At 51.6% G+C, this 56,306-nt stretch carries 60 protein-coding genes (1 of these 60 running past the window's edge); 24 read left to right on the forward strand and 36 right to left on the reverse strand.

The features are described from left to right. Positions 1–1,229 precede the first annotated feature (1,229 nt). The 4 genes from NUW46_RS19745 to NUW46_RS19760 all read left to right on the forward strand — a co-directional run bounded on the left by NUW46_RS19745 (position 1,230) and on the right by NUW46_RS19760 (position 4,503). A complete protein-coding gene (locus NUW46_RS19745) occupies positions 1,230–1,364 on the forward strand; it encodes a hypothetical protein (RefSeq protein WP_418142074.1) in 135 nt (44 codons plus the stop codon). A gap of 364 nt (positions 1,365–1,728) precedes the next feature. After that, a complete protein-coding gene (locus NUW46_RS19750) occupies positions 1,729–2,145 on the forward strand; it encodes an antirestriction protein (protein ID WP_099620077.1) in 417 nt (138 codons plus the stop codon). An 80-nt stretch (positions 2,146–2,225) separates the two neighbouring features. Continuing rightward, positions 2,226–2,483, forward strand: a complete 258-nt coding sequence (locus tag NUW46_RS19755) for a hypothetical protein (RefSeq protein WP_099620076.1) — start codon at positions 2,226–2,228, stop codon at positions 2,481–2,483. 1,153 nt (positions 2,484–3,636) lie between these two features. After that, entirely contained in the window at positions 3,637–4,503 is an 867-nt protein-coding gene (locus NUW46_RS19760) for an ArdC family protein (protein ID WP_099619974.1), read from the forward strand. An 87-nt stretch (positions 4,504–4,590) separates the two neighbouring features. Here the strand turns inward: NUW46_RS19760 and NUW46_RS19765 are convergent, their stop codons facing one another. Continuing rightward, a complete protein-coding gene (locus NUW46_RS19765) occupies positions 4,591–4,872 on the reverse strand; it encodes a hypothetical protein (RefSeq protein WP_099619975.1) in 282 nt (93 codons plus the stop codon). Positions 4,873–5,175: 303 nt separating this feature from the next. Here NUW46_RS19765 and NUW46_RS19770 point away from each other — a divergent pair, with 303 nt between their 5' ends. Genes NUW46_RS19770 through NUW46_RS19790 form a run of 5 tightly spaced genes read left to right on the forward strand, consistent with a single transcriptional unit; the run spans position 5,176 to position 10,928 of the window. Continuing rightward, positions 5,176–5,457, forward strand: coding sequence for a hypothetical protein (locus tag NUW46_RS19770; protein WP_091643682.1), 282 nt, complete (start codon positions 5,176–5,178; stop codon positions 5,455–5,457). Next, positions 5,458–7,293, forward strand: coding sequence for a type IV conjugative transfer system coupling protein TraD (gene traD / locus NUW46_RS19775; RefSeq protein ID WP_099619976.1), 1,836 nt, complete (start codon positions 5,458–5,460; stop codon positions 7,291–7,293). Then, complete coding sequence (gene mobF / locus NUW46_RS19780; protein ID WP_418142075.1) at positions 7,293–10,082, forward strand: MobF family relaxase; 2,790 nt, start codon at positions 7,293–7,295, stop codon at positions 10,080–10,082. Before traD ends, mobF begins: the two co-directional genes overlap by 1 nt. An 11-nt stretch (positions 10,083–10,093) precedes the next feature. Continuing rightward, positions 10,094–10,558, forward strand: a complete 465-nt coding sequence (locus tag NUW46_RS19785) for a hypothetical protein (RefSeq protein ID WP_418142076.1) — start codon at positions 10,094–10,096, stop codon at positions 10,556–10,558. Between the two features lie 4 nt (positions 10,559–10,562). Further along, positions 10,563–10,928, forward strand: coding sequence for a hypothetical protein (locus tag NUW46_RS19790; protein ID WP_091643671.1), 366 nt, complete (start codon positions 10,563–10,565; stop codon positions 10,926–10,928). Here the strand turns inward: NUW46_RS19790 and NUW46_RS19795 are convergent, their stop codons facing one another. From NUW46_RS19795 to NUW46_RS19905, 23 genes are all read right to left on the reverse strand, one after another. Next, a complete protein-coding gene (locus NUW46_RS19795) occupies positions 10,929–11,909 on the reverse strand; it encodes a S49 family peptidase (RefSeq protein ID WP_418142077.1) in 981 nt (326 codons plus the stop codon). A gap of 3 nt (positions 11,910–11,912) precedes the next feature. Then, positions 11,913–12,380: a lytic transglycosylase domain-containing protein gene (locus tag NUW46_RS19800; RefSeq protein ID WP_091643666.1), complete on the reverse strand. Its 468-nt coding sequence runs from the start codon at positions 12,378–12,380 to the stop codon at positions 11,913–11,915. After that, positions 12,377–15,640: a conjugal transfer protein TraG N-terminal domain-containing protein gene (locus NUW46_RS19805; RefSeq protein ID WP_418142078.1), complete on the reverse strand. Its 3,264-nt coding sequence runs from the start codon at positions 15,638–15,640 to the stop codon at positions 12,377–12,379. Before NUW46_RS19805 ends, NUW46_RS19800 begins: the two co-directional genes overlap by 4 nt. Beyond that, a complete protein-coding gene (locus NUW46_RS19810; protein ID WP_099619983.1) occupies positions 15,637–17,016 on the reverse strand; it encodes a conjugal transfer protein TraH in 1,380 nt (459 codons plus the stop codon). The genes NUW46_RS19805 and NUW46_RS19810 overlap by 4 nt, the downstream gene beginning before the upstream one ends. Then, complete coding sequence (locus NUW46_RS19815) at positions 17,016–17,846, reverse strand: conjugal transfer protein TraF (RefSeq protein WP_091643658.1); 831 nt, start codon at positions 17,844–17,846, stop codon at positions 17,016–17,018. Before NUW46_RS19815 ends, NUW46_RS19810 begins: the two co-directional genes overlap by 1 nt. Positions 17,847–17,857: 11 nt before the next feature. Further along, entirely contained in the window at positions 17,858–18,325 is a 468-nt protein-coding gene (locus tag NUW46_RS19820; RefSeq protein ID WP_091643655.1) for a S26 family signal peptidase, read from the reverse strand. After that, positions 18,315–19,124 (reverse strand): type-F conjugative transfer system pilin assembly protein TrbC, encoded by an 810-nt coding sequence (locus NUW46_RS19825; protein WP_418142079.1) that lies wholly within the window; start codon positions 19,122–19,124, stop codon positions 18,315–18,317. The genes NUW46_RS19820 and NUW46_RS19825 overlap by 11 nt, the downstream gene beginning before the upstream one ends. Continuing rightward, positions 19,069–20,055 carry a TraU family protein gene (locus NUW46_RS19830; protein WP_198412809.1) on the reverse strand — a complete coding sequence of 329 codons (987 nt, stop codon included), beginning with the start codon at positions 20,053–20,055 and terminating at the stop codon, positions 19,069–19,071. The genes NUW46_RS19825 and NUW46_RS19830 overlap by 56 nt, the downstream gene beginning before the upstream one ends. 72 nt (positions 20,056–20,127) lie before the next feature. Beyond that, positions 20,128–20,706: a conjugal transfer protein TraW gene (locus NUW46_RS19835; protein WP_104272305.1), complete on the reverse strand. Its 579-nt coding sequence runs from the start codon at positions 20,704–20,706 to the stop codon at positions 20,128–20,130. Next, positions 20,672–22,144: a conjugal transfer protein TraN gene (traN, locus tag NUW46_RS19840; RefSeq protein ID WP_418142080.1), complete on the reverse strand. Its 1,473-nt coding sequence runs from the start codon at positions 22,142–22,144 to the stop codon at positions 20,672–20,674. Before traN ends, NUW46_RS19835 begins: the two co-directional genes overlap by 35 nt. Beyond that, positions 22,114–24,048 (reverse strand): hypothetical protein, encoded by a 1,935-nt coding sequence (locus NUW46_RS19845; protein ID WP_418142081.1) that lies wholly within the window; start codon positions 24,046–24,048, stop codon positions 22,114–22,116. The genes traN and NUW46_RS19845 overlap by 31 nt, the downstream gene beginning before the upstream one ends. Beyond that, positions 24,048–26,549, reverse strand: a complete 2,502-nt coding sequence (locus NUW46_RS19850) for a TraC family protein (protein ID WP_418142082.1) — start codon at positions 26,547–26,549, stop codon at positions 24,048–24,050. The genes NUW46_RS19845 and NUW46_RS19850 overlap by 1 nt, the downstream gene beginning before the upstream one ends. Continuing rightward, positions 26,546–27,136 carry a TraV family lipoprotein gene (locus tag NUW46_RS19855; RefSeq protein ID WP_418142083.1) on the reverse strand — a complete coding sequence of 197 codons (591 nt, stop codon included), beginning with the start codon at positions 27,134–27,136 and terminating at the stop codon, positions 26,546–26,548. The genes NUW46_RS19850 and NUW46_RS19855 overlap by 4 nt, the downstream gene beginning before the upstream one ends. Then, positions 27,136–28,311 carry a TraB/VirB10 family protein gene (locus NUW46_RS19860; protein ID WP_153634980.1) on the reverse strand — a complete coding sequence of 392 codons (1,176 nt, stop codon included), beginning with the start codon at positions 28,309–28,311 and terminating at the stop codon, positions 27,136–27,138. Before NUW46_RS19860 ends, NUW46_RS19855 begins: the two co-directional genes overlap by 1 nt. Next, positions 28,311–29,063: a TraK domain-containing protein gene (locus NUW46_RS19865; RefSeq protein WP_418142084.1), complete on the reverse strand. Its 753-nt coding sequence runs from the start codon at positions 29,061–29,063 to the stop codon at positions 28,311–28,313. The genes NUW46_RS19860 and NUW46_RS19865 overlap by 1 nt, the downstream gene beginning before the upstream one ends. Further along, positions 29,056–29,637: a TraE/TraK family type IV conjugative transfer system protein gene (locus NUW46_RS19870; protein WP_091643631.1), complete on the reverse strand. Its 582-nt coding sequence runs from the start codon at positions 29,635–29,637 to the stop codon at positions 29,056–29,058. The genes NUW46_RS19865 and NUW46_RS19870 overlap by 8 nt, the downstream gene beginning before the upstream one ends. A 3-nt stretch (positions 29,638–29,640) precedes the next feature. Beyond that, the gene (locus tag NUW46_RS19875; protein ID WP_091643629.1) at positions 29,641–29,910 is read right to left on the reverse strand and encodes a type IV conjugative transfer system protein TraL; all 270 of its coding nucleotides are present in this window, start codon (positions 29,908–29,910) and stop codon (positions 29,641–29,643) included. Positions 29,911–29,934: 24 nt separating this feature from the next. Beyond that, positions 29,935–30,300 (reverse strand): hypothetical protein, encoded by a 366-nt coding sequence (locus NUW46_RS19880; RefSeq protein WP_211285864.1) that lies wholly within the window; start codon positions 30,298–30,300, stop codon positions 29,935–29,937. 2 nt (positions 30,301–30,302) lie between these two features. Continuing rightward, entirely contained in the window at positions 30,303–31,004 is a 702-nt protein-coding gene (locus NUW46_RS19885) for a DsbC family protein (RefSeq protein WP_170005834.1), read from the reverse strand. 319 nt (positions 31,005–31,323) lie between these two features. Next, a complete protein-coding gene (locus NUW46_RS19890) occupies positions 31,324–31,635 on the reverse strand; it encodes a hypothetical protein (protein ID WP_153634976.1) in 312 nt (103 codons plus the stop codon). 141 nt (positions 31,636–31,776) lie between these two features. Continuing rightward, on the reverse strand, positions 31,777–32,088 hold the full coding sequence (locus NUW46_RS19895) for a hypothetical protein (RefSeq protein ID WP_418142085.1): 312 nt from the start codon (positions 32,086–32,088) through the stop codon (positions 31,777–31,779). A gap of 178 nt (positions 32,089–32,266) precedes the next feature. Next, the gene (locus NUW46_RS19900; RefSeq protein ID WP_418142086.1) at positions 32,267–35,287 is read right to left on the reverse strand and encodes an ATP-binding protein; all 3,021 of its coding nucleotides are present in this window, start codon (positions 35,285–35,287) and stop codon (positions 32,267–32,269) included. Next, positions 35,265–36,167: an alpha/beta fold hydrolase gene (locus tag NUW46_RS19905; RefSeq protein WP_099619988.1), complete on the reverse strand. Its 903-nt coding sequence runs from the start codon at positions 36,165–36,167 to the stop codon at positions 35,265–35,267. The genes NUW46_RS19900 and NUW46_RS19905 overlap by 23 nt, the downstream gene beginning before the upstream one ends. A 140-nt stretch (positions 36,168–36,307) precedes the next feature. Between NUW46_RS19905 and NUW46_RS19910 the strand changes: the two genes are divergently transcribed. From NUW46_RS19910 to NUW46_RS19945, 8 genes are all read left to right on the forward strand, one after another. After that, on the forward strand, positions 36,308–36,697 hold the full coding sequence (locus NUW46_RS19910) for a hypothetical protein (RefSeq protein ID WP_146083443.1): 390 nt from the start codon (positions 36,308–36,310) through the stop codon (positions 36,695–36,697). Further along, positions 36,694–37,674 (forward strand): response regulator, encoded by a 981-nt coding sequence (locus NUW46_RS19915; protein ID WP_418142087.1) that lies wholly within the window; start codon positions 36,694–36,696, stop codon positions 37,672–37,674. The genes NUW46_RS19910 and NUW46_RS19915 overlap by 4 nt, the downstream gene beginning before the upstream one ends. Then, entirely contained in the window at positions 37,662–38,264 is a 603-nt protein-coding gene (locus NUW46_RS19920; RefSeq protein ID WP_418142088.1) for a LuxR C-terminal-related transcriptional regulator, read from the forward strand. The genes NUW46_RS19915 and NUW46_RS19920 overlap by 13 nt, the downstream gene beginning before the upstream one ends. A 103-nt stretch (positions 38,265–38,367) precedes the next feature. Then, positions 38,368–38,751 carry a hypothetical protein gene (locus NUW46_RS19925; protein WP_418142089.1) on the forward strand — a complete coding sequence of 128 codons (384 nt, stop codon included), beginning with the start codon at positions 38,368–38,370 and terminating at the stop codon, positions 38,749–38,751. A gap of 155 nt (positions 38,752–38,906) precedes the next feature. Next, on the forward strand, positions 38,907–39,230 hold the full coding sequence (locus NUW46_RS19930) for a HigA family addiction module antitoxin (protein ID WP_158254302.1): 324 nt from the start codon (positions 38,907–38,909) through the stop codon (positions 39,228–39,230). A 224-nt stretch (positions 39,231–39,454) separates the two neighbouring features. Continuing rightward, entirely contained in the window at positions 39,455–40,705 is a 1,251-nt protein-coding gene (locus tag NUW46_RS19935) for a replication initiation protein (RefSeq protein WP_418142090.1), read from the forward strand. A 154-nt stretch (positions 40,706–40,859) separates the two neighbouring features. Next, a complete protein-coding gene (locus NUW46_RS19940; protein ID WP_418142091.1) occupies positions 40,860–41,249 on the forward strand; it encodes a hypothetical protein in 390 nt (129 codons plus the stop codon). Positions 41,250–41,556: 307 nt separating this feature from the next. Then, positions 41,557–42,237, forward strand: coding sequence for a DUF6685 family protein (locus NUW46_RS19945; RefSeq protein ID WP_418142113.1), 681 nt, complete (start codon positions 41,557–41,559; stop codon positions 42,235–42,237). 146 nt (positions 42,238–42,383) lie between these two features. Here NUW46_RS19945 and NUW46_RS19950 read toward each other — a convergent pair whose 3' ends face one another. From NUW46_RS19950 to NUW46_RS19970, 5 genes are all read right to left on the reverse strand, one after another. After that, positions 42,384–42,575, reverse strand: coding sequence for a hypothetical protein (locus tag NUW46_RS19950; protein ID WP_091643569.1), 192 nt, complete (start codon positions 42,573–42,575; stop codon positions 42,384–42,386). A gap of 166 nt (positions 42,576–42,741) precedes the next feature. Then, on the reverse strand, positions 42,742–43,920 hold the full coding sequence (locus tag NUW46_RS19955; RefSeq protein ID WP_091643693.1) for a replication initiation protein: 1,179 nt from the start codon (positions 43,918–43,920) through the stop codon (positions 42,742–42,744). A gap of 571 nt (positions 43,921–44,491) precedes the next feature. Beyond that, positions 44,492–44,668 carry a hypothetical protein gene (locus NUW46_RS19960; protein ID WP_228210962.1) on the reverse strand — a complete coding sequence of 59 codons (177 nt, stop codon included), beginning with the start codon at positions 44,666–44,668 and terminating at the stop codon, positions 44,492–44,494. A gap of 310 nt (positions 44,669–44,978) precedes the next feature. Beyond that, positions 44,979–45,326 carry a hypothetical protein gene (locus tag NUW46_RS19965; RefSeq protein ID WP_418142092.1) on the reverse strand — a complete coding sequence of 116 codons (348 nt, stop codon included), beginning with the start codon at positions 45,324–45,326 and terminating at the stop codon, positions 44,979–44,981. A gap of 127 nt (positions 45,327–45,453) precedes the next feature. Beyond that, positions 45,454–45,777, reverse strand: coding sequence for a DUF1778 domain-containing protein (locus NUW46_RS19970; protein WP_104272348.1), 324 nt, complete (start codon positions 45,775–45,777; stop codon positions 45,454–45,456). Positions 45,778–46,125: 348 nt separating this feature from the next. Between NUW46_RS19970 and NUW46_RS19975 the strand changes: the two genes are divergently transcribed. Both NUW46_RS19975 and NUW46_RS19980 read left to right on the forward strand, forming a co-directional pair. Beyond that, positions 46,126–47,091, forward strand: coding sequence for a DNA-binding protein (locus NUW46_RS19975; RefSeq protein ID WP_418142093.1), 966 nt, complete (start codon positions 46,126–46,128; stop codon positions 47,089–47,091). Positions 47,092–47,453: 362 nt separating this feature from the next. After that, positions 47,454–47,798: an HNH endonuclease family protein gene (locus NUW46_RS19980; protein WP_228715214.1), complete on the forward strand. Its 345-nt coding sequence runs from the start codon at positions 47,454–47,456 to the stop codon at positions 47,796–47,798. A gap of 33 nt (positions 47,799–47,831) precedes the next feature. Here NUW46_RS19980 and NUW46_RS19985 read toward each other — a convergent pair whose 3' ends face one another. From NUW46_RS19985 to NUW46_RS20000, 4 genes are read right to left on the reverse strand one after another with little or no spacing between them, the layout of a single operon-like run. After that, entirely contained in the window at positions 47,832–48,437 is a 606-nt protein-coding gene (locus tag NUW46_RS19985) for a hypothetical protein (RefSeq protein WP_153634929.1), read from the reverse strand. Continuing rightward, a complete protein-coding gene (locus NUW46_RS19990; RefSeq protein ID WP_091643549.1) occupies positions 48,434–48,847 on the reverse strand; it encodes a hypothetical protein in 414 nt (137 codons plus the stop codon). The genes NUW46_RS19985 and NUW46_RS19990 overlap by 4 nt, the downstream gene beginning before the upstream one ends. Beyond that, complete coding sequence (locus tag NUW46_RS19995; protein ID WP_418142094.1) at positions 48,844–49,797, reverse strand: ParB/RepB/Spo0J family partition protein; 954 nt, start codon at positions 49,795–49,797, stop codon at positions 48,844–48,846. Before NUW46_RS19995 ends, NUW46_RS19990 begins: the two co-directional genes overlap by 4 nt. Then, entirely contained in the window at positions 49,794–50,510 is a 717-nt protein-coding gene (locus NUW46_RS20000) for an AAA family ATPase (RefSeq protein WP_099620033.1), read from the reverse strand. Before NUW46_RS20000 ends, NUW46_RS19995 begins: the two co-directional genes overlap by 4 nt. Before the next feature lie 156 nt (positions 50,511–50,666). Between NUW46_RS20000 and NUW46_RS20005 the strand changes: the two genes are divergently transcribed. From NUW46_RS20005 to NUW46_RS20025, 5 genes are all read left to right on the forward strand, one after another. Further along, positions 50,667–50,870, forward strand: coding sequence for a hypothetical protein (locus tag NUW46_RS20005; protein ID WP_091643540.1), 204 nt, complete (start codon positions 50,667–50,669; stop codon positions 50,868–50,870). Between the two features lie 134 nt (positions 50,871–51,004). After that, entirely contained in the window at positions 51,005–51,154 is a 150-nt protein-coding gene (locus NUW46_RS20010) for a hypothetical protein (protein WP_153634927.1), read from the forward strand. Positions 51,155–51,159: 5 nt separating this feature from the next. After that, the gene (locus tag NUW46_RS20015) at positions 51,160–51,519 is read left to right on the forward strand and encodes a hypothetical protein (protein ID WP_228210957.1); all 360 of its coding nucleotides are present in this window, start codon (positions 51,160–51,162) and stop codon (positions 51,517–51,519) included. Between the two features lie 26 nt (positions 51,520–51,545). Continuing rightward, entirely contained in the window at positions 51,546–51,956 is a 411-nt protein-coding gene (locus NUW46_RS20020) for a hypothetical protein (RefSeq protein WP_418142095.1), read from the forward strand. A gap of 100 nt (positions 51,957–52,056) precedes the next feature. Beyond that, the gene (locus NUW46_RS20025) at positions 52,057–52,419 is read left to right on the forward strand and encodes a hypothetical protein (RefSeq protein WP_418142096.1); all 363 of its coding nucleotides are present in this window, start codon (positions 52,057–52,059) and stop codon (positions 52,417–52,419) included. Positions 52,420–52,781: 362 nt separating this feature from the next. Here NUW46_RS20025 and pcaF read toward each other — a convergent pair whose 3' ends face one another. The 3 genes from pcaF to NUW46_RS20040 all read right to left on the reverse strand — a co-directional run. Next, positions 52,782–53,984: a 3-oxoadipyl-CoA thiolase gene (gene pcaF, locus NUW46_RS20030; RefSeq protein ID WP_069183797.1), complete on the reverse strand. Its 1,203-nt coding sequence runs from the start codon at positions 53,982–53,984 to the stop codon at positions 52,782–52,784. A 41-nt stretch (positions 53,985–54,025) separates the two neighbouring features. Continuing rightward, entirely contained in the window at positions 54,026–56,125 is a 2,100-nt protein-coding gene (locus NUW46_RS20035; RefSeq protein ID WP_069183796.1) for a 3-hydroxyacyl-CoA dehydrogenase NAD-binding domain-containing protein, read from the reverse strand. A gap of 81 nt (positions 56,126–56,206) precedes the next feature. Continuing rightward, positions 56,207–56,306, reverse strand: the 3' portion of a protein-coding gene (locus NUW46_RS20040; RefSeq protein WP_069183795.1) for a CaiB/BaiF CoA transferase family protein. The gene runs 1,124 nt beyond the window's last position; only the last 100 of its 1,224 coding nucleotides appear in the window; its start codon lies off the right edge, out of view; the stop codon is at positions 56,207–56,209.

Here is a 56,306-nt window from a genome sequence, read left to right on the forward strand (position 1 = left end):
GAATCAAAAGGTTGGCTACCGCCGCAGATGCGACCTGAAGCTGTGGAGGGTTGATTCTGTCCCTGGGCCGGAGGTTAAGAGACTTCCGGCCCTTTCTTAATCATTCACATGGGAAGTTTGTCATTAGAGCGAAAATCATCACCATTTCAGCTACAGCATCATCGCCATTCCCATTCTCTCAGCTTCCTCCAAAAGTCATCTTTGTAATCAATGGAACCAAAATTCATGGTCTCTGGAAGGCAAAAAAGACTTTCTCCAAAACGTTGCTCCATTACGCCGTCGGTGTACATGATGCCCGTTGTAAACCAAGCATGTACGACTTGTAGGCTGGATCCCTGCGATCTGAGTTTTCTAATTCCTTCAGCGTTACCAATTGTCACATCGCGCTCTCGCAGGAAGAGCGGTAAGCAGTAGGGTCAAAACTAGAGTAATTCTGGAGCATTAGCACTCACCCTCTTGATTTAACAGATTGGCCCTATTGCAGAAACAGCCGCAAAATGGGCGCGGCAGTATAATTCAAAGTTGCAGTCGTTAAGGTGGCTGCGTGCTGGGATAAATAACCAGGCGCGCCCTTCGGGCCGGGCTTCTCCGAGGTTTGCTATTCGCTCATCCGCGTTGCGGGACTAGCGCCTTCCGTATCCCTCGCGCTTCCGACCTCCGGCCGGTAAAGGATCCCCGCTGATCGCGGGGCCTGAAGTCGGATCAACAGACGCTTCGCGACTGTTAAGACGATCCTCCAGGAGCAGTGGCTGTGCCACACTGCTCTAAAAGCAAAAGTGAAGTGCGCTTCCCGCAGATCGATCCCGACCCCCATCAACCTTTATGCACCCTCAGACACCAGGACGACCCTCACAAGGTCTACTCGCTGCGCTGCGTTCCACCTTGCAAGGCTCGCCCCGGCGTCTGCTTCGACGGGTGCGGTTGATGGGCGGTCGGGATCTCCGACGAGGCAGGGGCCTGGTCAGCATTCACCAACGATGCGGCGGCGGTACGCTGAATCTAAGTCGGGCTCTGCCCGATCCCGGCGGCATCCGGACAATCAAGATCATCACAGAGCGCGGTGCAAGCGTTTTCTAAGATCAATTCGGGTTCTAGGGGGGTGTTCTGATCACTGAAAGATATACAAAAAGAGTGACGATAAAACGGAAATAATGGTATTATTATCATGCACTTAGGGAATATTCTAAGCGCCACGCTCGCCGGTGTTACGAGGCGATGGAGTAAGAAAAATGAAAACCAAGCTGCAACTAGCCAAGTGCGGAAAATGGATTATCGCCGTATTGCTTTTGGCTACCGTCTTGGGTTCCGAGGTTGATTTCCGTTTTGTGTCCAAGGATTGGACGCTGGAACTTCATATCAAGTAACCCTTAGGGGGCCGAAGTCTGGCCCCCACTTTCTCAGGGAGAGGTATCGTGAAAGATGAACTGAAAGCGGTCGGGATCGCGTTTCTGGTTGCCGGTACAGCCTTCGTTGCGACGAGTCGAGTGGACTTTAGGGCATCGGTAGCTAAACCCAGCTATCTGCATTTGGAGTGGCCCAGGAGCATGAGCAACCCGTTAATCACATTAGTGGCTGGAAAGATTCCGGCTCAAAGATAAAATTAGGGCTTTAAATGTTGCATTAAAAGTTGACAAAAGGCGACCTATAAACGATAATTTCAGAGTGGTCAGCAGTTGCTGCCCCCCGTGTTTCGCCGGCGGTTTCGAGGCGAGTTAGGAGATTCCCACCATGAGTGCAACCGCACCCTGTTTGTCCAGCGCTTCGGCGTCTGTTTTCAAATTCCGCAAAGCGGCTTTTCCACACTATTTGAGCGCGTACCGCGCTGAGATTGAGCAAACCGTTTTCTCGGTAATGGCTGAGTGGCAGCCGCAATTTCGTGGTGCCCAGTGGCTTTATCTTGCCACCAACTCCGCTGGCTTTTTCATGGAGCCGGTGATCAACGAGCGCCTCAAATTATTCAACCCTCGGAACCTGGTAGCTGTACGCGCAGATGCGACGACCGCAGGCATGGCGTTGTCGTTGGTAGCGTTTACCCGCCTTGCGTGTTTCACCGGTGATCCCGTGTTTTACACGGCTTATAACCGATTGTGGCTAGACGCCATGGATTCGGAACACGCCAAAGACATCAAGCGGTTGATCGCTTAACCGAACTGCTACCCGTCACGTTACCCGTGGCGGGTAAGCACAAAAATTATGGGTTACCCGTGGCGGGTAAGGAGCTACACATGGACACGTTGATCTATTTGCGCAGTGCGGCCGATCTGGCGATGTACGACGAGTTTGAACTGGTAACAGTGACCGGTGGAGGGGTGCATTCTCATTCAGTGTTTGGTATCGCCGGAAAACGCCGTGACAGTCTGGGTGATTTTGTCACACGTCGCCACGCTGTTCTGTTTGCAGATTTGTGTGAGAGCACGCGAGATCTAAGGCGCAGCATGGGTGAGATGAGATTGCTCGGGAGGGATCGCCATGCGTCTCTATGATCATCGAGCACGAGCCGTGGTGCGGGCATTTTCAAAGCGAAAGCCGATTCGGCTGGGACCAATGACGGGCAGGCAGTTTCGGGACCTGGTTATTCACATCCAAAAACGTAAGGAAACAGCAGCATGAGTTTACTAGGGAAAGAGGTAAGGTTTACCGCTCAGTTTTTGAGGGATACCGGCCAACACGTTGGGGATTGGCCCTTGAAACGTGGAACCGTAGTGAGGGAGCTACCACTATCGGAAGGGAAGTCTCTGGTCACGGTCGATGATGCTGCGTTCGGGGAATGGAAAGCTCACAGTGCTAACGTCGAGGTGGTTAAGAACTGCCGAAATGCAGCGAGAGAAAATCGATTGCCTGGTTGTCTGGATGAAGGCGCTCAAGCATAACGGGAAACCGAGGAATGGTGTTTCGGTCGGGAACCGATTGGTTTTCGGCCGGCCTTCTTAGTTGGGTGATGAACGCCTGGGCGCGCCCTTCGGGGCGGGCTTCTCCGGGTTCGCTATTCGCTCATCCCGCCGTTGGCGGGACTGACGCCCTCCGTATCCCTCGCGCTTCCGACCTCCGGCCGGTAAAGGATCCCCGCTGATCGCGGGGCCCCTGAAGTCGGATCAACAGACGCTTCGCGACTGTTAAGACGATCCTCCAGGAGCGAGTGGCTGTGCCACACGCTCTAAAAGCAGGGTGAAGTGCTTCCCGCAGATCGATCCCGACCCCCCATCAACCTTTATGCACCCTCAGACACCAGGACGACCCTCACAAGGTCTACTCGCTGCGCTACGTTCCACCTTGCAAGGCTCGCCCCGGCGTCTGCTTCGACGGGTGCGGTTGATGGGCGGTCGGGATCTCACGACAGGGCAGGGGCCTGGTCAGCATTCACCAACGATGCGGCGGCGAAGCCGCGCTGAATCTAAGTCGGGCTCTGCCCGATCCCGGCGGCATCCGGACAATCAAGATCATCACACTGCAAAAGACAAGTCTGGCGTTAGACGAAGATGCACAAAGAGGGCTGATTTATATGGGTTTTTATTCTTTGAAAGGTATACAAAGAGATTGACATACAGGGAAGGAAAACCGATAATAATCACATGGTCAGCGGGGTGCTGGCCTCCGGGTTCGCCGCCGGTTATCGAGGCGAGTTAGGAGATTCCCACGATGGCAAAGCGCGACCTCTATCAAGAAATCACTTCAGAATTTTTGGCAGCCCTGAAAGAAGGTGTTAAGCCCTGGGTTTGTCCATGGACATCAAACGGATCTTTTGCCATGCCGGTAAACGGTACGACTGGCAAGCCGTACAACGGTATGAACGTTCTTCTGTTAGCCATGCGCGCACGCGCTGAAGGCTACCGATCAAACCAGTGGATGACCTTCCAGCAGGGCAAGCAGCAAGGCGCTTTTGTCCGTAAAGGTGAGAAGGGCACAACCTGTATTTTCTTTAAGCCGATGGAGAAAGAGAACAGCGACACCGGCGAGAAAGAATCCTATGCCGTGATGAAGGCTTTCACGGTATTCAATCGCGAACAGTTTGAAGGCTTTGAAACACCTGAGGTTGAGCCGACCTGGGCTCCCATCGAAGATGCAGAAGCGATCTGTGAGGCGTTTCCGATCGAGACTCGCCATGGTGGCGATCAGGCCTGCTATATCCCAAGCCTCGACATCATCAGAATGCCAACCCGTGAACAGTTCGCTAAGGGCGAGGATTACTATTGCACACGCCTGCATGAAATGGTTCACGCGACTGGTCACAAAAGCCGCCTGAATCGGGAATTGGTCGGTAAGTTTGGCTCTGACGCGTACGCCTTTGAGGAGCTGGTCGCCGAGTTGGGTAGCTGGATGATGTGCAGCCGGATTGGTCTACAGGGTGATTTGCAGCACAAGAGCTATCTGGCGCACTGGATCCGAATCCTGGACTTTGACAAGAAAGCCCTTTTCAAAGCGGCCACGTTGGCACAGAAGGCACACGATTTGTGTTTTGAGTACCTGGCAGCCCATGAAAGCGAAAGGGAGGACCAAGCCGCCTGAGAGGGCAAACAATGAAGGGCCGCGAGGCCCTTTTTTTGTGTCTGGATTTTGAGCTGGGCGTGGCCACCTGGACGGCGGCCACGCCGATCAAAGCGTTTCCGTCGATTGCTCAGTGTTAGAGGATCCGAACGCGTTGTTCGACTCTTTCTCCACCGTCTTCTTTAACCTGGTTAATTCCTTCTCACCTTTGTCGACAGCTTCCTCAATGGCGTCTCTGATTAAAACAGAAAGATCAAACGATAGTTCGTCGTCAATTTCCTGGATCTGATCGCGTAGCTTATCGGCTCGGAGTTTGAGCGAGCGTGGAACCTTGGCTGAGACGGTTACCGTATCCTCGCGTGACTTAATAAATACTGACTGTTTTGCCATTTCGAACTCTCCTGGTCTACCTGTGGTTTACCGTTGGTTTACTGATAAAGATCCCGGTGCCTAAAACACCAGGATGGAGCAGGGGATTGGACCTCAGCGACGCGGTCGCCTTGGTTTCGTCACACCCTACGCAGCTGACGCTGCTTTACTCTATCCCTTGTGGCACAAGGGATAGAGCGCATACGCCCTGTGGGCGATGCGGTATGCGCCTCCGAGTACGGGCCCTGATTTCAGTAGTGCTGGCGCGCATACGCTCTTTATACTAGTATATGAATAAATATAAAGCTATAAGGAGCTATAGCCGTGAGAGCTGTTTCAATTCGGGTGTCGGAAGAAACGATCGCATTCGTTAAACAGGAAACAAAAAAACGAGGGATCGCCACTGAGGCGGAAATGTGGCGCATCTTGATTGAGCGGGGTGTCGCTGCCAGCGAGGGTACCCAGGCGCAGATCGACGCGCTTATAAAGATTGGGGTCCAATCCCTATGTCTTACACAGAGGTTCGCGGGTGCTCAAAACGAAAGCTTGATTGCTGAGGCGCGAGAGGATGCTCGCTCAATGCTTGATCGGATGGGGATGATCTAGATGAGTATTTTCAGGGGCTCCAACATCGGTAACTTCACGCGCGGTGGCCAGACAACCATCCATTACTTGCGCATGATCTGGCAGGTTGTCGTCCAATTCTCCAGGCTCTGTTTGATCTTATTTGTACTGGCGATTGCGACGACCTATTGGGTCAAAACGACGCCCCTTGAGCGCTCATTGGCAGTCGGTTACATCGAAGCCTATGTGAAATATGAAGGGCTGAAGATTGACGATGCGACCGTATCTGTTACCTACCCCGACGGTCGTAGCCGGACTATTCCGGCGGTGGGTTTCCTGCGGAACCAGGAAATTCATCGAGTGCTAGATCGAAGCACACATGCTCTGGCCTTTGGCGTGGTGTTTGGGTTTCTGGCATTGGCGGTTTTTGGTTTTGTGGCCTGGCGATTCCTCAATAGCACTGGTGAGGACTTTGCCAACGAGGAATTTGTTCGTGGCGGGAAGCTAGTCGATTCAAAGGAGCTGACAAAAGCGATAAAGCGCACGACGAAAACAGGCGGAATGACCGTCGCGAATATACCGATCCCCAAGGATTCAGAGCCGGCTCACTTTTTGATTGTGGGTGCGCCAGGGACAGGCAAATCTGTCACCTATAAAGAAATGGCGGAGGTTATTCGGAAACGGGGTGAGCGTGCGATTTTCTACGACCCATCCGGCGAAATGGTCGAGAACTTCTATCGCGAAGGGCATGACGTGATCTTGAGTCCGTTTGACGCCAGGGGGCGTGCTTGGGACATCTGGACCGAGTGTAAAGAGGATTATGAGTTTGATCAGCTGGCGACCTCGTTCATTCCTGATCAGAAGTCTAACGATCCTTTCTGGGCTACCGCCGCGCGGATTGTTTTTGCAGCTATGGCTCGAAAGCTGGCAACCCATCCCCAGCGATCAAATAAGTTGCTAGTGGACAAAATTCTGAATGCCGATATGGAGGAAATTATCGGCTTTTTGAAAGGCACAGAAGGCGCGTCAATTCTGTCTGAAGGTGCTGAGAAAATGGCGTCATCCGTTCGAGCGGTTATGGCCACTTACATCAGACCGCTGAAGTACCTCCAGGATAATGGGCCGACGTTTTCTATCAAGGAATGGGTGCGCAACGACGATGGTGATCAGTGGGTTTTTATCACTCGAAAAGACGACCAAAAGGACGTTGTTAAGCCGCTAATAACCGCGTGGTTGGATACTGCATCATCTGCGATTTTGAGTATGGAACCATGCAGGGACCGGAGGATCTGGTTGCTGATCGATGAGCTGCCAAGCTTGAACAGGCTTCCCACGATTACGGACACACTGGCGCAGTCCAGGAAGTTCGGTGGATGCGGGGTATTGGGAGTCCAGAGCTACCCCCAATTGGTGTCGATCTATGGTCGCGACGAAGCCGACACACTGGCCGGCATGTGTTCGACCTGGGCTGTATTTCGGTTCAACGAAGAGCGATCGGCCAAGTGGGCCAGTCTTGGTTTAGGAAGCATCGAACAATTGGAGACTAATGAAGGCATTTCTTACGGCGTAAATGACATTCGTGATGGTGTTTCGTTGAATCGTCAGCGTCATGTTCGTCCCATTGTTCTGCCCACGGAGATCCAGTTTTTGCCAGATCTGGTGGGCTATTTAAAGCTTGGGCGTTCGTTCCCGGTGGCACAGTTCAAACTTAAGCGAAAGCCGCTGAAGAAAATTGCCGAGGGCTTCATCCACCGCGATTTGAAGGGTGATCTTCTTGAAGCGGTCGAAGCCGCTCCGGAGGCGAAGGATGGGAATTCAGAGGCGACTGCACCTGTTGAGTCGAAGAAAAATGATTACGTCGACGGAGCGCTGTTCTGATGTTGTCGATTAAGGCGCTCGGGAGCGCGAAACAGGCTGGTTCCTATTACAAGGATGCGGATTACTACGGCAAAAATGAAAACGGCGAGAAAGAGGTAATTCCCAGCGAATGGGTAGGTAAGGGAGCCGCCTTAATGGGCCTGGAAGGGCCGGTGGACATTAAGGTATTTCAGCAAGCATTGGAGGGCCGGTTGCCAACTGGAGACACGCTGGGGCGGTCGGACGGGAAAGGTGGCTTGGAACATAAACCAGGTTGGGATTTTACGTTTTCAGCTCCTAAATCCGTTTCGATTATGGCGCTGATGGGAGGTGATGAGCGGCTGATGGCCGCTCATAAAGAAGCGGTCAAATCGGCTGTCGGTTACATAGAAGATAGGCTGGTTGGAGCCCGGAATACCTCAGAAGGGGTTTCGCAGTTTGTACGCACTGAAAACCTCGCTGCGGCGACATTTACGCACACGACCAGTAGGGCGCTGGATCCTCAATTGCATACGCATAGCGTGATACTGAACGCTACGCTGAGGAATGATGGTCAGTGGCGATCCATCGAAAGCAGGAAAATGTACGATCCGAATGTGGCTGCAGGACAGGTATACCGATCTGAACTTGCCATGAAAGCCCAGGAGCTCGGTTACACAATTGAGCGCGGCAAGAACGGCACATTTGAGCTTCAAGAGGTGTCTCAGGAGCTTCGAGATCTTTATTCCAAGCGGCGAAAGGATATTGAGGCTGCCGCAAAGGAAAGGGGTCTGGAGGGTGCCAAAGCCATGGATAGGGCATCATTAATGACGCGCGATTCGAAGCAGTCGACGACAGAGGATGTATTGCAGGAACGGTGGCGGAGCGAGCTTCAAGAAGCTCGTTTGACGGTTCCTACCATCCCCGAGGCGCGGCCAAGTGCTGAAAGGGACAGTCCTGACCGCGCTAAAGACGACGCGATTTTTGCTTATAAGAAATTGGCGGAACGTGAGGCCGTTTTCTCAGAAGGTGAACTGGTCAAGATGACCCTTGCGTGGGGCGTAGGCAACCACAGTATTAAGGACGTAGAACAGGCATTACGCAGCCTGAAGCAGGAAAAAGTCCTGCTTCACGCCACTGGGGTTTCGCGGGATGAGGCGTATCTCACCACCCCCCAAGCTCTAAAGAAAGAGCGGTATATCGTAGATCTGGTGAAGACTGGCCAAAATGAATTAAAGCCGATATCCGGCAAAGGAGCGGTCAAGGAATACGGACAATCTTTGGGTTTCACCAGAGGTCAGATGGAGGGTGCAACAACCATCTTGAGTGGGAAAGATAGGGTCGTTGGCGTTCAAGGTTATGCCGGTACTGGTAAGACCTACATGCTATCTGCGGTGCGCGAGGTCGCAGAGGGGAAGGGATACTCGGTCCGTGGTTTTGCCCCAACAGGATCGGCAAGCGATTCGCTAATGGAAGGCTCTGGGATTCGGAGTCAAACGCTTGCCAGCCACCTCTACGCATTGGCGCGGGAAGAGGAAGGGAAGGGCGGAAAGGGACTGGATCAGAAAAAGCTCTGGATTGTCGATGAAGGCTCTCTGGTAAACGCTAATCAAATGGCTGATCTGCTCACCTACGCTCGAAAGGAAGGTGCCCGAGTTGCGTTGGTTGGTGACCACGCGCAGATCGGTTCAGTTGAGTGGGGTAAACCGTTCGCGCAGCTCGTAAGAGGCGGCATGAAGACGGCTCAGATGACTGAAATCCAGCGGCAGAAGAACAATCCGATTCTTCTGCAAGCAGTGAAAGATGCGATGGTTGGTCAAGTTGCCAAAGCAATGAAGAACGTCGCGGGGCGGATTCACGAAGACCCGAATCGTGAAACTTTGGTGACACAAGTGATTGATGACTATGCCGGTATAACCGCCAGGGACCGCTCAGACACACTTTTGATGGTTCCGGATAATGAAACGCGGGCTGTTGTGAATCAGGGCATCCGAGAGAAGCTGCAACAATCTGGCGACCTGGGGAAAGATAAAGCCGAATTAAAGGCGTTGGTGAGTCTGGGGCTTACAAGGGTAGAAAAAGGAAGTTCACGGGGCTACCAGAAAGGTGATTTGGTTCAGTTTGCGAGGGATTTTAAAACCATTGGGGTTGAACGAAATGAATTGGTCAAAGTCCTTCGTGTTGACGGCGAAAAGGTAATATTTGCTAACAAGGACGGTCAGGAAGTTGAGTGGCGACCTGATAAAGTTGCTGGTCGTGCCAAGCATGGGGTCGAGGTTTATCGTGAAGAAGATAAGCGCCTGGCAGAGGGTGATCGCATAAGGTGGACCAAGACTGACAAGGACCGGGATCTTAAGAACGGTGCAAAGGGGGAAATTGAGCGGATCGATGGGTCAACGGCCATAATAAAATTTCAGGATGGGCGTCGAATCTCGCTGGACCTGAAAGAGGATAAACATTGGGACCATGCTTATGCCTCAACAATTGTTTCTGCCCAGGGGCAGACCTACAAATCCGCAATGGCATTGGCAGAAAGTTGGCGGCGCAACCTCGTTAATCAGAAATCATTCTATGTTGGATTGTCCAGGGCTAAAGAAGATGCTCGGATTTATACCGACGATAGAGCCAAGCTCACCAAAGGTATTGAAGAGCGTACCGGCGAGAAAACGAGTGCCTTGGAAGGTCGCAACGTGAGCGTCGAGAAAATGTTTGCTGCTGATGGCCTGGTGAAAGAAACCAGGATGGAGAAGGTTGCTCAAAAAGTTAAGGATGTCTTCGATAAGACGTTTGGAAAGGCCAAGAATAGTCCGGATAAAGGAATGTCGCTTTAGGAGGATGGAGCATGTTTTACACAATAGGGTTTATGAAAAGTGTCGTCGCGCCGACGCTTGGTATGGCGTTTTGGGCTTGGTTTGTAACCGAAGCTGTGGTTTTTCCTGAGCTGAGCGTAAATGAGGCGGCTATAGCGGGTATTTTAATGGCAGTGCCTTTGGCCGTGGTGTTTGGGGTATTCTGTCACTTCGCCCGGGGCATATTGCGTGCAGTGGGTGTGGTTGCGGCTGTGATCGCCATCCTTTTTTTCACACCAGGGCTTTCTTCAGATAATAATCCAGATTTTATGCTGGCAGATATGCACCTGGTCTTGCCGCCGATGATGATGGTTATTTTTACTGGCTTTTTTGGATTTTGCTTCTGGCCAGTGATTTACCCTAGAGAAATCCTAGCGATACAAGGTGACATCGTTAGAGGTGGAGTGCAGGTAGCATTAGAAGACTCCAATGGAAACACGGGAAAACACAGGAGATAAGGATATGCCAAAGAAAATTGCGCGATGGGTGGCGTGTGTGACTCTGCTCATTGGCACTTCTCAAGTATCGGGACAACAACCTACGAGATCTTCTGATGGGGTCTACGATGTGCGGACCATAAAGGAAGTTACCAGCATTACCAAGCTCAACCAGGTCTGTTTGGAGGGGCTTGCCGGTGCGAGTCGTGAGATTTCATTAGTGGATCAACAGCGGTGTGCTTGTGTTGTGTATGAGCTCGGGGAGCTCATTAGTTACGGTGAGTACAAAGAAATCGAAAAAAATATCCTTTATGGTCGTGAGTGGAAATCGACTAATGCTATGGAAAGGGTAAAGCCCCACTTACGTGAGGCTTGTAATTGGCAAGGGTGATTAGAGGCGTGGTATCGAATTTGTAGCGCTGTTTAGAATGTTCAGCGTGGCATCTTCCAGCCAAGCCTCAGCCACTCTTGGCAGCTTTGAAAATAAGCCTGGTTTCTGCGTGTAATCTAGCGCATGTTGCGCTCCAAATTCTTGTTCAAGAACGCCATGATAGGTTTCGATTCCATCTACTAATCCCAGCTCTACAGCTTCGTGTCCTGTCCAATAATCCCCGGTAAACAGATTCTGATCGCTAGTTAGCTTGTCAGCGCGAGAATCCTTCACTACTGAGATAAATTGCTGATGTATGTCGTTCAGCACGGATTGAACCTTTTGAAGGTCTTCTGGATCAGTTTCAAGGAAAGGGTCCAGTCTGCGCTTATTTTCACCGGCAACAACGGTGCGGGCATGAACGCCAACCTTATCAGCAAGATCTTTGAATCCAAACGACTGCTGAAACACGCCAATCGACCCTGTGAGAGTTGAAGGGTTCACGAATATTTTGTCGGCTGCGACTGCGACCATATAGGCGCCTGAAGTGAGCATATCATCACCCAGAACGACCAGACGCTTGCCAGTCTCTTCCTTTAAGTCCTGCAGATATTTGTAGAGCTTATGCGATTGGACAGGCGTGCCTCCCGGCGAATTAATGACCAAAAGAACGCCTTTAGCGTCCTTGTCGTGAAACGCCTGGTAAAGGTGGTTCTCTATTTGCTGGAACGAAGTTGGCTTGCCTGCTTCGATAGGTCCGTCCAGGCGCACGAGTGAGACGTATTTGCCGTCTTTTGGAATTGTGGTGCCCCCAACAATCCCTGTGCTGTAGAGCACGTTGATTGCGAATATGGACACAATCACCAGAACGAACGCAAAGGTTCGCCAGTTCGCACTACGCCGCGTCTTTCGAGTCTCTGTCATTATTGCATCGGCGAACGCCCGTTGCTGTTGCGTAAAGGCCTCAATCAAGGTCTGTTCCGTGCTTTTTTGCGGTTCCATATTCTATTCTCCAATACGTTGAAGGGCATTGCGGACTTTCGCCACATACTGTCGGCGGGCTTTCTGTACTTTTGGTTTGGTTGAGAATCCTGCGTTATAGGCTCCCACGGCGGCCCACAGGTTCCCTTTTGTGGTGACGAGGTTTTCGGCAAGGATCCAGGCGCCTACATGGATATTGGTGCAAGGATCGCGAACCAGAACAGGAGCTGTTATGCGGTAGGGCTGCAACCGTTCTAAATGCTGGGAGTTGATCTGCATTAATCCATAATCCCTGGAGCCATCACTGTTTTTGCCGTTGATCGCATCGGTCTTGTTATTACTTTCCACAAGAGCAATTGCTTTCAATAACTTTGCCGGGACCTTGTAGCGGCCGGCGGCTTCCATGAAACAGTTATCAATGTCAGCGATGGCGTGACCGGAGAGAGTTAGGGTTAGTGCAACTGATAAGAATGCCTGAAAGTGTTTTCTCATCGGCGCCGTCCTCGCCTGTCAACGCCGTTATCTTCCTGCTGGGGATTGATTTCCGGGTCATCGAGGTTGGAGAAGAAATCGAATGCTGTTTGAGCCTCATCTCGGCTTTCGGCTTTATAGGACTGGAATTCTGACTGAACATATTTTGCGGCGGCCATTGATGCATCCTCTCCAGGACGGACTTCATCGCCGTTCAAAATTTCAAAGGTTTGCTCAGCCATCCGCGTAATTCGTTCGCGGTTCATGTTGGTACTTTCTGTTTCTTGAATGCCGGTACTGGTGTGGCCCGTGATCGATCCAGTGATACCAAAGTTTTCTAGCATGCCAGTGGAAACACCGCCTTCAGCTCGGGTACCAATACTGTCGTCACCAGTAATTGTGCTGGTGTTAATAGAATCCAGGACTTGCGTAAGGCGGGATATCGCGGCGAAGCGGTTACCCTCTTCGCCGTCTCCCTGAATTTTCTCAAGAATATTGGCCAGGTTACGGGTATCTTCCGGATCGCTGCTAAGAGCGAGGTGGGCAAGACTTGGTGTGTCAACTCGACCGCCAGTGTCGATGTAGACAGAGTCAGTTTCAGAATAACGGCTATCCTTGGTTATACGATCGTCGTGGGTTGCGCTATGGCCGGAAAGGGCGCTGCTATTTATCACGCCACCGCTGCCGTCCGTGGCCAGGGTGACTCGGGCCCCATTAGAACTTGCAGCAACCTGTTGTTCTGTAAACCAGCCTGTATCAATTCCCTTCTGCATTTCCTCTTGGGAGAAGTAAAAGGAGCCAAAATTGGCGGATGTTTCTCTTTGTGCTTGTTCTTCCCAAGACCACCCGGTTTTCCCTTCAAGGGTATTTGCGCGCTCAATGCCAGCGCCAGTGCTGGCGTGCTGAAGACGAGCAGAATCCCGCAAGTAACCCTCAACACCATTTTCCTGGTTGATTCCCTGGTTAACGCCTGCTTCGGCATACGCAACTTGCTTGATGTTCTCGAAGGCGCTAGCCACAGCGAACTGTTGCGGTGTTAGCTGATCCAAGGCTACCTTTTCGCCGTGAGCGGTAGCCGCTCGCTTAGCACCCACAGACTCATAAATCTCAGAGGGAGTTATTCCAGTTTCGGCCATATAACCCATTACACCCCTGGTTTGTGAGTTATTTAAATTGGAAGTAAATTCAGCCAAAGTAACCAACTCACTCGGGTGCCAATTCGTAGAGTCCAGTTGCCCCCAAAGATCGGCGTTTCTCGCCATCGCAAGAGCTTCGAAAGCTTCTCCTTTTTCCATTCCAGGATGCTGTTGGATGATCCGATCCAACATAGTGCCTGTGCGCAAGTTGTCGGCGCTTGTATTGGAAACGGCAAGAGCGGTGTCGTAGGCAGCTTGGGCGTGGACAGACCCATAGCCCATAGTCGCTGCTGATTCTTGGCGTCCAGCGGCAGACCCATGACGGGATTGGCTTTCTACATTCGAGGTGTTTAGCCCCTGCTTGAATAGAGCTTCAGGGGAGCTATCTCCACCGTTGGATTGCACGGCGCCAGCAACGCCACCCACAACTCCACCGGCTCCATATGCGCCCAATGCTTTACCTGAGGTGATCGGATTGGTGTGGCCAAGATCTGCCATGCCAGACATCGTTTCGAGGCCTCGGTAGTGGCTTTCTGCTTGATTGTGCTCAGAAACAGAGGCGATATTGTTCCACCCGGTCTCGGCCATGAGGTTTGCGGATCCGCGAGCACTCGCAAGCGAATTCAAATGGTTCATGCTTTCTACAGGGGACTGAGCTTTGTTTGCTGCGTCAGAGCCTGCGCCGTCAGCATGCCCCGACCAATTTCCAGCCAGAGACGTCAGGCCATAGGGCGACATCTTGAAGAGCATGGCGGCGATGAAAGCCGAAATGGTGATACCCATGCCGCGGGCTTTTCCAAAAAGAGAAAGCGCCTGGGTTGCACTTTCGGGGGCAAGGAACATTGCGGATAGCCCCATGTTGTGACGCTGAATTTCGTCAACGGCATCGTAGGCCTGGTCGACCGCAATTTGTGCCAAGATCACATCCATGACCCCCCACAGCATTATCCAGCCGAGAAGAGCCACGATAAGCTTCAGGGCCATGGGGAATAGTGGCGTCACAATGAAAAGTGCCAGAATCGGGATCAGTCCCAACACTATGGCGGTAACTGAAGCCCTAATCTTTGGCATCCACTCGTTCGCGCTAACAGCAATTCCAAGTCCGTTGTTTACCATGGACCGGTTGGTTAAGGCGCGGATCCCCGCATCTGGGTTTTCATCAAGCATAACGCTGGCGATTGCATTACTAATGACCACGTTTCTAAGCAATTGCGCAGGTGGGGCGGCTGCGGCTCCAAACACGTTAAGATTCATGTTTTGAATCTTTGTTTCGCACGCTGTTTTTTGTGCGGGTACGGCTATATCAAAGCCGGTTTTGGTACAAACGGAATTCAGGTGCTCATCGTATGTTGGCGCGGCGTTTAGAGCCGGCGCCAGGACATTGTCATAAGCGTCTGAACAACTCATCACTGTGCCGGCCTTGCCCGCGCCAGAGGAATACATGGTCGTAAACATCGCAGGCGATTTCATATCGGCTAACTGGTTCAGCAAGTCGTCCGTGCCGCTTTTAATCTCGGCAAGATCCACTGCGTAGCTGGGAAGGACAAGTGCAAGCTTTGAGCAGTCTTTGAAATACTGTCGGATAGACTTCTGGAGGTAATAATCGGAGGAAAAGGTTATATCCGACGTTGCGTTGAGCAGGAGCTCGAAGCCAACACCCATTCCCTCTGTCCCGTAGGGATGAGCGGCCGAGGCATCCACAATCTCTTGAACTGCCCGCTCCGCTTTGTTGGTCATACCAGCGACCAAAACAATCAAATCAGGAACGTCTGGCACAGCTTCATAGGCATTTCGGACCGGGTCATATACATGCACAGTGCCGGTTGGAGTTATCAATGCTTTAAAGACAGCCACGCCAATTAAGGTCGTCATTAACCAGGACAGGCTGAGGCCAGTGGCCGACTGTTGGAAATTAATGATGCCTTTACCGACTGTGAACAAACCACCGAGTAACAGGCCGAGTACCACGGCCACGGCGAATAATGTGGTGTACTGATTATTCGCAAATACCAGTGAAATGCGTTTAAAGGCGTTTACCGTTTCCGTGAAGCCGTCATAGGTATAGAAATCCATATCCAGGGCAAACGCTGTGCTTGGTAGCGCTGCCACGAGGATCAGAGCGATTATCGGGAGTGTGCGCTTCATTGAGTGATGTCCTCTGCATTGCGCCGAAGAACTTCTTCTTGTCGCTTAGCCTGGGCAGCGGTAAATGCGATGTGTGCCATCTGCTCTTGGGTCTTTTTGAGATAGCTGGTTCGCGCGGCCATTCGGAATTGGTAAGCGTCTTTTTTTATTCCGGTTAGATGGTCGGCAACCTCGGCGTAAACTGTCCTGTCGCATTGTGGGCCGGCGGCGCCTGTGCTGTTCATAACCGCGTCGATTTCGCGGATCATGTTGTCGATGGTGTTGTAGAGATCATCGACCATATAAAACGCATAGGCATAGGCGACGACTTCTTCCGTGAGAGCGATCGCCATTGCTTTGTCTCCCAGTGCAATGGAATCGACAATAATTGGCAGGATTGGGATCGGAGAAGAGGTCAGGAACGCCTCATCTGCTGCACTTAAAGCGGTTTTGTTCTCGATTTTGGTGGCGATCGCATTCATCTGATTGCTCACTAGCGCCAGAAGACCGCCTGGAGTCGCTGAATCCGTTTGGCAAACAGGTCCAGCCGCACCGTTGACTTTCTTTTCGGCATTGCCGACAACGAAATCATCGATGCTGGATTCGTCGTTATTGGGGCATGAGCTAATCGGTTCGATGACGGGGGCTTTCACGGCTGCCGTTGCGTTGATCATCACATCACCCACGAATCCACGCATGGTATCGACGTACTGGAAACCGAATTCGTCAGCGGCATTCTGTAGTAGGGAACCAGTCTTGAAGATGTTATTGAATTGGGTCGGACAATCGGCAGTAAGCTGCTTGACGTCGACGGATGGCTCCTGGTTGGCTGCTACTTGATTTTCAGTCGTTTCATACCAGCTTGTAACTGACCCAAGTGCGGTGGCCGCCTTGCTATCCAGGGCTTTGAGACGGTTGCTGGCTGCGGTCCCGATAAAATCGCCAACGGGCTCGCCAAGCTTTTTGGCAAATTGGCAATCGTTGATCTGAATTCCGTTCAAGTCGTTGATTATTTTTTCGAAACTTTTCATCGTCTCAGAGAGTTCTTTGCTCATCACTTTCATTGCTGTGTCGAAAGCGACGGCAGGAGCTGCCTGAATCATGTTCTGAAGCTTATCGACCAGGTAATCCGGGTCGAGCATCGACATCCCGCCAAGAAAAAGATCAACACCACCACACCCTGCAGATACCCTGGGGGGAGAAATAGTGAGAAGCGGGTCGTTGGACACGTTGAAGCGGGCTGAATAGGAGCCTGCAGAGTAGAAACCGCGTTGCTGGTTCTTGTAGCTTGATGCGCCACTGGACGTGGATGAAGCAAACCAGTCATCCGTCCAGTTTGCGGAGGCCACTGGCGCGGAAAGCGAAAGGATTAGGGTTGGGAGGATAAGCCTTTTCATCAGAACGATTCTCCCTTTGGCGCGCCCGGATCAAAGAATCCACCCTGGCGATATTCGGGTGTGAGGAATTGCTCAGGGGATGTCTCGCCTCTCAAATAGCGGATGGCGCGATATGCGTTTGAGGTGATTTTGGTGGCTGATTCCACCCCAACTGCAATTGGCATCCAGCGTTCGCTATTACGCTCGATGAGAATAACCATCGGGGTCACTTGGACATCGAATCGCGCTTGAGCGGATGGGTTTTTGTTTATATTTACTTCAGTAGTTTCAAGCCCGGTGCGATCTGACACTAACTTGAGAATGTTTCTTTGAGGCGAGCAGTACGGGCACTCTTCAGTCGAGAAAAGTGCTAGGGCATATTTGCCCCTGAAGTTTTCTAGGTATTGAGCCTGGTTATTGGCGCGCTGCTGAAGTTCCGCTTTTCGGCCTGGGGAAGTAATCGGGTACTGTGATGCACCGCTGAGAGTTGGATTTTGCAGCATGACCATGTTGGACACGGCCGTAAATCCGGCAGCCTTGCGGCGCACGACATCCTGAATTCGATAATAGGCAAGTACACTCTCCGGAGTTCTAAGCCAAACAGCTTCCTTCAGGTAGTTTTCGAGCATGGCTTTTAAGTCATCCGGGTGCATATCCATCATCTCCGCTGCCGGTGGCGGTGGAGGAAGTGGTTGCCTCTCCTTCTTATCGGGATCTTCTTCGCTAGAAGGCTTAACCGGTTCTTCATACCAGTGATACCCCTTGATCTGAGTATCCTGGTTCGGCTGCTGGATGGCGTTTGCCTGTGAGGCAGCAAGAGCGAGCAAGAGCAGTGTCAGTACAAATTTCATGGGTTGGCTCCTTAAAAGATCGCTTTGAGGCGCTTGGTTTTGGAGACGTCTACAAAACCCCAATACCGTGAGTCGAAAGAATCGGGATGCGATCCATAGGCCCAAGCTTTGCCGGCAGGTACTACTCCCGAATAGGAAAATAGGGGTAAAGGATCGCCTTTGAGCGTTTCAGTCTTGGCGCGCCCCAGAGACTCTCCATCGCAAAAAAACTCAAGATCCTTTTGGGTTATTGTTTGACCCTCCCAGCACATGAGCCTTTTGCTGATTAACACAGGTTCATGGCCCGCCAATTCATGAGAAAGCTCGAATGTCGCATAGTCGCCTGGCCCGGCAATGGCGTCGGTTTCCCAAAAAATTCTGTGATCGACAGACTCAGAGACCGTGATATTGAGGTGGTCTGAAACGAAGGAGATTGCAAAGGCAAGAGGCGCCCCTACAAGCAAAGTGAGAAGGACATTTTTCACTTTATTATTGAGCATTTGGGTTCTCCAGCTTGGCAAGAATGGATTCGGCCGGTGCGCCGCCGGTCATCGTGGTTAAGCGTTTCAGGAGACTTTGTAGGCTTGAATCCCCGTAAACCACGGGCAGTTGCATTCCGGGGGTTGCAGCGCCTTTCTCGCAATAACTTTGAAAATCAAAGTTCTGCTCAACGACCAGGGCGGGGACTTTGGTGATGTTGTGATTCCTGAATTGGATGGGATCGATGACGACATCAAGCCCTCGCATTGCGCACTTTGGCCCCTCACACGTCGGGTTCTTGCGAAGAACCTTGGCCATGAATTCCATGGTGGGCTGTGTTTTCTTGAGACCACCGATCATGCCGCGCATCACCATCACACCACCGACCTTTTCGAGATCCCTGGCGTAATTCCGCAAGGTGATTTCCGGAATGGAGCTTGAGACGAATAGCAGGGCGCGGGAGCCAGTTGCTTTAGGGTCTGGGTTTTCAGGATCGCCAGCATCGAGGCCAGCATCGGCCCGAAGCAGACTGAGAAATTCATTCTTTCGGGCTTGCCACTGGTCGCTGTTCACCTCCTGCATGACGTCGGAGACGCGGGCCTTCATCGCCGGTGAATCCATCACCCGTTCTTTGGCCTGTTTCGCGATCGCCAGGTATTCCTCCGGCACGTTGATCTGATCGGGCAGTGTGGGAATGGCATCCGATTCCGCAGAGGCTAATGGGCTCATTAGACAGAGGGTTAGGGCAAACCCCAGGTTACTTTTAATAAGAAACACAGCAGTTGAGCCTCCTAAACACCATCCATGAAAAATTGTCACCGCCTGCGGGGGGGTGCTTGTAATGGCTCCACAACAAACCGGTTTGACCGATCGGCCGGCAGCTATCGTCCCGAACAGGCTTCATCAGTTGCAGCTTGTATTTGTCCTTGGACCAAATGGGAACTGGCGCGGTATAGCAGCCATCTGAGGAGGATTCTTTTAGTAGTCCCATCCGAGCCATGAAGTAGATTCCGCGGGCTGCGATCCCGGCATTCGCCGTCACGTAATCCGTGCCGGTTATTGACCCGGCCAGGGGATAGGCTCCTGACCACGATCCCATGCACCAGAAGAGGGAATTGACGGGCCTTCCAACCAAGGCGCCAGAGGAATCCGCAGCGCACGCCAGTTGAGCGACCGGGTTGGCGAACAGCAACGACTCGGGGTGAATCATCAGCGAGAGAATTTCGTTGTTCCAGGTAGGGATGAGTTCAGTCATCATCGCTACGTCGAATTCTCGCTCTGCTATGCAGGGGATGTCATAGAACAGCCCCAAGATGCTAAATGCGGGAAAGAAGTAGTAATGCATCTGCTGGAAGGTTTTGGACTGACCATCTTCCTGCATGTGCGATCCGCCCAGTTTCCCGCCGGTGTTCATCAACTTGAATCCGAGAGGCATCATGCAGTAGGGATCTGAAACGGTATCAATCAGCCGTGCGGGCTCCCACATAGAAATACCAATGCCGTATCGATTGATCGCTCCTGAATTACAGCTGCAGAGCACGGAAGGGGAGTCAGCACCAGGATCGGGCATTCCTGAATCGCCTTTACCGATGCTCAGCCCGCCAATGCGAATCGGGAAGATGCACTGCCAGGAGACGTCCGTAACAGGATTCAGGACGCCAGAGGGGCATTTGGACGCGAGGGCTGATTGAGGGGCCGTGTAAGCCCCTATCAGTGTTAAAAGAAGCAAGATTGCTCGAATACTCATCATGGCTAGAAACGTCCGGGAATTTCCCTAAGTTTAGCCTAACAATATATGTGAGTATATAGCACTATATGAAATTTAGAGATTGATCGAGTGTTCTTCGATTCGGAGGGTGCTGCCCTCTTGTGTCACGATCGATGGAACAAACTGCAGTGAGAGACGGTCGCGAACAGGAGGGGTAAGAATGAAAACAGGGCGCTGCAAAGCCATGGCGATATCACGGTAATCACCTGAGGTGATCATGACCATATCCGTGGATTTCAGGTGAACCTGTGCCCAGGCAAGGTCATCTTTTGAGATAAACATAAGCCGCTGGGGAAGACGAACATGCTCCAGGGGATTAAATTGGAATCCCTTTGGATAGATGATTTGCCCATTTTGGTCCTTAACATCGAATTCGGCCGTGTAATAAGGAATGTGGTACCGAATGCGGTCTTCCCGCGCGCGAGGCAGAGACACGGCTTGCGCGGCAGCATTGCGCGCAACACCGTCACTCATCACTGTTTCCCAATCAACTTGAGCCACCTTGCTCTGGATCTCAGTCAGTGCATCCGGTTCAACAATCTCATAGGTGCGCCCAAGAACTTGGGATTCGGCGGCAATCAGGGATCCGGCAAGACAGCTACTGATTACTGTTATAAAAATCCGTAACACCATTAGAAATCTTCCCTTCAATTTGAGTCATGGTGTCTGGTACCAGGTCACCGTAATATTCGCTGAAATCGATCTTAGAAAAGTCGATTGATTGGAACTCCTCGGGTGTCAGCCCGCGACAGTTCGGAGCTTCCGGGGTACCGAAGCCGGCCACAGAGTTGAGCTGCGCTCGGCCTTGTTGATGGATGATGCGACCCATTTTCGAATTGAAACAGCAATACGATTTTGCTTTTTGGACGCACCCAACAAATTCCCATTCTTCCCGGCAGTATTCTCCAATCTCGTAGCAAAACCCTGAGCCATTAAGAACACCCGTTTCCGTAGATGTTTGATCGCAGGACTGTGTGAAGTAGTCGATTACAGCGCCGACCATGGCCGTTGGATCTACGACTACGCCATAGTTTGACATGACATCCCCAGCCACCGTGGCCGCCGCATTCGCCGCCACCATCGTAGGTGCGCCGGCGGCCAACGCAGCTTCATACTCCGATTTGCCCTGCGTAATCGAGTCGTAGACTGAAGTAATCATCTGGGTCGGGGAACCAGAGTCGCCGGTGTCATCCGCAAGCACTTTGCCTGTGTTTTTGCAGCAATTCTGGAACGCGGTAGATACTCCTGCTTTATCACACCTCATTGCTCTACCTGCAAAAATCATCATCTGTCCCAGGCAGGTTCCATCGGCTGCGGTCGTGCCATCGTCCTGATACATTCCAGTATCGATGTCGTCGACCACCGGCACTTGGGTTGCCAGATCAACACAGGCATTGGGGCTGCACTGTTGTTGTCCGGCGGCGTTTTCCATACAGGAATAGCTGTTACCTAAAGGGCAGGCGTGTTGGGTTTCTAGGGCGCAGGTTTCAGATGTGGTAGAGAAAGAAACTTGTCCGCCTGCTTGTGAGGGGAGGCCCCCAGTGTAATTGTCAGTGATCTGGATTGTGCCGACTAAACCGTTTGCACAGCTTGGGGTGGTCACTAGGTTCACAAGCGTTGTGCCCAGGAAGTTGGTACCGGATAGGCTCGGGGCGTCCCAAGTTGTGGAACCAGTAGCACTGATCGGATTGTTGTTTGTGCAAATGCTGTCGAAATCGAGCGTTGGGATCTGTGCGACCAAGCCAGTGGGGCCTGATGTTACGGCACCAGTCTTGAGATCGAATCCGACCGTGAAGGACCCGAATTGCCGAGCGACTTTCACATCAAAATTCAAAGCAACCGGGTTCGTGCAGACCATTTGTTGACTTGAGCTACAGTCAACGGCGGAAATTGGACATAGCGCTCCCCCGCTTGGCGATTCAAAACATGAAGCCGTCTCACCTGATTGGCCAAGATCACCATTCATATTGAGATCTTGGCCACAAGACCAGTTGGCCGCATAAACTGAGCCGAGAGGGAGAAAGAGGCTTAAAAGTCCAATTAAAGCGGGTTGGCTGTGCCTGAACTGCATATCGTATCCCTTGATGCTTGGCGAACGGCCTGCAATGTTGCTGCGGCTTCTGCGAATTCATTAAGACATCCACACGACTGAACGACTGTCTCTCCGGGTCCAGCCGGACAAACGCCAGCGGAACACTCGTGGAAGAAGTAATCGAAGGTATTGGGGTCTGTGCGGTTCTCCTGCACGACGCCGTTCTGAACCGCGTCAGTTGCTAAGCGCGGCTTTCTGGTCTTGCATGCCTGTGTGCAGGCAGGCACTGAAACCTCTTCCAGAACAGAAAGGCTTTCTGTCGGCGTCAGAACACTACCGTTAGACTGCTTCAAATAGTCTTGATAGCCAGTGTTCGTGGTGCTGGCTTGAACGTTGTCAGCCCGTTCGAGGGCGTCATCGAAATCGTATGTACCGGTGACCTGACAGCGATATTTGCGCGTTTTTTGCCACCACGGGCGTGTAGGTGTAAACGAGCAGGTTGAACCATTGATCACTTGGGTGGACGGCAACGGAGTAAGACCGGTATTGACGAAATTCTGATATGTCCAAACCCCGTCCACTTGTTCTTCCATGAGTGTGCATTCAGGGTCACTTTGGTATGCACTACAGCTGTTTGAAATGGTGTCAGGTTTGAGTTTACAGTCGGTATCGACCTTTATTTTTGCGAGCGCGTAGCCTTCGCCATTCCCCGTAACTTCCACTCTAATTTTGAAGTCGACGGGTCCACCCGTCAGATAACTCTTAAAGTCGACATTTGGCGAGCGGACCCAGTTGGTTGAGAGCTCGCAAGCGCCCGGTGGTCGTCCGGTACCTGTCCAGTTTCCGTAGGGGCCATTCCAAAGCAGGTCGGCATCGGCGTAGATCTGCATCCAGTCATCGAATTTTGCGTAGTTGATTTTTGCTTCCAAAATCCGGCTTGGGTCCAAGACATTGAATTGAACCTGGCGCTCATACATTTTGCAGCTACCGGCCCAATAGTTGTCGCCAACTTGCCCTAATGAAAGCTGAAGGCAATCTGGGCCGCATGGAAAAATGTTTCCAGAACCGCCGGCATATTCAATGATGTCGTTCAGTGTGACTTCTTCCACTGGCACGTTCCGGGTTATTTGGCAGCTTTTGATTTGGACAGGGTCCGCTGTAGCGGCCGGAGATGTCGTAATCAAATTAAATTCCGGATCAGCGGCAGAGGCGGAGAAAGCATCGCTGGCGAGGTTACCCGGCGTGCTGTTGTAGGCTTTCAGCATTGGCGAGCCCGCAGCGCAGTCACCGGCCTTCTGTGCGTAAAACTTAATCATCGGTCCGGTCACACCCACTTCGGAAACCGTGAGATAGTCCATTTGCGATGTCAGCGCACCGGTTGCGCCTCCCCCCAAATCATTAAGGACTTTGTCCAAGTTGCTCATAACTAGGCCAGTCCCGCATGAGTTATTCACGCAATAGCACCCGCCCAGCTTGTTTAGGGGAATCGGGGTCATGCCGATTTCGCTTGAGCCATTCACCACCCAAGACAGTCCCGAGCAGTTGTCCCAGGTCCCTGCGTTACACGAAACAGCTCCGTTTGCACACACACCGGACACCGGAACCCCTGGTGTAAATACCCGATCAATCGTGCCGTCCAGGTCGCTATCTTGAGAGACCGTCAAGGTGCCAATGTCACCGCTGGCCGAGGGTGCAACGAATATTTCCAAAAACTTCTGAGAGCCGCTGCAGCCCAAATTGGCATCGAAGCTCTGGCCATCGAACGTCTTCATGGCGTCGGCAGACATCAGAGGTGTAGTGAAGTTCTGTTGGATGGCTTCGGCGCTTCCGTAGCTGCTTCTAGCATTGCCCACAGTGGTCTCGGCCTCAGTGACGGATGCCGGATCTGCCGATACAAATCCCGGTAAAAGTCCTATGAGGACGAGCAGAATCCAGCGATCCATTAAAGTGGCACTCCGGATAGTTTGGACACCGCCTGAGCTGGCGTCATACCCTGAGCAATCAGTGCGTTATATTTGGCAACCTCCTTGCCGTCGGACGTTGCGATCCAGTGATTCCAGGGATCCACAGACAGCCTGCCGATACCCCGGCCAAACGGCGTATCAAAGAAGATCTCAGAGTATTTGGGTTTGTTGGCTTTTACGGAGGTCAGGAGATCGACAGCCAGGCCCTCGTAGTCGAGAACCCCTTCATCTACAGCCTTCGCGTAGTCCTCGCATTCAAGGTAAAACTTGAATGCAGCGTTATTCTTGATGACCTGTCCGACAGGGCCGAATTTCCGGAGATCCAGCGGGCTCTGCGTAACAATGCCAAAGGCCCCGGAGTACTTGCGGGCGCGGCGATAGCCCTCTTCAATCAGGTTGCCGAGTCGGTTGTTCTCCTCCCCCCGGGAATCTGAAAAGTATCGCCAGGCCTCTTCGAACAGCACGAAGCGTTGTTCGGAGCGATCGGAAAGGTAAAGATCCTGGGTGACCGAGTTCATCACCTGCATAATCACCACGTTGAACAGCTCGGCTTGACCTGAAAGCTTTTCAAGCTCCAGGACTACGAAACCATCGTTCGAAATATCGAATCCGCCGGCGCCATTGAAAAAACGCCCGTACACGCCTTTCGTCGTGAAATCGTGCAGGTTGAAGGCGAGTTCGTGAGCCTTGGAGACCGCACTAGGCAGCGGTTCGCCCTGGTCAGAGGCGAGTTTTGGATAGGACTTCAGGTAGTGTTGAACAGCATCGATTCCGTTGACGATGTCGCCGCGGTCTGCAGTCCAACGAACGGCTTCCTTGATCAACGTCCATTCCGTTTCGTGCAGCGGTTGGCGAGAAGCGGAATATGCCATTTCAGCGAGGATGTTGGCGGTGGTCATGAGGTCCGCGTTTCGGTCATCCTCATCCTTGGAGTTGGTGTTGAACGGATTGATCGTGATCCGCTCTTTGCCGAAATCCATAAACCGGCCGCCGACCATATCGCATTGCTTCTGAAGGCTGTAACCAATGTCGGTTACTCGAACCAATGAGCCTGCAGCGTAATAGTTTTTGCAGAGATCGTTGAGCGTGTAGGACTTGCCCGCACCCGAACCGGCGGCAATGAGGAAGTTATGGTTGGGTGCTCGCTTGTCGAACACGTCCATGCCGACCAGCTGCCCTTTGCGCCCGACGTAGAGTAGGGCGGGGTCGCTGGATCCTCGAAAATCGCCTTGAATGGGCATGAAACGAGCCACGGCGCTCAGTGGCGCGTAGAAATGTCGGTCGAGCAAGCCGATGTTTTTATCAATGTCATAGAGACCGAACGGCAAAGAGGCAATAAGCATCGGTTTCTCAAGCACCGATTCTTCCTGCATCACGAAATCTTTGGATTCCCAGAGTCGACGGGCGCGCGACACCGAATCAATGCATTCAGCTTCGGTATCTCCGAGGATGACCAAGGATGGAATGATTGTCATAAACCGTTCCGATTCGAGCTTGTCCAGAGCCCAGCTAAACTCCTCAGTTCTTTTCTGAATGGCCTTTGCAAAAGAGCCTGTGCCTTTTTGCGCCATGGTGGCGCTGGCCTTTTGGTGCAGAGAGGTTTTTATGTCTTCGAAAACAATGTTCAGGCTGAAAACAAAAGGCGTGGTTATCTGATCGGGATCATCCGGTGCGCCCATTACGCCACCGGTCAGGGTGTTGGTGGTGAAGGTATCGATGGATTTTGCGTTAACCTTTGGCGTAATCACTCGACCAAAGCGCTTGCCCAAGCGAAACGGTTTTTCGCCACCTGAGAACTCAATTTTGGTTTCAGCATTGATGATCTGCTTTCGCAGCGGAAGCCGGGAATCAACATTGCCGTTCGGATCGGCGTCGGCATCGTTGAAAAACTGCCGTGCCCAGGCAACTAGATGATTTGCCCCCATCCGCGCGGGCGCAAGATGGGCGGCTTGCAAGGTTTCTTCAGCGATCGACAGCACTTCACTTGATAGAGGTTTTACAGTCTTGATGCAGACAAACGCTCGCCAATTTCGAACGGGAATGCCGTGATAGCACCTCATTCCCTTAGTGCCGGCTTTTAGGAAGCTGGTGTATTGCTCGATGGATTTCTGGAGCAGAGGTGTTCGGCGCTGTTTGTTGCGCGAATAGGCCTGAAGGATGCCGTTCACATTGTGATCAGGCGCCAGCATGATTTGGATCTGGGTTCTTTTCGGGTAGGTGACCGATAAAAACGTTTCTAATTGTTTAAGGTCACGCCCGCCCAAAAAGGTGAGAGGGCAGATCTCGAAAAGGTAGCCGTAGCGGTTATCCAGGGTCTGGAAGGCGCCCAGCTCTTCATCAAAACTGACCCATGGTAAAAAGTCAGAAAATTTGTTTCGGCGAAGCTCTTGCTCAAGGTCCCTGTGCGTGATGCCGCCATTGTCGCCAACGATCAACGACCAGATTCTTGAGAGGGCGCCTACTTTCTCTTCAGCGGTCATTGGTTGCTCCCTTGCACCTGGTCAATCAGAGAGTCAGTAAGCTCCGGCTTCTTATAAAGGTATTGGCCCATAACGAAACGCGGTTCCTCGACAATGCTGTAGACGAATCGGGGCATGTATAGCCGGTTGCGTTTCAGTTCACTGGAGTAGGGAAGAATCATGGTGCGGACTGAGCGCGGAGGTTTGATCATAGGCGTCCGAGGCGCCTGAATCATGGTTCCAAGCTGATCATAAACCTGGTCGCGGTAGCCGCTGTATGCTGACTGAGGGGGCGTAAAAGAAGGATCTTCTGTGTGAGAGGGCGTCGGCGCGTCATAGGATGTCGACGCAGCGATTGGTTGCTCCTTTACACGCTGGGATCCAGCCAACTTGTTTTTTCGCTCCGCTCTGGCTTGCCGCGCTTGCTCGGACGCCCTGGTCATGTGCGGATACTTTTCTACGCCTGTCACCGCCTCCTCATAAGCATCTTCGACAGAGATACATTTTCCAAAGTTGTCCTGTAGGTTGCAGGAGAACTCGTTTTCATAAGGCACCAGAGAACAGCCGCCCAAGAGGCTAACCGCTAACAGCAGAGTAAATTTTTTCATTAGCCTTTCTCCATAATGCTGAGATCCGTTCCTTTCTGGATGACCACGGTCAGCCTTTTGGCTGCGCCGACCTCAATGATCGGAACGGTTTGTTTTGCGAGATCCAAAAACAGTTTTTGGACGGCTTCAGAGCCAGACTTGAGAGCTTGACCGCCGGCGGATTGAACGATTGAGTCTGTGTCGACGATTTGTGTTGTTCCAAGCGCCGAAGTCGAGGTTGTAGCAGCCGCACCCGCAATGCCGTTTCCTGCTCCCTCGAAGAGGCCTGCGACGATCATCCGCATTACATGAGCGCCCATCTTTGAAACAACTGGACCGGTAAGCCCGCGCACGCCGTCACTGTCAGCGACGAACCCCTGAACTGGCTGATCAATGACCGCTGTTCCATCCAGGCTCATGCAGGAAAGACTGACCAGCTGAAGGTTTACACGCTCCTGAGCGAGATTTGCCGTCGCATTGGCGATGACAAAGCAGCCTTTCAGGTTGGCTTTGACACTGTTTGGAAGCACCGCCGGCGCCTGAACCCGAAGCATTACAGGCTCAGGGTTTGCGTCACCTAGTTCCGAAGTAAGGGCACGAATACCAGTCAGCAGAATTGCAGGCATGTGGCTGGGTGGCATGTAGATCGAATTCTTTTTTTTTGAAACTGTCTCCGGTTGGAAGTCGGCACCAGGGGCACGGCCAATACCGCCGACAATTCTCGCTTCAACCGGAATATCGTTGAGGGAGGATTCGGACGCGCTATAACTGGGAACATAGGTTGGAGGCTCCGGATAAGATACTTCGCCTCCGCCTTCCGGGGCTTCGAAGTCGGAAAGGGGATTCACCATTTCCTCTTTTCCGGTTTCTTCACCCTGACCCTGCCGCTTCAAATCGTTCTGAGAGGTCTCAAGCGCCGCAAGCAGAGAGTCATATTGGCGTTGTCGACGCTCCATTTCGGCAAGTGTCTCGCCGACGTGCTTCAAATCCTTGTCTACTTTTGCACGGATGTCGTCTTCCAGGAGATCGGCACCTAGAGATAGGTCTGTCGTTTCAACCTCTTTGACTGGCTCTTTTTCGTCTTGACCGGAGGCATAGTAAACGAACAGCAAGAGAGCGAGGAAACCAGCGGCAATGCTATATTTCCGGTACTTGAGTCTGTCTTCGGCTCCGAGGCCATTCCACCAAGTTTTCATCAGAAGCCCTCCTTAGAGACCACAAACAAACGGCCTACTTGGCCAGGTTCCAAGCTCAGCGGATCCATGGTTACCGCAAAGATCGATTCGCCAATGGCCGAGCTCAGGAAATCCGTCTCGCTGAAGGTGGTCGTGGTGCTGGTTCTGACCAAAAACTCTTTTAAGGAAAGCCCCAACCCATCCACTCGAATAGTCCGGCGCAACGCGAGTTGTGTGTTTGGCTTGCCGGCGGTCATGCGGGACACCCATTCACTGTTCGTGTTTGTGCTGACCGAAAAGCTGTCCGGGATGTCGTCCTCAAGGGCCGCCATAGTCAGATAGACTGCGCGCTCTTCATCGGGAAGGGGAGAGAGCAGTTCCTGGTTGTCTTTGATGCGGTTTTTCGCGCCTGTAGAAAGGCGGATTGTTTGCCCGGGAATGTCCTTTGGAGACACCATTAAGGTATAAATCTCGCCGGCGCAAACCAGATAGAACTCGGATCGGGCTGAAACATATTCCTGGTGCAGCCCATCATCCTGAATCAGAAATTTGATGAAGCTATTATTCCCGTTGTTCTCAACCACGATCCCTTTCTCTTGAGAGAAAAAAGCATCGTTAATTGCACCGTCGACACAGGTAACTCTGTTGATGTCTCGATTGGACATTTCCACTGGTGTGACAACATCAGGCTTCACAACCTGGGTGTGGGCAAGCGCCGGCAAGCTTACTAACATCACGGCCAGTGCCGCGTTGAAAAATTGTTTATTAAGCATCGTTCGATACCTCCTTGATGCCGGTAAGCCAAAATCTTCCTTGCTCGAATGAATAAGAGATCTGGTAGGTGACGTTTTCCGTGCTGGTCACCGAGTCACCAACAATCCGCTTTTTCACGCCAGCAACGTGAATGGTGTCGTCGCCTACTTTTTTAATGTCTCGATTACCGCGCCATTGAACGACATAGGAGACTGTCGGGTAGCGCTCAATACCATCTGCCAGTCGGGTAAATAGATCGCGATAACGGGAGTATTCGTCGGGGTGAATGAGTGGCAACAACTCATTCAGCTGCCTTCTGGCAGTGGCGGCTGAAAGGTCGCCCGCCATATGAACGATGTAACGACTCATTGAGCGCAAGTAATCATCAGATGCCGTGGATCCTGATATAACGAAGTCGCCTTGCCCACCAATGGGGATCAGGTGAACGCGTTGTTCATCTAGCTTCGATGAAATTGTGGCTGTCTGAAGACCAGCAAAGATCACCACAGCCACAAACCCAAATTTGAGCAGCCGGTTTTCGGCAAAGACATTGCTCGAATCCTGGACAAACAGATTGGAGAAGAGACTTTTCATGGGTCACTCGTGAAATTTGGTGGCAGTGGGAACGGGATAGCCTTTGAGTTCAAAGAACCCGTTGGCATAGGCCAGATGGCTGAACCAGCCTCGGGCGCGTTTTCGTTTCATAGGAATAAGGAGGGCCGGACCAATGAACAGCGTTATCCAGGCGAGGCCACCAAAGATGGCGGCGCCAAGATAAAAAATCACGATGATCGCCATTTCATGCGCGTCAAACCAAAGGACTTGAAGCGGCTGATGAAGGTAAATCGGTAGTCGTGATTCGTTCATGGTCGGCCTCCGGTCATTGCTCGCTTAGATGATCATGCCAAGCGAAGTTGTGATGCTGTCAGCCTTGATCATGGCGGTACCGCCCAGAACGCCACCGGCAGCAAGCATCCAGTTCTTGGTGATCTGGACTGCTGAAAGAACAATCGCAGCCAGGCCGCCGACGAACCCAACAGGGCCTTTCAGCATGTCGTTTACAGCCACGTCGTACAGGTCAAATGCGAAGGTACCGGCAGCTGGAGCTGTGATTGCGCTGGCAGTCATCGAACCCAGCACGAGCATGGGTACGGCAGCTACCGGGGCAGCGGAGCGGAATGAGCCAAAACGGGCTTTGGCAATGGCGCTCAGGCGAGACAGTTCTGCGTGAGCAGTTTGAGAAGCAGACACTTTCATTTTTAACTCTCCTTGGTTTTGTTGGCGAGGTAATTGGCGATTACCTCTTTCCTAAAGCCCGTCACAGGGCTCCCATCGAGGATCAGTGTCGGTGTTCCTTGAACTCGCCACTGACTCGATACGTTGGCGTGAACCTGAAGTTGCTCAGCACCGGTGTCACAGGTCGCTGTAGGCTTGATTCGACGCAAATAGATGTCATCAAAGGCAGCGGCTTTGTCTTCCGAACACAGGATGTGTTGGGCTTTGGCCGGTGCGGTTTGAGGATGAATCGCTGTCATGAAGAAAATCACGCGCTTAACTGGTACTGCCGAATCGCGTATGAATTCGTCGTAGCGAAGGCAATAGGGGCAATCCGGGTCTGTGAACTCGATAATGGGAACGCCGTTCTCGGGGCCAAGAACGAGCGCCTGGTCATAAGGGAGGTCTTCAAGCCGGAGGCGGTTTGCTCGCGCAATGGCTTCTGCAGTTAGCGACTGACCTTCAAGGTCATAAATCTCCCCGAACACCAGAGCATTGTTTTCCGCCGAGAAGTAAATCACCTGGGCTCCGCTCAACGTCACCTCGTAAAGGCCATCGATAGGGCCAGGCCTGACATCGTGGATCTTAGAATTGGTGAACTTTGCAGCCAGGGTGTTCTTAACCTCTTCGATGGTCGTTGCATGGGCTGTGATTGAGAGCGCAATCAGAAGGATTGCCGAGATCATTCGAGAGCATTTCATTTGGAAGACGTCCGTGATTGAGGTTTGGTCAGCTCCTGCAAGAGCCGAGGATCGATATGAACACCGCGCGCGATTTTTTCTAACTTGGGCTTGGGGAGGCGAGCATGGTCCAGAATGACCCAAGTGCCTTCATCGAAAACCACTTCGCTTTTGGGCTTGCTGGCCAGAGCGGGGGTGGTAATCCCGCTCAGGAGTACGGCCGCTAATAATATAGAGTTAGTCGTTTTCATATAATCTGTGCAACCTACAGGCGGTGACTTACACAGATGGAGTATAGGGCAGGTTTATACGCTTGTATATAATTTTATATGATTTTTTTCGACTTCTTCGCGAGGTACTTCACCAGGGAGGTGTAAATGACGCGGTTTTGCGGCTGACTGTCTTCTTCGGCTCGGGTTTTCACTTCCATGACGATAGGGTCCGGCAACCAAATGCTGATATAGACGCCGTCCCGGGGAGAGGCAAGGTATTCAGGGTCGTTTGATGCGAGAAACCAACTCACGGCATCGCGGTAGAGTTGCTTTAAAAAAATCCCTTCTTGAGCAGCATAGGATTTCAACGCAGATCGAGTGTCTTCACCCAACTTTAGTTGCTTGAGAGTCTCATGCGTGTCCAATGGTGTCGCTTCCTGGTGAGTTGATGGGCACCGTCCATGGCGTGCCGCGACGGATCAACAGGAATTATATAGCATTATATGAAAATGTCTAAAATAAAATGTTACTTTGCGAGACTATCGAGGAAATTGACATTTTGGGAGCTATTCGAAAAAGCGAACCAGGGCAGTGTATTCGACCCGGTTTACAGGCACGTCGTCTTGCTCTGCCGCCGATTGTACTGCGGCAAGTATAGAGTCCCGTAGCCAAAAGGATCTGGATTTGCCCTCGCGCGGGGAGGCAAGGTACTGGATCTTCTTGGTTTTTCTGTCCGCGATTAGTTTCTCCATTGCTTCATCGAACACTTCTTGCATTAAAACGTCATCTTGCACGGCCTTCATTTTGATTGCTCTGTGAAGGTCATCTGGCATTTTTACTTGTTGAAGGGTTCTCTCAGCTTTTTTCGCGGTCGTCATCTACTGCCTCACTGTTTGCACACCGGCGTGGCAATCATGGCGGCGTCCGGTGCTGCAACTGGTTAGAGAATTCAATCCAATTAATTACGATTGAATTTATAGTTGTGTACGAAACCAATTAATTTTATATGAATTAATCCGTTTGCGATATACAACCCAGCGCCAAAGGGCATGCAGACTAGATGGTTTCAGGTAATGCAGTAAGTAGCGGGGATGGCTGGCTCTGATGTGCGAGAGGCAGCGTTATTTTAAAGGTGGCCCCATGGTCAGTGGGTTCCAGAACGATAAGCCCACCCATTTTATCGATTAGCGTCTTGCAAATAGATAGGCCGAGGCCGAGGGCGCTTGATTTGTTGGAGTGGATGAAGGGCTCAAAGATTTGTGAGCCAAGATGTGCAGGGACACCTGGGCCATTGTCGGAAACTGAGAGGGTTACAAATCGTCCTTCTTCATCAATTGCTCCCTGGATATCGATGCGGGGGTCAGCCACTGGTTTCTCCAAAATGGCGTAAAGGGCATTATCGATCAGATTCCCGAGAACATGCATAAGCGCGGAGTCAGACGCCACAACCTCTACTTCGACGTCCCTCACAGAGAGCGTCACCTGGCTCATGCGATCTGCGTTCAGTTTTGCTGCCCGCGCAATTACCTCCACCAATGATATGGGTCTCAGCTCTAAAGATGGCGTTGCGGTAGGGGCAAGGAAATCTCTCAGCTCGCGCACCATTAGCTGAATGCGTTGAAGCCCCTCTGTGGCGTCGGCCAAAGCTTCAACCCGCACGGCATCGTCACTGTGGTTAGCGGCTACACGCGCAGCAGACAGGGCGTAATTCAGAGGGTTCCCAATTTCATGGATGAGTGCGCCGGCAAAGTGGTTGAGTGTTCTCCAGCGCTCTGAGTGGATTAGTTGAGCCTCACTGGCTTTGAGTTCGCAGATTGCCTTTTCGAGTTCGCTGTTTTTGCTTTCCAGCAGCCTTTCGAGGCGAGTGCGTTGCACCAAATTGAAAACGCGCGTGGTGAGTTCTGGGCCAGAAAACGGCTTTGATAAAAAGTCATCAACGCCAAGCTTTAGAGCCTGCTCTTTAACATTGCTCTTTGTGTTCGCTGTGAGAAGTATTACGGGGATTGATCGCAGCTCTTTGCTTGCTTTCAACTCTGTAAGTATGTCGATGCCATCTTTGTCTGGCAGCATGTGGTCGAGAAGCACAGCCGAGGGTTGGCATTCACGTATGGTTTCAACCGCGGATCCCCCGTCGGCAACACGAATAATGTCGTAGCTGCTTTGGAAGAGGTCTACTAGGACTGCAGCGATATCGTCCTCATCATCAACGATCACGAGTTTCGGGCGGGCGATGACGCCTCTATCCGAACTTTTCATGAGGTCGGCAAGCGATTTACGGAGAGCGATTGCATCAAACGGCTTTCCTAGAAATGCATCGGATCCCGCATCGATCGCCGCCTGTTTTGTTAGTGGATCGTTTTTAGCGGTCAGCATAATGATCGGGACTGTTTGGCCATTCGGCTGGCGCCTGCACCAGGCGACAAACTCTGCACCACTCATTCCAGGAAGCATCTGATCACTGATCACGCAGCTTGGCCTGGTCTGCTCAAACAGCTTCTGGCCCTCGTAGGCGTCAACGGCGATCTGTACCTCGAATTCCGACGCCAACACTGTTCTGATATAGGCGGCCATATCTGGCTCATCATCAACAACGAGACACAATGGCTTATTGCCGGCGCTCACGGCAGATCGTTGTTCGAAGCTGTTGAGACAGTCAACTTCTGCACTTCGGAAGAGGTCTACTCTTTCATCCTCTGTCGAGAAGGTTTCATCGATTACCTGGTTTGTAATAGGGAAGGAGACAGTAAACGTAGCTCCAAAATTGGGTTTGCTGGAAACATCGATGCTTCCGCCATGGGCTGAGACGATCTCTCTAACGAGGGCCAATCCTATGCCTGTTCCGTGGTACCGGCGGGTCTGCGAACCGTCGGCTTGACGGTATCTCTCGAAAATTACTTTGTGGTCTTTCGGGTCAATGCCAATGCCATTATCTTTCACGGTAAGCACCGCCTTGCTCCCTTGCCTGACCAGGGACACGCTGACTTCTCCGTTTTTTGCTGGCGAAAACTTGTAGGCGTTCTGTATGAGGTTAAAGCAGACACGCTCCAGCTGCATTTCACTGCCCATCACGGGAATGACCTCATCACCAATGTTTACTTGGAGTTTCCGCCCACTTAGAGAGTGGAATAGAGCCGAGAGTTGGTCCGCCGTGGATTTAACGACGCGATCAAAGGCTAGTGGTGAGAGTTTCGCGTGCTTTTTGCCGGACTCAAAGCTCATCACTTCAAGAACATCATTCACCAGCTTAATCAATCGGGAGCCATTTCTGACGATTCGCTCGATAACCTCGCGGGAATGCTCGGACAGTTGGTTGCCCTCGTTTTCCAGCAGGTGTTTAGCAGGACCAACGATGACTGTAAGGGGCGTGCGGAGCTCGTGGGAGACGTTAGCAAGGAATTCTGATTTCAGGCGATCCATTTCCTTCAGCTCGGAATTCTTCCGCTGAATTTCCTGCTCTTGGCAAAACGTATAAAAACGCTCTCGCTCTGAAAAGTAAGCAGCAATGTTGGCAACTACACCGGTGAGAAATATGAAGTAAGAATTATTAATCACGATGCGCCAAGCACCGTCAGGGATTCCGGAGGCTGCGCTTACAGCCAAATAGCTTGCAAGGGTTAAACAGGTGTAGAACAGCGCTTCTTTGAATGAGAGCCCCAACATAAATCCGATGCCGAGCAACACAAGATTGATGCCGGCATAGTAGGTCGAAGTCGCTCCATCAGTCTGATAGATAATGATCACTACCGTTAAAATAACCGATGAAGTGAAGGCTGTTGTGACCAGGAATAGATAGGGCTTCACGGATGGCAAGGTGGTAATGCAGTACATCGCCATAAGAAAAGCGACTTCTGCGACACGCAGGAACGCAAACTGCACAAACTGCTCAGGGTAAACAACGTAATCCAGAGGGATGCCGAGAGTTACGATCACAATCGAGATCAGGCAGCCAATTCGATTGAGGTAAGCTCGATCAGCCAGGTTTTTCTGTTTATAAGCGGGGCGATAATGCTCTAAGTGAGATACATCACCGAAAGCAGGGCTGAACTGCGTGAGGCTACGCGTGAGCGACTTGAGCATTACTTTGGCCCACCCTGGCCATAAAGGATTCAATAGCGGACTGGTATTGAGGCCAGTTTTCAAACATCGGCATGTGCCCACTCCCATCAATGAGCGCCAGACTACTGTTGGGGAATAGATCTGAAAGCTCTTTAGTTCGTTCTAGGGACACATACGGGTCGCGGTTGCCACACATTACCAACACTGGACATTGAATGCTCGGAATGATGTGGCTGAGGTCCATGTTGGCCAAGTCTCTAAAATAGATGCCCATGGATACGCCGCTGATTTTCTGAAGAGCGGGGAAATAGTAGGGCAAGTAGGCTTGAAAGTCGGGTCGATTGATGACGCTTTTGGGCTCTGCCAGTACATCACCAATGAACAGTTTGTGAACGCCCAAAGTTAGGGAGCTGACCCGCAACGCTGGTGAAATCAAAGCTCGGCCTAAACCGCCCAGCTTGTTTGCCATCCATTGAAAAGCAGCGTAGATACCGCCTTCTTCCTTTCCGGTTACTGCTCCACCTATTGATACGAGACCTCGAACTCGATCGGGCACCACGGCTGCGGCCGCTATCGCAGCATGCGCGCCTGTTGAGTGTCCTACCAGGATAAACGATGTCGTGGATCCAAGTAGCTGGTTAATTTGTTCAAGTACCGAACTGGCAAGACTATCAGCAGACAGTTTTGATGAAGGGCCAAGTGAGGCCGATGGATAGTGACCAGGCAAACCAATGACGAAGATTGGGCGGTCGCCGAATACAGATAGGTGGGAAGGCCACCAAAAATAAATAGAACAAAGAAGACCATGGATTAATACAACGGGCGTGCCTGGCGCGTTCTCATTGAATGCAAGGCATCTGAAACCATTGATCGCTATTTCCCTTGGGGGCAGAGGCGCCATATCCAAATCTTCCTTTGAAATCCTTTGCGTGTAAAATACTAGATAGCGATTGGTATTTCCGGGCACGGAGCCACAATTCGGGACAACATATCGCTGAAATGGGCACTAGTCAGCAGATTTAACTTTGCTGATGCAGAAAAATGGAAGCCCTAAACCGTCCAACACCACAAGGACTGTGCGTGATTCACTGTATTTCAGGGCAACCTGATGTGATCGGTCGTCACCTCCCTGGCGACGACGTCATTTTTCACTCCTATGACCAACCGCTACCGTCATTTCCGGTCGGCGCGATCCTTATACTGCATGAGCCGCCTTTAGCCTGGCTCAAGAACCCTGCTCAGATCCAAACTTCGACACATCGAATACTGCTCGCGGAAAACCCGTCTGCCGGTGCGATCAAGCTCGCGGTTAATCAGATCGGTGTGGTTCGAATTTCTGATTTGGCCAGCCTCTCAAAAGCCATTAAAGAGTTATTCCGAGACTCCGCGCTTATGGCGGCTCAACGTATGGTGGAGGGGCCTGCCGTATGAGCACCCCTCAGATTAGAGTGGCCTTTGTTGATGACGAACCAAGAACTTTGCGAGCTTTCCAATGGGAGTTTGGTGAGCACTTTCACATTAAGACCTTTCTTGAAGGGAGTGAGTTGCTGACCGCGCTGGACGCCGGTGAACAGTTTGACGTATTGATCAGTGATCAACGCATGCCTGGGATGACTGGCGACGAGGTTTTAAAAGAGGTTAGCAAGCGATATCCGCCAATACGCAGGCTGGTTATGACGGCCTATGCGGATGTGGGCCCACTTCAAATTTGTGTGAATGAGGCGGGTATTGACGGATACCTTGAAAAGCCTTGGGATCCGGACGAGGTCCGAGATTTTATAGTAAAGGCACACGGTAGACTTCTGCAGGCGCGAAGCCGAGAGCTACGGCGTATTGCGGCGGGGAACGATCGCTGGTCATCTATTCAAAAGTCCAGGATCTCAGGCGTTGCACAAATGTGCGAGGCCTTGGGTTTCAATTCCACGGTACAAACTTCTTTTTATCAGGCCTTGGAGCTTTCTGCCTTCTTCAGGCCATTCGATTGGTCTGATTTGCTGCTGATAGATTCGTCATCTGAACAGGAGCTGATCCTCGACTTTCTTTCATCCATCGAATCCTTGATGTTGCTCGGGTCAAAGTTTAATGATCCCTGCCGACGCGCGCTTTTTTACTGGTGGATGCTACTCAAAGCATGCCCAGAAGGGCAGGGAAGTAGTTTTTTCAAACAGTGCCACGCGAACGGGACGATATTTCTGTCTTTTGATGCTGGCGCCCCTTTTGGGGACAGCATTTTTGATCCGTGTGGTGACCGGGATCCTAAAACCATACGGCGAAACGCTCTTCTTCTTTTGGTTATCCAGGAGCTCCAACCGCTGGGTGGCAGCCTACTCCTGGTGCCAGACAACGCAAGGTTCAAAGGGGATCTCCTGATGGGGCCCGAATCAGGGAGGGCGACATGGGCTATGTAAGCGTCACTCTCGTCTATCCCTTTCGCATACTTGCAGATGCGTTTAGCTCCAGCATCAACAAGCTACCGGACTTTTACGTTTCGAACCAAGTTGAATCGCTGGTGGAACTCTGGGAAAGCGTGGAAGAGACCGATTTAGTCCTGGTTGATGCCGATCTTCTCAAACAATCTTGTTTCAGAGACATTCGGAAAATCATGGCTAGCTTTCCGGGCGTACAAATAATTGTGATTGGCATAGTGTCGGCGCCTGAAGTGCTGATTACGAAAGGTTGTGCTGGTTACATTGACCTTCATCGAGGATTTGACGAGGCTCTCCACCTGATTACCAGAGTTGGCAGAGGCGCGACCGGGGGTATTTTGTCGAGCTCCAAGTCGTCCAGTGAAAGCACCTTGGATACCCTTTCACAGCGGGAAAGCCAAACCCTAAAACTGATATGGGATGGCATGACAAATAAGGAAATATGTGACTTTCTGGGAGTGAAACAGCAAACCGTTAGTTCCTATGTGAATCGCCTCTGTGAAAAGCTCGGTGTGGAGTCGCGTAACGGGATTTTTCTACTGAGCCACCGGCTGAGAGATAAAACGCTGTAGGTTTTTTAAGGCAGGAGTTGCCTGTTTCTTACTACAGACACTTTACAATCCGTAACATAGACTTCTCCAGTATATACGGACATATATTGAAGGAAGCATGAAGATGATTGCACTGACGAAAGGACGCTCAGTATCAACCTCGCTGTTTGTCTGTCTTCGGGACGCGAAGACGGGCGGATTCACCACCAATTTTTATCAAGCGGTCTCGGTGGATCCTTCGGTATCGTTTAGCACACCTAACCGACGTAACGACGTTCTGAATTCGATCGCACTGAATATTCTGGCAATTGCCTTTCCTGGAGAAGAGATAGAGCTCCCAGTTGGACGCTGCTCAACAATTGCTGTGAGCCTTCATCAGTTATTCGCTGATCAAGTGCTTTCAACCATGCCAGAGGAGGGCGGAAATCTGCCCTGCGAAGTTGTCAAAGATTGGGCCCGCGAAATTAGTTTAAACACGGTGATGGAGCCAACAAAACTAAGCGCTTAGGGCCGTCATTGAGTTGCTCTTCACCGTTTTTGGGTTGCTCCGGGCCGTCATCTGGTTGTGACAAACCTTCTTTGGGTTGTTTCTCTGAGACATTCTTGCGCGGTGTATCGCGTATGGTACACTCCAGAAAGGTTGTCATCGGAGGAACCGCAATAATGAACAGCGCCGCCCCGATCCACCCCGGTATTCATCTGGGACACGAAGTTGAGCGCCATGAATTGAGCAAGCGCCAGACCGCCGAATCGCTCCAAATTGGAAGAATGACTCTTTACCGTCTGATTAAGGGTGAAGCCGATATAACCGTTGATTTGGCGTTGCGCCTGGAAGCGGGTTTTGGGGTTCCAGCGGTGAAATGGCTGGAGATGCAGGCAGATTATGATCGATGGCGAAACGAAAAGACGGGTTCGGATGTTTCCCGAATCCCTCGGTTGGTAGAGCCCGAATCCAAGCCTCAGCAGGAATTAAATATGATTTTCTAACAGGCAAAAGAAAAGGCCCGATCTGGTAAATCGGGCCTTTCAAGAAAAATGGGCACCAAGCTGCAACTTGAGTGCCTGATGTGCGAGCTCCGCGCTAAACGAAGGACCACACGAACAGCCTTCATACTAGCGCGTCATAGCTCCCTTTTGCAAGAAATAAGGGTAGAGAATGACGACAGCACCTCTCTACACGCTCTGTTTGCCCATGGAAAGGGAAATGCAGCGTGGCGACATCACCTAATAAAAGGCCTGAAAACGAGGCGTTTTCAAAGCCAGGCTCCTCTTTAATTCGTGTCTTCAACGAGGCGCCGTACCTTTGTCGATGCTCCGACAATAAAACGGCAGCTTACGTTAAGCCGCGGGCTAATGCGGTTAATTGGCCGTACATGCAGGTCAATCGGCGAAATGTTGTTTCCTGGTTGGTCTTTGATTTAGACCATTCCAATCCGATGATTTGGGAGGATGCGGCTTTACCACCCCCTAATCTCATCGTCCGCAATCCAAAAACCAGCAGCGCCCACCTCTTTTATGCCATTACCCCAGTCCTGACGGGCCCTAATGCGCGGCAGAAGCCCATCGATTTCATGAAAGCTGTATATCGATCAATGGCACAGAAGCTTGGGGCAGATCTCGCTTACAGTGGCCCTGTTGCAAAAACGCCTGGTCATCCATGGTGGGAAACTTCAGAGCTTCATAACGGCGAATACTCCCTCAGCGAATTGCAGCCGGCAGGTGAGCTTGAATATATGCCGCCTTGGCGAGGCGCACCCAACCTCGAAATTGTTAGCCACTCCCGGCATTGCACCCTGTTTGAGCAGGTTCGGTTTTTCGCCTATGCGATTGTCCAGGAGGAACGGCAAAGGGGTTCTGAGAGCTCTTTTATCCGCAGAGTAGAGCAGTATGCCCGGAGCAAAAATAGATTTTCCGGGCGGCATTACAAATCCGGCAAGCTTCGCCAGAGCCAGGTTCGCGCCACGGTGAAATCAATCACTCGATGGACTTGGACAAAATATTACGGTGCAGCTGACTGCGCGCGCGGAACCATGCTCCTAAACCCTGAGATGCCTTTGGCTGATAAGCAGAGTTTGGCAGCTAAACACACGCACAAAACGCGAACCAGAAAGACAGAAAAGAAGATTCGCACGGCGGTAAGCAACCTGAAGGCTCAGGGCGTTGAATTGACTCAGAAGGCTGTCGCTGAGGCCGCAGGACTTTCACGCCAGACTGTGGCCAAACACAAACACTTATTGAACGTGACCGGCCGAAACGTCGTTGATTTTCTCTCCGAAAAACGGCGGCTGAATGCCCGCAAATCGAATGTTAAAAATGCTGTCTATCAGATAACTGCTTTGCTGGTTGTTCCTGCTTTATATGATCGAGGCTGTTATCTAGTGCCGGAGCGGACGTTGCGAACGGTGCCGCCATCGGCAACTAGGATGAGGTTACGGGATTCCCTGGATCCGGATACAAGTTAACTCGCTGGTTTTTATCGATTGCATTTTCCTACCGGGAAACTGGGCGCAAGCATTCATATGGAAGTATTAGTTCTTATCCCACAGGCTTGTGTCTTTTTTCTCGGGTGGCTACTGTATCTATATGATTCCATTAAATTCATGAGGTTAGGTTTGTATGCGAACGATCGGGCAGCTTTGCGATGAGCACAGAAAAAAAGTTTCTCAAGGTGGTAAAGAAGCTTTTTATCTTACTGTTGTTGAACCTTTGCTTGATGAAATAGAGAAGAGTGTGGATCTCAAAGGTAGCTATGAGTTAAGCGGAAGGTTTGACGTGAAAGCCATTGCGAAATTCCGGAAACGCGACAAAATCTCCCAGGCGCTGTGGATTGACTATACAGCTGAGGCCCCTGATGGTGGGCCTTCATTGATGGTTTGGATCGAACCGGAAGATCTTCCAGAAAAGTTCAAATCTGAGATCGTAACGCATCCTTCAGGTCCTTTATTTCTGATTCCACGGAATTGGACTGCTGCCGATTTTTCTCAAATTGTCCGGTTTGATGCTTAAGTTTATGTATCGTTCGTTATCAACATTTCTCTATTATCCGGGTAAATGCCTTCGATGGCTGATCTGGAATCTCCTGAGCGAACGAACGCGATTGGGGAGTGAGCTTCGTCTCACTGGTCAGCCATTGTTACACCCATTTGAAGTTCCAGCTCCTACCGTCCTTGAAGAGACTCGTTGTGAACTCGAAAGGCTCCGAAATATTGAGCTTTCAGGTTACCTACCAGGACTGAGCGAGAATGTTCGGTCCGTTGTAGAAAGCACTTTAAGATCAGTGGTGACAGAGAAGTCATATGCAACCACTTTCCCGATGGCCTCACTACACGGCTGCTCTTCTAGCAAAGCTAAACACAGATCAGATCGGGCAGCATGTAGCTCGATGGCTGAGCTGGGAGCGCTAATTGATGACCTTAGAGACCTAAAGGGAAAGAGCGGAGGAGAAGTCGTTTCTGCGTGTCTTGAGTGGCCAGAATTGAGGTTGGATGAAGGGGTTAGATTGACCACAGATGATTGGCATAAACGGTTTTATTGGTCCAATTCTGGTGGATCCCACCATATGGCTGTTCTTTGTTATGAGCTGCAAAGGCAGGAAAAACAGTGGTGCCCAAAAGTTGAGATTAAGGAGTTCTCTCTAAACGTCTCGGCGCTAAAGCGGGTCACTGATGTGGCCTCTCTTTTCATTATTACACCGAAGCCACGCTCTTACGGCTTAGACCGGCTGTTTCAGCCCTTGGGGCATCATGTGTATTCGTCAGAGTTGCGTAGCCGACTTGGTGTTGAGCTGTTGCCGTTGGAAGTTGGGCAAGGCATTTTGAGCCGTTACGACCTGGTGGTGATTGATCATAGTAAGAAATATGCGTCACTGAGCTTGAAGCGTTTAACAGAGGCAGTCGAAGCCGGTTATGCAATGACGTTCCAGGATTTCCTTGTTAGCTGGGCAGAAGCAGACACTAAAGACAGGATGCCGTCTGTCCACGACGTGATGAACTAAAAGCTACAACACAGTCCCTTTAACATAATGTTTATTATGCGTAGTATGCTAAACGGTAGGCAGCTAACAACCTAAGCTTTGTTTATTGTTCTTGTACTCCAGTCTTCACTATTGGGAGTCGTAATTGTAAATTGGGTTATAGGTGGTCAGTCCCAAAAGATAGCGGCGACAACTACTGGGGAGCCGATAGCGAAAACGCCGGCGAAGACCCAGGAGAAATATTGCTCCCAGACGCGGTGGTCACTAAGTAGATCGCCGAGGTGGAATCCAACTATTCCACCGATCACGAAAAGCGTGATTGCTAAAGGCCCGGGCATAGTTTTCTTTTCTTTTGCCATGGCTCAAATCCTCCCTGGAGCTGCTCCGCAATTACCCTGTTTATTGGACCTTAGTAATTTTAGTTGGTATCTGCAGACCTGGCAGGCGTGTTTGGGCAGACTTTGGTTTATGCAGGGAATCTGAAGCGGAGTTCTGGGCTTGTGGCCTAAAGAGGTAGGAAAGCGTTCAATCGGTTGTAGATCGGAATTTTTCGACCTGTTGGGCAACAGAATAATTCAGAAATTCCGAATAACTGGAGAAAGGCTCTCCCCTATCCTTTTCTGCGGCAACCAGATTACGGAATTCGGCAGGAGTAGCGCACTCGTGGAATAAAGGATGGCTTGTGCTTGGTTTTGAGGCGTCCGCCTTAGTTTCCTGTTCTATCGCATCCAGTGGTAGTTCTGGATTTGCATAGTTTTCTCGAACTGCCGTTACAAACCATCCAGCGGGATTGCTGAGTGTTTGAGACCTGTGGTGAGCTTTCGCCAGTGCCAAATTGCTGACGATTCGATCCTCATCATATTTGGTGAAGATCTCTCTGCAGGAGGCATCGGTTACTCCGAGAGCTCTGAGATCCGAGTAAAGCGGATGGTTCGGAAGATCCTCCAAGGTGTCGATGGTCTTCCACTCGAACTCAAGGGCAACCGTTTTACGGCCGTGCTTTATCTTTTTAACGTAGACCTTTTTAAATTCAGTAAATTGCTCAATCTGGGCAATAGCCGGCTGGAGAACTTTCTGGTTGAGATTGGCGAATCTTTCGTATGTTTCCGGGTTGTAGCCCATCAGCTTCGAGAAGTTATCCCAACCATTGCGAGCAGCGAGCTTAGGATCAAGCCCAACGGTCCGGTTGCCGAACTTACGGTACTGCTGAAATAACTCATAGAGTCGAATCGCGTAATTCGATTTCATTCGCAGAATTCGACCTAACTCATAAAGTGTGAAGCGGCCAACCAGGCCGATCAGGAAAGGCTTGAGCTCTTCACTAAATTTGATGCCGAATGATCCACGCTCACAATAAGCTTTGGAAACCCATTGGTACATTCGCCATTCGCCGGTGTCTTCATTCCGGATAGTGACTTGCTTGCTCATAATGCCTTTAGAAATGCGGCGGAGATCTCGATAGGCGTTTTTGGGATTGAGCTCCAAATGGGCTACTAGATCCTGAACCTGGAAGACTTGCTCATGAAACTGCGTCTGATCTTTACGGATCTGCGCCATGGCAACCAAAAGAAGTTTGTGCTCTTGGCTGGTTAGCTCAAATTGCGCCTCAACCAAGGCGTTGGCTTTCGCAACCCGGAGCTTAGGGGTGTTTTCGTTGAGTGGAATTAAATCGAGCTGGTGATTAGCTTCAGCTGCTTGTCCCACGATGAACCCCGAATAAGTGAATTGATGGTTCGAACAAATATCACCCAACAGAAAAAGCTTCAAGGGCAAAGGGCAAGAAGCAACTCCAGGATGGTAAAAGGCAACCCAATGACGGCCATGGGCAACCAAATGACGTTTGGTTTAGATATTCCTGGTAGACCGGACTGGTCATGAGCTCTCTAGTTTGCCGGTTTAACGCCTAATTCGCCGTCATAAGGTTGCCTTTACCGGCTCACAAGCATCCATTTGCTCAATTCTTCATCGGATTTTGATTGTGAAGGCCTGAAATGACCATCATTCGGTTGCCGAAATCCTGGTTGAGCCCGTCATTAAGTTGCCTTTAGCTATTTTTTGAGGCCGCCGAACCGTCATCGAGTTGCTTTTAGTCAGCATCGAGGCCTGAGTGGCGTGCCGCCCGTCATTCGGTTGCCTTTAATTGGGGCCTGGTGAAGCGGTTCTTACCGTCATTCGGTTGCTTTTGATGGTTGCGATCGGCACCGGGTTAGAGGGATATCGGCTCTGACACGAAAGATCCCGTCATTGAGTTGCCTTTTAACCCGAGAAACTTCATTTAGGTTGCCGAATGACCGCGTTTTCTGGCCTCAAGACTGCCGTCATCTGGTTGCCCTTGGTGAATGTTCTCTGCCAACTTGTGGAAAACGTAGCTTTTTTCCTGACCATCGTTGGGTTGTGGGTGACCGTCTTTAAGTTGCTCTAAGAATTCTTGAGAGTGGCTTTCTACCGTCATTGAGTTGCCTTAGACCGTCTCAAAGATGCTGAGTCTTCATGTGAGTTGCCCTAATCGTTCTACCTTGTTGTTTTGGCGTTATTTTTCAGCTCCGAAACAAACATAACTATAGAAACATGAAATAGTGCAAACATGGCTTATGGACTTCTATCTCTGATACAGGCACACCAGTGACCGGCAACCTGGATGATGCCGTTGTAACTGCTGCCCCGATCTCCAGGGCCCCGTTAGCTGGAGCGCATTGCCTTTCAAAGATGGATTCTCTCTAAAGGCAATACGGTCTGCAGACCAGTGATAAGCGACGAGCGACCTACGCCATGCCTGCAATGAAGTTGCATACGCCTATCGGGAGCCACAGCTTCAGGCCGGTCTCATCGATGATCTCAAGGTCGTCACCTGCCCTATCAAGGTAAAACGCTTTGGCATCCAGGTCCTTGGCATCAATAACCAAGCCTACGCCACCTACGGCATCTGAAATCTCAGCTGCGGTAATGATCGAGTAGGTAAAAAGACGTTTACCGCACCCCTGACCCTTGTACCGGATATCCACGGCCATTTTGGCGAGCAACAGAGCGGGTACCGGACTCTTAAGTTTACGACCGGCAAAGCACTCATCTGGAATGTCGATTGTGGTGGGAGTCAGCGTCACAAAACCCATGACCCTATTTGAGTCTCTTGGATCTTCCAGGACAAATGTCCTTGTCATCCTTTTGGAGTCGGATGACCGCGCGCTGTTAGCTAAATAGTTATTCAGTTGTTCATTACCGCAGTCAAAATCTCTGCGGTTATGCCTCTTCTGAATCGGTGTAAGTTTCGCTCGCATCTATCGTTTCCCTGTAATCGAGCGCGTCCTGAATGAGCTTGCTTGACTTAGGTTTCCGAGGTCTTTGATCCATCAGACTCAGCATTCGGTTACCGGTCTCAACGGTCACCTTGATGCGTGTCATCTGTTCAATAACCTTATCTGCCCTGTCCATGGATGACTCAATCACAAATTGTGACAAGGTCACTCCACTGAGCTCAGCAGCTTGCGCTATGTGTTTTTGGATCTCCGGACTGACTCGCGCAACAAGGCGCGGATCAGCAGATCCGTTTCCCAGCTTGGTCATGATTGGCTCCTAGTATTTATCGTTGGCTGGCTCAGGCGACCCTGTTTTAAAGCCCAGGTTTGGCAAGTGCGTGCGACGAAATACAACCTGTTTCCTCTAACTGTAGCCAGCATCATTACTCTACTCTGCCCTTGCTCAAAAATCAATCTGTGTGACGCTTAGGCACACAAGCAGTGCGCTGCGTTCAATTTGATTGCTGCGGATTGATCTGTGCGCCCAAGATGTGCTCCATCGAAAACATCGTGGCTTTTTGGCTTTAATTTATTTCTTTATTTGTTTTTTTGTTTGTTTGTTTATTTCTTATAAAGCGCTATACTTGATGCATATCCCTACTAGTTCGAGGTTCATATGCGCCCTGCGGAATTTGAAGACGAGCAAATCATCGAAGCAGCGAAGCGGTTATTAGGCGCCGGTCGGCGAGTAACCGGTTTTGCCTTGAGAAAGGAAATCGGGGGCGGCAACCCGTCGCGATTGGTGAGGGTTTGGGAGGACTACCGCCAGAGCCAGGAGGTTGTTGAAAGCGAGCCCGTCCAGGATCTGCCTGTTGAGGTTGAAGAAGCACTGAATGAAATGACCAGCTCATTCCTGGATCAGGTCAGAACACTTGCGATCAATCTTAACAACCGTGCTGTTAAAACCGCAGAGCGCCGGGTAGCCGATGTCATGAAGTCGGCCAAGGAGCAACAACAAAGCGCGGAAGCAGAGCTGATTGATGCCACAGCAGCCTTTGACGAGCTAGAAGGGCAAGTGCAAAGCCTTCAGGAAGCGCTTGAAGGCACGAGAAAGGAGCTTCAGTCCGTCAATGATGACCGGAAAGAGCTCGGCAACAAACTGGTAAAGCTGGAAAAGGATCTTGCTGTTTCGGAACAGAAGTTAAGCAAAGAGCAAGAAAAGGCCAGTGATTTGAAGGGTGAGGTTGCAGGTCTCAAAAAAGCTAATGAGAGCCTGGAGAGCGACAAAGCTGATCTTCGAAAACAGCGGGATGGTTGGGCGACGATAGTAGAAAGCCGTGAGGAAGAGGCAGCAAAGCTGAGTCATCAGTTGTCGGAGGCTCAAGGGATGCTGCGTGAGCTTGAGGCTGAAAAGAAAGCGATCGCCGCACAATCGGAAGAACGAAAGAAGGAGCGTGACGAAGCCCGCTCCGCCCAGAAGGAGGCCGAGAGACTAGTCACCCAACTGGAAACCCGGCTGGCAGCCAACGAAACCCAGAACAAAGAGACCAAAGAGGAAGTGCAAGAGTCTCAAAAGCCAGGAAATGAATCTCGGTCACCAGAAAAGGCCTCGGATCCAAGAAAGAAGGGAGGTAAATCGTGATTGGGTGCCGACCTGCATGGCTACTGATCTTAGTTTTATCGGCTCTGCCTTTGGTTGGGGCAGCCGATGTGATCAAAAAGTCCGGGTCGGGTATTTGCCATGATCCACAGAGCCCTTGGTACGAGGTTGTTAAAAACTACCAGGGATTCCGGACCCTCAAGGCGTGTACGCAGTCTGGTGGTCGCCTGCCCAAGGGAGCCAGTGCTACTCCGGAAGAAATCAAAGCCCAGGTTTACAGTCGTGCTCACTATGGAAACGGGTGGGCGGATGACGATGGTGATTGCCAAAATACCCGCCACGAACTCTTGGTAGAGCGCTCTACCGCGCCAGTTCGATTTAAGGACGAATCCAAATGCACTGTCGTGTTTGGGCGTTGGATAAGCCCGTTCACCAATCAGGTCATTCAGGATGCGCGCCAGCTAGATGCCGATCACCTGGTCCCGCTTTCATGGAGTTGGCAAAGAGGTGCCTCGGAATGGTCCGTTGAAAAACGAGAGGCTTTTGCCAACGATCCGTCTAATGTGCTTATCGTAGAATCCTCCCTCAATCGATCAAAGTCCGATAAGGGGCCGGACGAGTGGTTGCCGCCAGAGGGCCGGTGTGGCTATACGGCGAGATTCACGAGGATCGTATTGAAATATCGACTACAGCCAAAGCCTGATGAGAGCGCCAGAATTAAAGAAATCTTGGAACAGTGTCGAGGGTAGCAATGGGGTCGACAATCAATGTCGACCCCCTATTTATGCACTGGCTTTCACTGCTTTTAATTCAGAAATGAATTGCTCTACCCGATCTGCATCCTCATTGTTGAGAATCGCGAAAACAGGACGCTTCTGGGCCCCCTCTTTCACGGTGGCGCTTGCAAATTCGTGCTCGTAATCTTTCACCTGCTTTGCGACAGTTTTCGGGATTTGCACCGTGATCGTCTCCAGATCCGGCGCGTCATCCAGGATGCCAAGAAACAAAGCCTTTTCCTTGGCTTTGGTCACCCCGATGTTCACTTGTTGCCGTGACATTCCAAGTAAACGGCCGACTTGGGACATGCCATAGCCGTCAACCAGGACAAGCGACAACGCCATGAAAACCCAATACTTGATGTATCGAAACTCTGTGGTGATCGACACAAGCTGCAATTGAGTGAACATCGGTTGTTCGGTCGGTGCCACAGCGTGCTTGAACAGATCCACAAGGACCTGATAATCCCTCTCTGCATTTGGAGCGTCTCGCTCAAACACTTCCAGAGTTGGTACGCCTTCAACTAGAACGCGGTAAGCGCGATCTTTCAGTTCCGGAGAAGGCTTTACAGCCCTTACTGCCTTGGCGAAGGATTGAGGATGAATATTCATTGACCTAACCCCGCGTATGTCTGAACAGCTGCCCGTTGTGTGTCGGATAAGGGGATAGAGCTCAGAAACTCCGTGAAGGCTTGCTCATCGGATAATTCCTGCCGTTCGGAACGCCAGGTCTTCCAAGTTGCGATGGCCTGGTCGTCATCGGTTGGCTCAAATCCGTTATCCAGTGCCAAATCGAGTGCGGCCGCGTATGCCCATTTCGGAACGATCCGGGTGCCGTCAGCCCAGGATCGGAGGTGTTTGCCTCTCAAACTGTCCCTCTCAGCACCGTAACGGACTCTGCCGATATCGAGAATGCGTTGAGCGGTGACATCGTGGCTTTCCTGTGGCCCGAAAACCGCCAAAACGTGCGCAAAGAACACGCGGCCATCCCCTACCCTCTGTTTTTTGGTTTCATCGCTCATAATTTACCGCCAAACAGCGCTTCGCCGATTTTCTCCCAGTCTTTCTTCCAGCTTCTTGGGACTTTGAAGCGCATGGCGTTGCCTTTCCCATCTTCAATTTCCAACACGCCCTTTTCGGCCACATTCACTTTCTTGGCCGAGAACGTCATTGGTTTCGGCGTCTGGGGTTCTTGCTCTTTCTTTGCAGGTTTGGACCCTGGTACTTCCCTGCCCTCTTTAAGCGCTTTTACCCTGGCGGCGTACTTCTGTTCAGCCCCGGATGAAATTTGGCCAGCTTCAAGGATTTTCTCGGCTTCGGCCGCGGCGTATTCCTGATCGAGTTTCCATAATTCAACCAGGCTGCCAAGGGTGTTCAGGTTGGTCAGCGCTTCAGCGCGAACCAGCATCTGGATTTCTTCGGGACCGTTGAAAATCTTCAGGCGTTTGCTGAGATCGGTTTTCGAGAGATCCAAGTCTTCTGCGGCCTCGCCCTGCTTTTTCCCGGACAGTTCCACATACCGTGCACAGGCTTTGATGTCTTCCCAGGGTGTCAGAGGGCGTCGATCATCGTTGTCAGACTTCTGCTTCCGAAGAATTTCTGCCTGCTCTGGGGCGGTAAGCTCCGCCGGCTCATACTCATAAACAATGGCGTCGATATATTCCCAGCCGGCTTTTTGGGCAGCTTTCCAGCGGTTTTCGCCGTTGCGGATCTTGTATTGATTAGGTCCGGTCATCACTACGGTAATGGGTTGATGCTGCCCGTCCTTTTGGAGCTTGCGCGCTAGAGAATCAATGAAATTAGGATCGAACGTTTCGCGCGGTTGGTTAGGATCCGGGGTGATAGATGAGATCAATACACGGCAAAGTTCCCCAGTCGCGGCAATAACGACGGGTTTGCTAGTATCCCTGGTCTCAGTGGATTCTTTTCTGCCGCCACCCAAAGCGGCTTTGAGGCCTGCCTTTTTGCTCATGCCTTGCCCTCATCCAGGTCCTTCAGAATTTCGTCGGCCAAGTCTCGGATGTCGTTTGCAGACTCCGATCGCTTGGCATAGTCAACGATGCCCTGGCCGTAGGCGTGGGCTTTCTTGAACTCTTCAGAGCGACGAATGGTTGTCTTGAAAACTGGGTAGGGGTAGTCCTCCCCGAATAACTCCAAGGCCATCCTGGTTAAATCTTCATTGGCGCGGGTACTGGTCAACAAAACCCGGAAAAACGGAGCTCCATCGCGAAACTCTTGAATCTTGCTGAGTGATTCCACGCAGATCTCTGTTGCGCGGAAGTCTGCGGGTGCGGGCTGCAGAGGAACAATGACGTAGTCTGCCATAGCCATAACAGCGCTATTGATCTTGCTGGCTTTCCCGTCTTCTTCATCGTCCATATCGACAATGATGCCTGCGGTGTCAATCAAGATGATGTCGTTGGAACCTTCATAGGCTTTGATGTTGACCTTGATCATCGGGTCATACATTCCAACCACCGGTACTTTGGCGTTATCACCCGCCAAACTTTGCCAGTGGACACAACCACCTTCTTTCTCGGTGTCAGCGATCACCGTGGAGTACCCGCGATTCACGAATTCACAGGCCAGGTTAATAGTGGTGTTGGTCTTGCCGACGCCACCTTTTCGGTTGATTACTGCAATTTTGATGGGGCGTTTGAGCTTAGGGGCAAAGGGCTTCGCCATTGGGTAGGTCCTTCTGTTAGGTCGCCACGAGTACCGGCGAACGTGAGTAATGGCTCATCCTACCGGTTTTTTTGTCAAACTTTCAACAAAAATACTTTGACTCGAATCAAATAGCGCCATCTAATATAGAACTATATGAAAATGGAGAGTTTCGAGATGGATCTGGTGACGCGAAACGGATTGTGGTGTGTTGTATTCGAAGGCGATTTGGGCGAACAGTTTCAGAAGACTTTTGGCTCCAATGTGGTTCCCCTACCCATCGAGTCGTCTGTTCCAAAGAGCCAGGCGCTTGAGCATCTGGAAAGACATAAAGATTCTTTGAGCATGGATTATCTGTTTCCGGCCGGAAACTCCAGGTGACGGCTATTGTTGTTCTGAAAGATAATCTAATCTTTTTTGGCTTGAAAGATATACCAAAAGGTTGACAAAGAAAGGCGATAAAGTTACGCTTAAATGGCATTCAAATTGGTTTACCGCAAAGCGAGGTAAGTTAGATGGAAAAGGTAAAAAGGGGTCAGACGGTCCGGTTGGGTCGAGTGCTGGCCAAGGTTAAGCGGGTCTATAAAAACACCCTGGTTATTGAGACACGAGGCGGTCGTCTGAGAGTGGCCAGGGAAGATGTCGATATGGCATGGGGGGCGTGAAAGTGATGGCCGAAAAATTCGTAAATCTACACCAGCGTCGGCTCGTGCTTATAGAGACGATGGGCAACCTCGATGAAGAAAAGCGCCGCCTGAAAGCGCGGATGTCGAGCGCAACAGACGAAGCAAAGCGGCGAATTGGGAATGAGATCGAAGAGCTTCAGCAACAGCGCGAAGCAGCACGGCTAGAGCTGGCAGAGATAAATCAGGCCATCAAAGCCAGTAAAGCGGTGAAGCACCGCGGAGGCGCCGATGTCTCCGTTTCGCAAGTGTTTGTTGAGCTCGCTCGAAGACATCTTGAGAAAGAAGACTTCGACTACTTGTATCAGCAGTCCCTGCAAGCCGCCAACTGCGCGAGCGATCTCTAATACCCTTCTGATTCGAGGAAAACCCTATGCCACAAGTAAATGTTATCGACCGCCCTACCCTGAAAAACGTCATTCGTCCAGCACTGGACGCGAAATTGGCCGAGCTTTCAAAAGAGCTTGGGCTGCAAATTACTTCGGGAAGTGCCACGTACGGTGATGCCACTGGCAGTTTTAAGCTGAATCTTGCGACCATCTGTGAAGACGGCGCCGTAATGACGCAAGAGCGACAGGCTTTCCTGGACCTCCATGAGCTTTATGGTCTGCCCGAGAGTGCACTGGACGCCGAGATCACTTTGTCAGGGCTTCGGCTCCGTATAGCCGGCATTCGGACCAAGGCGCCCAAAAATAACATCCTGTTGACCAGTCTCGATGGCAGCGGGAATCGTTTTGCTCCACTGAGTCTTGTAAAGGCAGCGTTGAAGCGCTCACAGGGCTGAAATGGAAGTTAGTAATGCGGGTCCGTGTTGACCCGCATTTTTTTCATACCTGTTCCCCATGGAATCAGGGCGTCAGAAACCAAAGGAAGGGGATTACACAATGCACACGATGAAGCGGCTCGCCCGAGACCGATTTTTAAGGTTCGCTGCGCTAACTCTGTCCAATCATGAAGAGGGCGCTATTTCGCTGAGTGATGCTGCGCGGTTGATTGAATCCCATGGGGACGGGATGGCCGAGGCGTTTGGCGCAGTGGAACAGTTCGAATTCGTGAAAGTGGTTGAGGAGACCAGAGCAGACGTAAAGCTTTTCCTCGAAACCCAACATGGCGTCTTCGACTATCAGTGGCTGATCATGAGCGAGCGGACGGTTAGCCGATTTCAGCAGCTCGTGAATGAGCTGCCAAAGTTTAGAAGCCTGCGGTACCGAAGCCTCCAGGAGCGCGTTGGAAGATCCCTGATCTGATCTTCGGGCTCCGTCTTCAGAGCCCCTACCCTACCCGCTTCTGGTGATGAGACCATAAGTTGACCACAGTTTGGCGCCATAAATTGGCCGCTCTGGTCGCAAAGCGAACATTCGGATTTTGGACAATGTCAGCATTGACCGACGCCCGAGCGATACCGGAGGGAAGAAAAAGCAGTATGGTTTTGCTTCCCTGTTCGCCGCCCTATTAAATGGTTATTCGGTAGTATTGGCCAGGCTCTCCATCCTTATAACCAATTTGCTTGGCTCCCTGTGATTGACCGCTTCCTCAGTGGTCAATCATAGGCTAGGCGTGTCCAGTACACCGAGGCCCCAAATTATAAGGATTCCAAGGGAATATCATCTCAAACTCGTTCGATGAGAGTGGCTATACCTTGGCCCACACCCACACACATGGTGCACAGGGCGTAACGGCCACCGGTGCGCTGCAGTTGGTGGGCGGCGGTCATCAGCAGGCGGGCGCCAGACATGCCCAGCGGGTGGCCAAGCGCAATGGCGCCGCCGTTCGGGTTCACCCGGGGATCGTCATCAGCAATGCCGAGCTCACGCAGGACCGCCAGGCCCTGGGCGGCAAAGGCTTCGTTCAGCTCGATGACGTCAATGTCGGCGATGCTGATGTTCTGCCTCTCTAGCAGCTTCTGAACCGCCGGTACCGGGCCGATACCCATGATGCGGGGCTCTACGCCGGCAGTAGCCATACCGAGGATTTTTGCCATGGGCTTGAGGCCCTGCTGTTTTACCGCGGTTTCACTGGCAACCAGCATGGCGGCGGCGCCATCGTTGACGCCGGAGGCGTTACCGGCGGTCACGCTGCCATTCTCACGGAAGGGCGTGGGCAGGGCAGCAAGTTTCTCCAGCGTACTTTCGCGGGGATGCTCGTCGGTGTCGAATACCACTGGGTCCTGTTTGCGGCGGGGGATGGACACCGGCACGATTTCCTCGGCAAACACGCCCTCTTGCTGTGCTCGGGCCGTCTTCTGCTGGGAACGGAAGGCGAACAGATCCTGATCTTCCCTGGAAATGCTGAATTGTTCCGCGACGTTCTCGGCTGTTTCTGGCATGGAGTCGATGCCGTACTGCTGCTTCATCAACGGGTTCACGAAACGCCAGCCGATGGTGGTGTCTTCAATTTTCTGGCTTCTTGAGAACGCGCTGTCGGCCTTGCCCATCACGAAGGGCGCGCGGGACATGGACTCCACTCCGCCGGCCAGTACGAGATCCATTTCTCCAGCACGAATGGCGCGGAACGCGGTGCCCACCGCGTCCATACCGGAGCCGCACAGCCGGTTTAGGGTGGTACCGGGTACGGAGGTGGGCAAACCAGCCAGCAGGGCAGACATCCTTGCCACGTTGCGGTTGTCTTCACCGGCCTGGTTGGCGGAGCCCATCATGACCTCGTCGATAGCAGCGGGGTCCAGTTCCGGAGACTGCTCGAGCACGGCCTTGAAGATGTGGGCTGCGAGGTCATCAGGGCGCATGCTGGCAAGGGTGCCGCCGAAGCGGCCGATGGCCGAGCGGCGGGGATGGCAGATGAATACATTTGTCATGATAATACTCTTTGTTTAAGTTTTGAGAGCTGAATGCCAGATTAACCGTTAACGCCAATCCAATCGTTCAAGGTCAGGTCCTCGGCAACCAGTTTCTTGAGAAGAGTTGCTGGGGCCCAATAGGGTTCTCCGGTATCCTCATACAGCCTTTCAATTTCCTTTAGAACATTGACCAATCCACGCTGTCCCGCATAGAACATCGGACCGCCACGGTAAGCGGGAAATCCATAGCCATGAACATAAACCACATCAATGTCACCGGCCCGCTGGGCAATTCCCTCATCAAGTATGCGGAACCCTTCGTTTATCAATGCCAGTAGGTGCCGGTTCAAAATCTCCTCATCCGACAGCGCCCGTCGCTGTACGCCGTACTTCCTGGCTTGCTCTCTAATCACATCCAGAACAACCGGATCGGTTGAGCGCGCTCGCGTTTCCGGATCATACTTGTAATATCCCGCCCCAGCCTTCTGTCCAAGTCGACCAAGCTCAACCAAGGCATCGGCGATACAGTAGCTCCGCGGGTCCCCCTTCTGCTTTTCGGTCAATGCCTGACGGGCCTTATACCCAATGTCCAACCCAGCCAGATCACCTACCGACAGTGGCCCCATCGCCATACCAAAGTTCATAAGCACGCTATCGATTTGGGCAGGCTCCGCGCCTTCGATCATGCACAACTGGGCCTCCCTCGCATACTGTCTGAGCATCCGGTTGCCGATAAAGCCATAACACACACCAGCCAGCACCGGCACCTTTCCTATACGTTTGCCCAGAGCCATAGCGGTCGCGACAACCTCATCGGAAGTACTCTCTGCTTTGACGACCTCCAGCAAACGCATAACATTGGCGGGACTAAAGAAATGCAGGCCAACAACATCCTGTGGCCGGGAAGTCGAAGCAGCAATTTCGTTTACATCAAGGTAAGAAGTATTCGTTGCAAGAATGGCCCCTTGCTTGCACACCTCATCCAGACGACTGAAAACCTGCCTTTTTACATCCATACTCTCGAAGACCGCTTCAATTACGAGGTCGACATCGGCCAATTTCCCGTAATCAACAGCGCCGGTAATGAGGGCTTCTCGCTCCATGGCTTGGTGTTCCGAAAGCTTTCCCTTGCTCACGCTCACGCCGTAGTTCTTACCAATCAGCGCAATTCCCTTTTCCAGCCCTTCCTCACTGGAGTCCAACAAAGTTACAGGGATGCCTGCATTGGCAAATGACATGGCAATGCCGCCACCCATGGTGCCAGCACCAATAATACCGATCCTCTGAACGACACGGGGAGTAACAGACTTATCGATTCCGGGTACCCTTGGTGCCTGCCGTTCCGCAAAGAAAATATGCCTTAACGCAGCCGACTGCTCAGATTTGACACATTCCATGAAGCGGGAACGTTCGAAAGCCAGCCCTTCTTTAAACGGCATTCCCATCGCCGCCTCAACACAACTCACTATTTTCTGTGGTGCTTCCTGGCCTCTCTTGCGCTTATTCAGTTGGCCTCGATAACTCTCGAAGGAGTCTTTATCGAAGCTGTCATTCGGGATGGAGAGATCGCGGATCTGCCTCGGGCGCGCCCCTTCAGTGATGAGTTCTCGGGCATATTCCATGGCACAACGAGTAAGATCGCCGTCAAAAACCCGATCAAGAACACCAAGATCCAGAGCTTCCGTCGCATTGATTTTTTTACCGGTTGTCATCATATCCAGAGCAGCTTTTACCCCTATCAGTCGAGGTAAACGCTGGGTTCCACCCGCGCCGGGCAGTAGCCCCAAGGTAACTTCCGGGAGACCGACGGAAGCTGATGTTAATGCACACCGGTAGTGACAGCTCAAAGCCAGCTCAAACCCGCCCCCCAATGCGGTTCCATGTATAGCGGCGATAACAGGCTTGGTTAAAGATTCAAGAGCCGCGTTCACCTGAGGCAGCGTCGGCTCCTGCATCGGTTTGCCAAATTCATTGATATCCGCACCTGCGATAAATGTACGCCCCTCGCACACGACAACAATTGCTTTCGTGCCGTCACCCTGCGCCAACTTTACCGCGTCGCAAATGCCCTCGCGCACACCCTGGGACAATGCATTTACAGGGGGATTATCGATGCGGATAACACCGAGATCATCAAGTTGTTGATAAGAGACCAACATATGTGGGACGTTCCTCTATTGAAAGGTGGAGTCGAAATCTGAACAGTTAACTCAGGTGGGATTGAGGTTAACGGGCGGGAGTCAGACGACTCCACGGGCCTGAAGATTCCGGATTTCTTCTGCTGATTTGCCGAGAGCTCTCTCAAGAATTGCGACCGTATCCTCCCCAAGTGACGGCGGT

The sequence above is a fragment of the Marinobacter sp. MA genome, assembly GCF_048298425.1.
GTDB lineage: Bacteria > Pseudomonadota > Gammaproteobacteria > Pseudomonadales > Oleiphilaceae > Marinobacter > Marinobacter salsuginis.

Coding starts and splice junctions, on each gene's coding strand:
- NUW46_RS19745 (WP_418142074.1), top strand. CDS start 1,230: ATGAAAACCAAGCTGCAACTAGCCAAGTGCGGAAAATGGATTATCGCC.
- NUW46_RS19750 (WP_099620077.1), top strand. CDS start 1,729: ATGAGTGCAACCGCACCCTGTTTGTCCAGCGCTTCGGCGTCTGTTTTC.
- NUW46_RS19755 (WP_099620076.1), top strand. CDS start 2,226: ATGGACACGTTGATCTATTTGCGCAGTGCGGCCGATCTGGCGATGTAC.
- NUW46_RS19760 (WP_099619974.1), top strand. CDS start 3,637: ATGGCAAAGCGCGACCTCTATCAAGAAATCACTTCAGAATTTTTGGCA.
- NUW46_RS19765 (WP_099619975.1), bottom strand. CDS start 4,872: ATGGCAAAACAGTCAGTATTTATTAAGTCACGCGAGGATACGGTAACC.
- traD (WP_099619976.1), top strand. CDS start 5,458: ATGAGTATTTTCAGGGGCTCCAACATCGGTAACTTCACGCGCGGTGGC.
- mobF (WP_418142075.1), top strand. CDS start 7,293: ATGTTGTCGATTAAGGCGCTCGGGAGCGCGAAACAGGCTGGTTCCTAT.
- NUW46_RS19785 (WP_418142076.1), top strand. CDS start 10,094: ATGTTTTACACAATAGGGTTTATGAAAAGTGTCGTCGCGCCGACGCTT.
- NUW46_RS19790 (WP_091643671.1), top strand. CDS start 10,563: ATGCCAAAGAAAATTGCGCGATGGGTGGCGTGTGTGACTCTGCTCATT.
- NUW46_RS19795 (WP_418142077.1), bottom strand. CDS start 11,909: ATGGAACCGCAAAAAAGCACGGAACAGACCTTGATTGAGGCCTTTACG.
- NUW46_RS19800 (WP_091643666.1), bottom strand. CDS start 12,380: ATGAGAAAACACTTTCAGGCATTCTTATCAGTTGCACTAACCCTAACT.
- NUW46_RS19805 (WP_418142078.1), bottom strand. CDS start 15,640: ATGAAGCGCACACTCCCGATAATCGCTCTGATCCTCGTGGCAGCGCTA.
- NUW46_RS19810 (WP_099619983.1), bottom strand. CDS start 17,016: ATGAAAAGGCTTATCCTCCCAACCCTAATCCTTTCGCTTTCCGCGCCA.
- NUW46_RS19815 (WP_091643658.1), bottom strand. CDS start 17,846: ATGAAATTTGTACTGACACTGCTCTTGCTCGCTCTTGCTGCCTCACAG.
- NUW46_RS19820 (WP_091643655.1), bottom strand. CDS start 18,325: ATGCTCAATAATAAAGTGAAAAATGTCCTTCTCACTTTGCTTGTAGGG.
- NUW46_RS19830 (WP_198412809.1), bottom strand. CDS start 20,055: ATGATGAGTATTCGAGCAATCTTGCTTCTTTTAACACTGATAGGGGCT.
- NUW46_RS19835 (WP_104272305.1), bottom strand. CDS start 20,706: ATGGTGTTACGGATTTTTATAACAGTAATCAGTAGCTGTCTTGCCGGA.
- traN (WP_418142080.1), bottom strand. CDS start 22,144: ATGCAGTTCAGGCACAGCCAACCCGCTTTAATTGGACTTTTAAGCCTC.
- NUW46_RS19845 (WP_418142081.1), bottom strand. CDS start 24,048: ATGGATCGCTGGATTCTGCTCGTCCTCATAGGACTTTTACCGGGATTT.
- NUW46_RS19850 (WP_418142082.1), bottom strand. CDS start 26,549: ATGACCGCTGAAGAGAAAGTAGGCGCCCTCTCAAGAATCTGGTCGTTG.
- NUW46_RS19855 (WP_418142083.1), bottom strand. CDS start 27,136: ATGAAAAAATTTACTCTGCTGTTAGCGGTTAGCCTCTTGGGCGGCTGT.
- NUW46_RS19860 (WP_153634980.1), bottom strand. CDS start 28,311: ATGAAAACTTGGTGGAATGGCCTCGGAGCCGAAGACAGACTCAAGTAC.
- NUW46_RS19865 (WP_418142084.1), bottom strand. CDS start 29,063: ATGCTTAATAAACAATTTTTCAACGCGGCACTGGCCGTGATGTTAGTA.
- NUW46_RS19870 (WP_091643631.1), bottom strand. CDS start 29,637: ATGAAAAGTCTCTTCTCCAATCTGTTTGTCCAGGATTCGAGCAATGTC.
- NUW46_RS19875 (WP_091643629.1), bottom strand. CDS start 29,910: ATGAACGAATCACGACTACCGATTTACCTTCATCAGCCGCTTCAAGTC.
- NUW46_RS19880 (WP_211285864.1), bottom strand. CDS start 30,300: ATGAAAGTGTCTGCTTCTCAAACTGCTCACGCAGAACTGTCTCGCCTG.
- NUW46_RS19885 (WP_170005834.1), bottom strand. CDS start 31,004: ATGATCTCGGCAATCCTTCTGATTGCGCTCTCAATCACAGCCCATGCA.
- NUW46_RS19895 (WP_418142085.1), bottom strand. CDS start 32,088: ATGACGACCGCGAAAAAAGCTGAGAGAACCCTTCAACAAGTAAAAATG.
- NUW46_RS19900 (WP_418142086.1), bottom strand. CDS start 35,287: ATGCTCAAGTCGCTCACGCGTAGCCTCACGCAGTTCAGCCCTGCTTTC.
- NUW46_RS19905 (WP_099619988.1), bottom strand. CDS start 36,167: ATGGCGCCTCTGCCCCCAAGGGAAATAGCGATCAATGGTTTCAGATGC.
- NUW46_RS19910 (WP_146083443.1), top strand. CDS start 36,308: ATGGAAGCCCTAAACCGTCCAACACCACAAGGACTGTGCGTGATTCAC.
- NUW46_RS19915 (WP_418142087.1), top strand. CDS start 36,694: ATGAGCACCCCTCAGATTAGAGTGGCCTTTGTTGATGACGAACCAAGA.
- NUW46_RS19920 (WP_418142088.1), top strand. CDS start 37,662: ATGGGCTATGTAAGCGTCACTCTCGTCTATCCCTTTCGCATACTTGCA.
- NUW46_RS19925 (WP_418142089.1), top strand. CDS start 38,368: ATGATTGCACTGACGAAAGGACGCTCAGTATCAACCTCGCTGTTTGTC.
- NUW46_RS19930 (WP_158254302.1), top strand. CDS start 38,907: ATGAACAGCGCCGCCCCGATCCACCCCGGTATTCATCTGGGACACGAA.
- NUW46_RS19940 (WP_418142091.1), top strand. CDS start 40,860: ATGCGAACGATCGGGCAGCTTTGCGATGAGCACAGAAAAAAAGTTTCT.
- NUW46_RS19945 (WP_418142113.1), top strand. CDS start 41,557: ATGGCCTCACTACACGGCTGCTCTTCTAGCAAAGCTAAACACAGATCA.
- NUW46_RS19950 (WP_091643569.1), bottom strand. CDS start 42,575: ATGGCAAAAGAAAAGAAAACTATGCCCGGGCCTTTAGCAATCACGCTT.
- NUW46_RS19960 (WP_228210962.1), bottom strand. CDS start 44,668: ATGACGGTAGAAAGCCACTCTCAAGAATTCTTAGAGCAACTTAAAGAC.
- NUW46_RS19965 (WP_418142092.1), bottom strand. CDS start 45,326: ATGGGTTTTGTGACGCTGACTCCCACCACAATCGACATTCCAGATGAG.
- NUW46_RS19970 (WP_104272348.1), bottom strand. CDS start 45,777: ATGACCAAGCTGGGAAACGGATCTGCTGATCCGCGCCTTGTTGCGCGA.
- NUW46_RS19975 (WP_418142093.1), top strand. CDS start 46,126: ATGCGCCCTGCGGAATTTGAAGACGAGCAAATCATCGAAGCAGCGAAG.
- NUW46_RS19985 (WP_153634929.1), bottom strand. CDS start 48,437: ATGAATATTCATCCTCAATCCTTCGCCAAGGCAGTAAGGGCTGTAAAG.
- NUW46_RS19990 (WP_091643549.1), bottom strand. CDS start 48,847: ATGAGCGATGAAACCAAAAAACAGAGGGTAGGGGATGGCCGCGTGTTC.
- NUW46_RS19995 (WP_418142094.1), bottom strand. CDS start 49,797: ATGAGCAAAAAGGCAGGCCTCAAAGCCGCTTTGGGTGGCGGCAGAAAA.
- NUW46_RS20000 (WP_099620033.1), bottom strand. CDS start 50,510: ATGGCGAAGCCCTTTGCCCCTAAGCTCAAACGCCCCATCAAAATTGCA.
- NUW46_RS20005 (WP_091643540.1), top strand. CDS start 50,667: ATGGATCTGGTGACGCGAAACGGATTGTGGTGTGTTGTATTCGAAGGC.
- NUW46_RS20010 (WP_153634927.1), top strand. CDS start 51,005: ATGGAAAAGGTAAAAAGGGGTCAGACGGTCCGGTTGGGTCGAGTGCTG.
- NUW46_RS20015 (WP_228210957.1), top strand. CDS start 51,160: ATGGCCGAAAAATTCGTAAATCTACACCAGCGTCGGCTCGTGCTTATA.
- NUW46_RS20020 (WP_418142095.1), top strand. CDS start 51,546: ATGCCACAAGTAAATGTTATCGACCGCCCTACCCTGAAAAACGTCATT.
- NUW46_RS20025 (WP_418142096.1), top strand. CDS start 52,057: ATGCACACGATGAAGCGGCTCGCCCGAGACCGATTTTTAAGGTTCGCT.
- pcaF (WP_069183797.1), bottom strand. CDS start 53,984: ATGACAAATGTATTCATCTGCCATCCCCGCCGCTCGGCCATCGGCCGC.
- NUW46_RS20035 (WP_069183796.1), bottom strand. CDS start 56,125: ATGTTGGTCTCTTATCAACAACTTGATGATCTCGGTGTTATCCGCATC.